Below are 57,671 nucleotides of genomic sequence, written 5' to 3'. Positions count from 1 at the left end.
GGGAGAACGCGCCCTCGAGCGCTTCGGGATGAACGCGCCCCTCGCGCGAGCCACGGCGTTCGCGCACCAGAACGCGCACCACTGGGAGTTCCCCCCTTACGGACCCGCCGGCAGCAGCGCGCGCCTCGAGCGCGCGAGCGAGCTCACCCTCGCCGCGTCGCGACTCGATCCGGGGCGCGTCGAGGACGACCTCTCGCTCCTGCGATTCGACATCCGCGCCGCGCACGCCATGCGCAACCACCAGGCAAACCCGGGCGGCTCGCTCGACCGGTTCCTCGAACTCTTCCCCCGTGTGCGCGAGATCCTCCCTCGCATCGATGACGCGAACGAACGCGTCGACCTGCTGATCCGCGCCGCGCTGCCGGCAGGGATCGTGTCGAGGGAGTCGGGGCGCCCGCTCGATGGGGTCACGCTCTTCGACGACGCCCTCTCACTCCTCGGCTCGCAGCCGACATCGACGCACGAAGGCCTGCGTCCGGTTCTGGAGATGCGGATTCTCAGCCTCCACGCCGACTACATCCTCACGCGCGCCGACGCCGGTCTCCAGATCAACGACCGTCTCGAGCCCATGCGTGAGATCGTGCGCCGCAGCCGCGAGATCGACCACATTCACTCCGAGGACGGGACCATCGGCAGGACCGCTATGGTCACCGGGATGTACCTCTCGAACGCCCTCGCGATCGCGTCCGAGTCTCCGCTCGCCTCGCCCGAGCTCCTCAGCGCCCTGCCAGAAGCCGTGGAGTGGGCCGAGTGGTCACTCGAACGACTCCGCCGGCGCATCGCCGAAGGCACGGCGACCGGCCCCGACCTCGTCACCTACGAACCCAGCATCCACGCGGTGATCACGCGTCTGCTCGCGGCGCAGCGTCGGGCCGAGTGACCACCGGCGCCGAACGGCGCCCCGGCTCGTGCGAGTCGATCCGCTCGGCGGCGCGAACCGCGCCGTCGGCGTAGGGGAACAGCGTCATCGTCACGCCCGCTCGCTCCAGCGCCGACGCCTCCTCGGCGCGGTGCGCCGTCGCCGCCACCATCCCCTTGTAGCCGTTCGCTCGCAGCGACTCGAGGATGCTCCGCTCCGTCGCGTGCAGCGGCGTCGTGCAGACGACCCACCGCGCCGACGCGATGGGAAGTTCGCCGAGCTCCTCCGGGTCTTCCGCGTCGGCGTAGTGCGCATTGATGCCCTGCGCCGTCGCGTTTCTGACCGCGTGCGGGTCGAAGTCGACGCCCAGCACCGACCACCCTCGCGACCTCAGCTCCTTCGCGATGTTCAGCCCGTAGCGCCCCATGCCGACCACGATCGCGTCGGCGCCCTCCGGCGCATCGCTCTCGTCGTTGGTCTCGCGATGAGGAGACCGGCGCTCGAACACGCGCAGCGCCGGCGCAAGGAACTCGTACAGCGGGTGCGAGTAAAGGATCATGTACGTCGACAGCCCGATCGTGATCAGACCCACGAGCGTGATCAGGCCCATGACGCCCGAGTCGATGTGCCCGAGCGTCTCGCAGACGAATCGATCTCGCGCTTGTCGCTCAGCAGCTTGACGATGATGATGGTGCTCGAGAAGGTCAGCGCGACCGCGACATAGATCGAGGCGACCACGCTCAGCCCCAGCGCCAGGCAGAGCCCGAACCCGATGATCGAGGTGAACGCGACCTGCCCCAGCCCCGTCGCGAGCGCGACCGGGCCCATCGTCCGGATCACCTGCAGGTCCAGACGCAAACCCACAAGGAACAGCAGCAACGCGATGCCCATCTCCGCGAGCGCCGGGAAGAAGTCTCCCTCGCGCACAGGCCGAGACCGACCGGGCCGGCGAGGATGCCCACCGCGATGAACGCGACGATCAGCGGCTGGCGCAGCAGCGTCACGATCGCGCCCGCCGCCGTCGCCAGGAGCAGCACGGCGGCGATCAGCTCGAAGTGATTCAGCGATTCGATGTGCATCGAGGGGCGCCTCCGTGCGCGGTCACGGGTGGTCGGTCAGCCCCTCACGATACCAGCGACAACCCCCTAGAGGCCGGGCTCCCAGAAGCGTTCGCCGTGGACCTTCAGCTGGGCCTGGAGTGAGTCACGCAGATCCCGAATCCTCGTGTGCTTCTGCTCGGCGAGCGAGAGGGTTGCCGGCCCCCCGGCCCTGACGACGGCCCCGTTCTCATCGAGGATCAGGTTGACGGACAGAAAGTCTCGATCGCGCCGGGTGCCGGGGAGTTGCCCCGTCTCGACGAAGCCCCTTCCGTCGGCGAAGTGCTGCGACGCGTAGAGGACCGACGAATCCGTGCCCGAGAGATACATCATCACGACATCGATGCTGGTGTGGACCGGATTCTGAGGCGCGGGACTCAGGACGCCTGTCGTGACCGCGACGACGATGATCGAGCCCTCCGCCCCGGCGCCTATCGATCGGATTGTCGTCAGGGGATAGGGACGCCGCAGGATCTGGGCAGCATCCGCCTGGACTCCCGCAGCGTGCGCGCCGGCCGACTCAACGCCCTCTGCATTGAAGACCGCGACGCCCCGATCGAGCACGAGGTGATTGTGCAGACCCCGAAGGGCGTCTTCGCTCCTGTACTCCGCCCTCGTGGCGCACTGATCATTGGTGTGCTTGGCCATCTGCGCAAAGACCGCGACATCGAACCGCTCCCCGCTCGCTCCGGGTTGTGTTCGCGCATCCCTGACGACGACGGAGCCGAGCGGTGTCGTGATGGGCTGCAGGATCGGACCAGGCAGCGGCGTCCGCCTGGTTTGCGAGATCTCCTCCATCACCGGGTTGCTCACCCCGGCGGTGGTCGTCAGGCCGATCGCGCAGAGGATGGTCGTTGCTTTGCTCAATCTGCTCGTGCCCATGGTCGGTTCCTGCATTCGTGTCGTTGTGGTCCGCGCACCGGAGGCCGGCGAGGCAGAACCTCGCGTGCACTCGGTTCTTTGCGTCAGAGCCCCGGCAGCCAGAAGTCGGCGCCGTTCGCGGTGCGGGTCTTGTTCAGCGAATCACGCAGCGCACCGATCCTGGCGTGGTCGGTGAAGAGCCGCTTCACGGGCGACGCCACCGTCACGACGCCGGCTGCGCTGGTCGTGATGCTGACGCTGATGAAATGCGTCGTGGTCTCGGAGCCGGAGAGCGTCATCGTCACCGTCGGGCCCGACCCGTCGATCTCCATCGCGTGAAGCTCGGAGGTCGCGACGTCATCGACGTCGAGGCACAGCATCACCACGTCGACGACGCTGGAAGTCGACGCGGGATCGACGGCGGTGATGATCCCGACCGTCGTCGCGAAGAGGATGATCGATCCCTCGGCGCCGGCGCCGATCGAGCGAATCGTCGTCACGGGGTACGGGCGCCGGAGCATCATGATGTTCGCGGGCTCGATGTCGCCCGCGTTTCCTGCCTGCTCGGGGATGTCGAGGGGCAGATACCCCAACTCGGCGACCACGATGCCCCGATCGAGCACGATGTGGTTCCCGAGACCTCCCGGGCCCGACACCTCGACGGACGCGTTCGACTGCACGTGGTCGCCCGTGACCAGGTAACGCTGCGGGAAGACCGCGGCCTTGAACTCCTGGGTCGAGCTCTGGTCGCTGGTCGTGCTCGCGTCGGTGATCACCACGGAGCCGTGATCTGCTGTCACGGGCTTGGAGTCGGCCACAACGACCTTGAGCGGCTTGAAGGGCTGGAGGACGACGGGATCGGCCCCGACCCCGGCGCAGATCCCGATCGCGAGAACGATGCCGGAAATTCGCTGAACGGGACTGTTCATGACACCACTCCTGAGCGGCCGTGCGGTTGCGAACGCGTGAACAAGCGGAAGGCGATCCACCAGAAGAGCCCGGTGAACGCGACGCCCAGACAGAGCGTCAGCGGATTCAGCAGAACAAGGCCCTGCTTGTAGAGCAGCGCCGCGAGCGCCGCCGGCGCCAGCAGCGTGAGCGCGACGAACACGCCCATCGCGGCGGCGCGGGCCGCACGCCCCGACCGGCGGCGCAGCATGAGAACCGGGACGCCGGCGCCCGTGATCGCGACCGGGAGCCCGAGCATCGCGTGGGCGGCCCAGTCTGCGACGCGCGGGCGGATGTCGCGCGCCAGGGATTCGAGCGTGATCGCGTGGAAATAGACGCCCGGCCAGTCCTCGCCGTTCACATCGTGGATATCGCCGGCGCGAGCCGTGAAGTTCCCGATGAACACGACCTTGTCGGCGAACCAGGCCCGCAGGTCCTGCTCGCTCGCGCGAATGACGTCGTCATACAGGCGGGTCGCGCTGCGCAGCTGCGCCATCTCGAGCATCGCCGGCTTGTACCACGCGATGAGGTCGCCCTCGAGCATGCCACGGTTCTCAATGCCCGACCACGATTCGAACGAGTCGATATCCGTTGCCGCGAGCCGGTCGGAGCGAGCCAGCAGGCGTCGGCCCCCCGGGCGATCGGACACGGGCTGCCAGTACACGATGTCGAGCGCCCGGCGGTCGCGATCGAGCCCGAAACTGAACCGGGCGCCCTCGGCCCGGGACGCCGCGTACGCGGCCAAGGCGAGCGATGGCATCGGTTCGTGCCCGGCGCGGGCCACCGCGAGCGGGATCCACAGACGCCCGTCCATCGTCAGCTGGACCTCGAAGCAGCCCCAGTCGGCGTGCTTCCAGATGCTCTCGCTGATCTGCGGCTTTCCCTTCGCTTCATCGATCGTCCACGAGGACGACGCGACGACCACGCCGATGCCGGCGTCACGGAGCGCCTGGATGCCCGACACGAGCGCGTCGTCGTACTCCGATTCCGCGCGGAAGACGATGTCGAACACCACGGCTCTGGCGCCGGATCTGGCGAGGGTGCGCGCGAGCTGGCCGTGGAGTGCGCGATGGGTGCGCACCTCGGCGGTGACCCCGGCGACCCCCGTCGCTTCGGCGAGCGCGACAGGATCGGTCGTCTCGGCGTACTCGATCACGGACGCGTAGAACGGCGCTCCGGCCGGGGTCGCCGGGCCGAGGTTGCTCGCGACGAAGGCCTCCCACCTCGCCACATACCCGGTGCGTTCGGTCGCCACCCAGCCGACCCCGAGCGCCGCGAAGGTCGCGAGGATGGCGAGCACGAGGAGCGCCGCGCCGCGCTGCACACGCCGCCGGCTCTCGGTGAACACGCGCGCGATGCGCCGACGCCGATTCTCCTCCAGGTAGTTCTCGAGCGCCTGGAGCATCTCGTCGACGCTCTGATACCGGTCCTGGGGGCGTTTCTGCAGCGCGCGCATCACGATCGCCGCCAACGCAGGATCGATGGCCCGCGCGCGCTGCGCGAGCGGCGTCGGGGGCTGCGTGCAGATCCGCTCGAACACGTCCTCGGTTTTCAGCGGCACGCCCTCTTCGGACCGGATGTCGATCGGCAGGCGCCCGCTGAGCAGTTCGTACAGGACCACGCCCAGCGAATAGATGTCGCTGCGCGCGTCGAGAGACTCTGGGTCGCCGCGGCACTGCTCGGGGCTCATGTGTGAGAGCGTGCCACCGGGCGACACGACGAGCCGCTCGGAGTACGACCGCGCGAGCCCGAGGTCCGACACGCGAACCAGCCCGTCGTCGTCGACGAGGATGTTCGCCGGCTTCAGATCGAAATGACGCACCCCGCGCTTGTGCAGGAACGCGACGGCGCGGCACGCGTCCTGGAACTTCGCGATCTTCTGCTCTTCGGTCCAGCCGAACGCCCGGGCCGCTTCGGTGATCGAACGGGCCGAAGCGACGTACCCCATCACGAGGTATGGGGCGCTGACACCGGGAGAGCACTCGTAGCTGCCCACGACATGGAGCGTGACGATGTTGGGGTGCGCGTTCTTCGAGAGCAGGTCGCACTCGGCGAGGAACCGCTCGACGCGACGCGGGTCGAGCCGGCTGGGGCGCAGCGTCTTGATCGCCACCGTCCGGTCGGGCTGGGCCTGGCGAGCGCGATAGACGACGCCCTGGCCACCCTCGGCGATCAGCGACTGGATCACGCACCCCCCGACCACGCTGCCGACGCGGAGCGTTTCGCCGTCACGCGCTGACTTGGCGTCTTGCTCGTGCGCGAACTCGCCGGGCAGGGACCTGGTCGGCCCCCACAACGGATCACGCCCTTCACGCCGCTCGTCGGGGCCAGCCATCCGCTCGACCGCCTTTCCGTGCTGCACACGCCGGGCGCGGCGCCTCCGGTGGCCCGCGCGCTCCACGCTCAGTATACAACGCGCAATCACTGTCGTGAAAGGGACACACGGATCTCGTCGACGAGCTGCGACGCGGTCTGCGCCCGGGAATGCTCTGGGCCGTAGAGCGCAAGAAAGTGCTCAAGCCCGCGCTCGGCGTGGACCATCGCTTCCCCGGCCCGACCCGAATCGAGCAGCACACGCGCCAGCGTCACACGGGTCTGGTTGGTCAGCCAGTGCGGATCGCCGAGCGCGCGGGTCATGTCTTCCAGCAGCGTCCCAAAGCCGGCGGCGGCCTCGGACGGGCGACCTGCGAGACGCATCGCGTTCCATCGCCCGTACCTCGCGGTCAGGGTGCTCAGCGCGTCGGCCCCGAACAGTGACGCCTGAACCTTCACGACCTCTTCGTACAGCTCCGCCGCCCGGAGCGGGTTGCCGATCTTGGCCTCCAGCCCGGCCAGGTTCCCCCGGATCGTGAGCGTCGCCGGGTGCTCCGCGCCGAGCGACTCGTACGCGAGATCCGCCGCCACGCGCAGATGCGGCGCCGCGTCGTGTTCTCGTCGCAGATCCTGCATCGTTGCGCCGATGTTGTTGTGGAGCCCGAGCAGCGTCATCCTCGGCGCGTCGGGCATCGACTCGGCGATCCGCAACGCGTCGAGCATGAGCGCCAGCGATCGCTCCGGGTCGCCCGCCCGGTCGTAGGCCTGCGCGAGATTGCTGGTCGTCACCAGCACGAGCGGGTCCTGCGCGCCCAGAAGGCGCGCCCGGCCCTCGAGCGCCTCGCGCAGCAGCCCCACCGCCGCGGACGCGCGATCGAGGGACTCGTACACGACGCCCAGATCGTTCAGCGCCGCGTAGAGGGCCGGGTCGCCGGCCCCGAGGATCAGTCGCGCCCGCTCGATCGCCGCCAGGAGCGCCGGCTCGGCCTCGGCGTACATCTGGCGCGCGCCGAGGAGCCCGGCGACCGCGACCTCTGAGCGAACGGTGTCCGGCGAGTCGGGGCCGGACGCGGCGCGACGGAGTTCGAGCGCACGCGCGAAATGCGCCTGCGCATCGTCGTACTCGCCGAGCTCCATGTAGGCGCCGCCCAGGGTGTGATGGATCGCGGCCGCGATCTCGGGTCGCTGCGACAACCGGGACTCCACCCTGCGGCTCGCGCTGCGCAGCAGGTCCAGAGCCGTCGCGTGCTGCCCCTCGCGGTCCGCGGACGCGGCGGCGAGAAGGTCCTCGGTCAGAAAGCGGTTGATCTCGCGCTGGGCGTCGCGCTGCAGGGTGGCCTCGCGCCGCTGCGCGTCCGCTTCGCGCAGGCCGATCGCCAGCCCGGCGACCCCCACCGACGCGGCCAGAGCGACGACAACGCCCGACGCGACCAGCGCACGGTTTCGCCCCACGAAGCGCGCCGCGCGGTACCCCGGCGTCGGCCTTCGCGCGACGATCGCCTCGCCGCGCAGCACGCGCCCCAGGTCCTCCGCCAGCGACGCCGCGGTCGGGTAGCGCCGATCGGGGTTCTTCTCGAGCGCTTTCGCGAGCACGCAGTCGAGGTCGGCGAGCAGCGCCCTCGGCGCGCCGTGACGCCGCTCGCTCGACGCCGGGGGCGGCGTGTCCTCGCGAACGCGACGCATCGCCTCCCACGGGTCGGCGCCCGTGTCGACAGGCGCTCGCCCTGCGACCAGTTCGTACAACACCGCGCCCAGCGCGTAGACATCGGCGCGGATGTCGACGGGGCGCCCGCCGGTCTGCTCGGGCGCCATGTAGGCCGGCGTCCCGATCGGGAGCCCCGACGTCGGCGCACCCTCGGACAACTCTGTGCTGGCGATCGCCTTCGCGATCCCGAAATCGAGCACGCGCACCGAGGGTTTCCCGCTCGCGCCGCTGACGAGGATGTTGCCGGGCTTGAGGTCGCGGTGGATCACGCCGCGCTGGTGCGCGTGCTGGGCCGCGCCGGCGACATCGAGCATCAGGCCGATCCGCTCGCGCACGCCGAGAGCCATGCGCTCGCAATAGGCGGTGATCGGCTCGCCCTCGACATACTCCATCACGATGAAGGGCAGCCCCTCCGGCGTGCGACCGGCGTCGAGGATCCTCGCGATGTTGGGGTGCTCGGTCTGCTCGAGCGCGCGGCGCTCGAACTCGAAACGAGCTGCCGCGTCCGGGTCGACCGCCGCGTAGGGCGCGACCTTGATCGCGACGCGCCGGCGCACCGGCTCGTCCTGCTCCGCGAGCAGCACATACCCGCCCCCGCCGCGACCCAGGCGCCCGATCACCCGGTACGGGCCGATCATCGAAGGCGTCCCGGTCTCGTCGGCGTCGTCTGCGCCTCCGACATCGTGCGCCAGCAGCGACGCCGCCTCGGCGCGCAGCGCGGCATCGCCGGATGTCAGCTCGTCGAGACGGCGCTCGCGCTCGGGCCCGTCGAGCCCGCGCAGCGCGAGAAAGACCTCCGAAGCGCGCTCGTGCAGGTCTCGCTCGCTCACTCCGAGGACTCCCCCAGCGAAGCGGACAGCTCACGCCGCAGCCACGCGCGGGCCACCGCCCAGTCAGACTCGACGGTTCGCTTCGAGACATCGAGCACCGACGCGATCTGCTCCATGGTCATCCCGGCGAAAAGCCGGAGCGTGACGACTTCCGCCTGGCGCTCGCTCAGCGCGCGGAGCCGGTCCATCGCCTCGGTGATCGCGCCGAACTCGATCTGCTCTGCGTCGTGCGCGAGGATGTCACGATCGAGATCGAGACGGATCGCGCCTGCGCCCCCGGCGCCCCCGGCGCCCCCCCCGCCGCGCTTATCCGCGTTGCGCGCTCGCGCGTGGTCGATGAGCACCTGCCTGAGAACCCTCGCGCCGATCGCGAGCTGCTGCGCGCGAGGCAGCTCCGGCAGGCCGCCCGACAGCAGGCGGATACAGGCCTCGTTCACGACCGCCGTGGGCTGAAGGGTGTGGTCTCTCCGCTCGGACGCGAAGACCCGGTGCGCGATCCGGCGCAGCTCGGAGTACATCGTGTCCGTGATCACCCCGGCGTCGTCGTTTGGGCTGCTCGAAGGTGATTTCATCGTGTGGGGGCGTACGGGCTGCGGACCGGCGCAGGGAATCCGCATAGGTCCGGACGGAATGTACCAGTTGACCGCCTTCCCGGCCAAGACGCCCCAAGGAAACCACCAGAATGCCCATTCCCAACCGCCGCCGCGCCGGGTGGGGCCTCCTCGCGACCGTGGCTTCGCTGCTCATCGCAGGGTGGACCTTCGCCGGTCGCGGCGGCGGCCTTTCGGGCGAGTACCGAGAGGTCAGCGGGCTGGGCGCCCTCGAGTTCAAGGGCCGGCGCGTCTACGTCACCACCGTCGTGGGCACCGTGTTCGCCGCCGAGTACGAAGTCGACGGCAAGCGGGTCATCCTGAAAGGCCCCGGAGGATCGCAGGTACTCACCAGGGAGGGCGACGCCATTCAGGGCGGGCTCAACATGAAGTATGTCCGCGTCGACCGGGACTGATCCGCCCGCGGTGTTTGTGATTGTTTGGCTTCAGAACTTGACTCTCCCGGTCCGATGAGAATCATCGTCAGCAGCCGGAAACGCTTTGCCATGACCACCCTTTCGCTCAGCACGACCCTCGCGAACGCCGCCAACGCGGCCGTGAACGCTGCGCAGAAACTCGGCAAAGGCAAAAAAGCCCCCTTGAAGGCACCCGGCGCCGATCGCGCGTAAGCAGCGATCAACCCCCCCAGACCAGCAACCGTCTGGCCCGCCGGAGTCCTTCCAGCGGGCCTTGTTGTTTTTCCGCACCCACACAAATCCCCACCGTTTCTGAAAGGATCCGACCCATGTCACAGACCACCACGATCGCCCTGACCTGCGCGTGCCCCGAGTGCGCCGCCGAGGTTCGCTTCCAGCGCGAGCCCCGGCGCCACGAGGTCGTCCGCTGCTCGTCCTGCTCCGCCGACCTCGAGGTCACGGGGCTCGACCCCATCACCGTCGAGCTGGCCCCCGAGGTCGAGGAAGACTGGGGCGAGTAAGCATCGCCGCGTCCAGCACTCCCTCACGCACTCCCACGGAACTCACCAGATGCGCGTCAGCGTCCTCCATTCCCGGATCCGAGTCGAAGAGCGCATGCTCCTCGACGAGCTCGAACGCCGCAGCGTCGCGGTCAACCTGATCCACGCCGACGAGGCGATCGTCGACCTCACCAACGGGCGCACGCTCGTCGAGCCGGGCGAGGTCGTCCTCGATCGCTGCCTCAGCCACACCAAGGCGCTCGCGATCCTCCACGCGCTCGAATCCCAGGGCGCGATCTGCGTGAACACGCCCCATGTCGTCGAGGTCTGCGGCGACAAGCTGCGCACCACCCTCGCGCTGCGCAGCGCCGGCGTGCCCCAGCCACGCGCCGTCGCAGCGTTCAGCCCCGAGGGCGCGATCGCCGCCGCCGAGGAACTGGGATACCCGGTCGTGCTCAAGCCGACCGTCGGCTCGTGGGGGCGCCTCATCGCGCGTCTGAACGATCGCGACGCCCTCGAGGCGGTCATCGAGCACAAGACCACCCTCGGGGGCGTGCAGCACGGCGTGCTCTACCTCCAGGAGTTCGTCGACAAGCCCGGGCGCGACATCCGCGCCTTCGTCGTGGGCGACGCGACCATCTGCGCGATCGTGCGCAACAGCCCGCACTGGATCACCAACACCGCGCGCGGCGCCACCACCGCGGCGTTCCAGGTAACACCGGAAATGAACGACCTGTGCGTGCGCGCCGCGCACGCCGTCAGCGACGGACGCCCTGCGCTCGTCGCGATCGATCTGCTCGAGCACCCCGAGCGCGGGCTGCTCGTGAATGAGGTGAACTCCACCATGGAGTTCCGCAACTCCGTCGCGCCCACCGGCGTCGACATCCCAGCCCGCGTCGTTGATTTCGCGATCGAGCGCGCCCAGGCCGCCCTTCCGTTCCGGGGCGCTGGCGCGACGATCCGCGAAACCACCACCACGGGAGCCCGCGCGTGAGCGTTCGAGTCGGAATCGTCGGCGCCACCGGCTACACCGGCGGAGAACTCCTCCGCCTGCTCACGCTCCACCCGGGCGCAGAGGTCGCCTGGGCCACCTCGCGCGGCAAGGCGGGGTGGCCCATCCACGGAGTTCACGCGAACCTGCGCGGGTTCACGGACCTGTCGTTCATCAGCCCGGACGACGCAACGCCGGTCGATGTGATCTTTCTCTGCCTGCCGCACAACGAGACCGCGGCCCAGATCGATCGCTACACGGCGCTGGCGCCGCGCATCGTCGACCTCTCCGCGGATTTCCGACTCCGCGACCCCGATCTGTACGAGCGCACCTACGGCGAGCCGCACCCCGCCGCCGGCTGGCTGGACCGCTTCGTGTACGGGCTGCCAGAAGCCCATCGCGACGCGATCCGTGCCGCGAGGTATGTCAGCGGCGTGGGGTGCAACGCGACCTCGGTGAACCTGGCGCTGCTGCCACTGGCGCGCGCCGGGTTCATCGAGCGTGTCGTCGCCGATGTCAAGGTCGGCTCGTCCGAAGCAGGCGCAGAGCCCAGCCAGTCGAGCCACCACCCCGAGCGCTCCCGCGCGATGCGCACCTTCGCGCCCACCAGCCACCGCCACGAGGCGGAGATCCAGCAACTCCTCGGCCCGCTCGACCTGTGCTTCACCGCCACCGCCGTCGAACTGGTGCGAGGCATACTCGCGACCTGTCATGTCTTCACGAATCGCCCCCTCACCGATCGCGACCTCTGGCCGATCTACCGCAACGCCTACGAGAACGAGCCCTTCGTGCGCATCGTGAAGGAGCGGCGCGGGCTCTACCGCTTCCCCGAGCCGCGCCTGGTCGCAGGCACCAACTTCGCCGATGTCTCCTTCGTCGCGCAGGAGGGCACGAACCGCGTCGTCGCGCTGTGCGCGATTGACAACCTGGGCAAGGGCGCCGCCGGCTCCGCGATCCAGTGCATGAACCTGATGTGCGGCCTCGACGAGACCGCCGGCCTCCGTTTCCCGGCGGTCCACCCGTGCTGAGAGAACAACCCATGATCGTGGTGAAGATCGGCGGCGCCGAGGGCGTCGGCTACGAGACCGTCTGCGACGACGCCGCCCGTCTCATCAAGAGCGGGCAGCGCGTCGTGCTCGTCCACGGCGGCTCCAACGAGACGAACATCCTCGCCGAGCAGCTCGGCCACCCGGCGCAGTTCGTCACCTCGCCCTCCGGGCACACGAGCCGGCGCACCGACAAGCGCACGCTCGAGATCTTCCAGATGGCCTGCATCGGGCGCATCAACAAGCAACTGGTCCTCGCGCTCCAGTCCCGGGAGGTCCGCGCACTCGGCCTCTCGGGGCTGGACGGGGGGCTGTGGGTCGGCAAGCGCAAGAGCGCGATCCGCGTCGTCGAAGACGGCGCCGTGCGAGTGCTGCGCGACGACTACACCGGAACCGTCGACCGCGTGAACGCCGAACTCCTCAACCAACTCCTCGACGCGGGCTACACCCCCGTCCTCTCGCCCCCCGGGCTGAGCGAGGAGCACGAGGCGATCAATGTCGACGCCGACCGCGCCGCGGCCCGCACCGCGTCGGCCCTCGGCGCCGACACGCTGGTCATCCTCTCGAATGTCCCCGGGCTTCTGCGGGAGTTCCCCGACGAATCGTCGCTCATCCCGAATATCCCGCGCGCCGAGATCGACGGCGCGATCGAACTCGCGGGCGGGCGCATGAAGAAGAAGGTGCTCGCGGCGCAGGAAGCGATCGACGGGGGCGTGTCACGTGTGATCCTGGCCGACGCGCGCGTCGAGTCACCGATCAGCCGCGCGCTGGAAGGCATGGGCACATGCGTCGCGTGATCGGCGATCAGGAAGCCATCGACCTGGTGCGCGACCTCGTCGCGACGCCCAGCGTCTCGGGCAGCGAGCGCCCCGCGGTCGCGCTGCTCGCGACGCGCATGGCGGCGATGGGCTTCCGCGCCTCGATCGACGAGGCCGGCAACGCGGTCGGCGAACTCGGATCGACAAGCCCCGACGCGCGCGAGATCGTCCTGCTCGGGCACATCGACACCGTGCCGGGGCATATCCCGGTGCGCATCGACGACGACAATGTTCTCTGGGGGCGGGGCAGCGTCGACGCGAAGGGGCCCCTCGCGGCGTTCGTGATCGGAGCCACGAACGCCGCGATCCCCGACGATGTGCGCGTGGTCGTCGTCGGCGCCGTCGGCGAAGAGACCCCCACTTCGCCCGGCGCAACCTACATCCGTGATCGACGACGCCCCCACGCCTGCATCATCGGCGAGCCGAGCCAGTGGGACCGTTTCACGCTGGGCTACAAGGGGCGCCTCCTCGTCGAGGCGGTGTTCGAGCAGTCCGGCGCGCACTCCGCCGGGCCCCAGGGCACAGCGGCCGAGCGCGCCGTCGACTGGTTCAACGATCTGCGCGCATGGACCAACGCGCAGAACGACGCGCAGGGCGCGCTCTTCGATCAACTCCAGATCGCCCTGCAGCGCTTCGTCACCGACTCCGACGGCCTCACCGACCGCGCCACGCTGACGGTCGGCTTCCGCTTGCCCACACGCCTCGCGCCACGCGAACTGGAGCGGATGATCGCGCAGCGCGCCGAGGGCGTCTCGTTGCGGTTCGACGGCCACACGCCCGCCGTGCGCGCCGAACGCTCCAACCCCGTCGCCAACGCCCTCGCTGGCGCGATCGCCGATCAGGGCGTGCGCGCCCGACCGGTCGTAAAGACCGGCACGAGCGACATGAACACGGTCGCCGGCGCGTGGGGCTGCCCCATCGTCGCTTACGGGCCCGGCGACAGCGCGCTCGACCATGCGCCCGACGAGCGCCTCCCGCTCGACGAGTATCTGCGCGCGACGCGGGTGCTTGCGGCAGCCCTCGGCACGCTCGCCAGCGAGCGTGAGGACGTCACGGGCCGGATCGCGCCCGAACAAAGCGCTCACAAAGCATCGCATTAAGGCTCCATTTTGTGCTCGTCGAGGGAGCAACCGGGCGTATTCTTCCTTCGTAAGAAGAATACATGACGCCCCCCGCATCATCCCTCGCCGACGCGCTCGCTGCCCTCGGGCTCACCCCTCTGGAGGCCGAGGTGTACGCGTTCCTGGCGCGCCACTCACCCGCCACCGGGTACCGCGTCGCGCAGGCGCTCGGGAAACCGGTGGGCAACATCTATAAAGCGATCGAGTCGCTCGAATCACGCGGCGCCGTCGTCACCAGCGAGGACGAGGGCAACCGGCTCGCGCGCGCCGTCCCCCCGGGCGACCTGCTCGACGCGGCGCGTCGCCGGCTCGACCAGATCGCGCCGGCGCTCGAAGCGCTCGCCGAGGACGACGAAGCCGAGCCCGACGACCTTCTCTACCGCGTTTCTGACCGTGAAGGCGCGATGCAGCGCGCGAGGTCGATGCTGCACGGCGCGGGTTCCTTCGCGATCGCGATCGTGACGCCGCGGCTCGTGGGCGAACTCGCCGGCGATTTCGTCCGCGCCGCGGAGCGGGTCCGCGTCGCCGTGAAAGTGTTCGCGCCGGTGGACCTTCCCGGGGTCGAGGTCGTCGTGGACCCCCGGGGCGAGGACGCCGTCGCGCACGCGCCCGGCGAGTATCTGGGCGTCGTCGCCGACGGTCGCTGCCTCCTCAACGCGCTCTTCGACGAGCGCGCCGACGGGCTGCGGACCGCGCACACCACCTCCAACCCGCTGCTGAACTGGGGCTACTACACGGGATTCGCGTCGGACATCGTGCTCGCGGCGGTGCGACAAGCCCTCGCGCGGGGCGCGACGTCGCAGGAACTCACCGAAACACTCCGCATGCTCTCGCGCTTCGAGAGCCCGACCTCTGCGGGCAAAGACCTCCTTATCCGTCGCTACCGATCGCCGAGTCAGTCATCGCGGGGCAGGCCACGAAGTTCGGGCGCCTGACGACCCGTTTCGCACGCGCCGCGCTGGCGGCGCACTCCTCAGGAAAGAGAGCAAGGACATGAAACATTGGTTCGGAAGGCCCGGCGCCGCGTGCGCCGCGGTCGTGGCTATCGGCTCGCTCACCGGCGACGCCCTCGCGCAGCGCTACGAGATGCTCGTCACCTCGTTCTTCAACAACTCGGTCATCCGCTACGATCTCGCGACGGGACAGCGCATCGGGAACCTGGGCGCGTCGCCCCCGATCGTGCGCCCGCTCGCCACGAGGGTCGGGCCCGACGGGCTGCTGTATGTCGTCTCCGAGGCCAACGACCGCGTGCTGCGCTACAGCGCGCAGACCGGTGAGTTCATCGACACCTTCATCACCGCGCCGGCGTCGATCCTCGACGCGCCCACCGGCATCGCCTGGGACGCCAACGGCGACGCCTACGTCTCGTCCTTCACACGCAACTCCGTCGTGAAGTTCAACGGCACAACCGGAGAGCTGATCGGCAACTTCGTCGCGCCCAACTCCGGCGGGCTCAGCGGCGCCGACAACGGCCTGATCTTCGGGCCCGACGGCAACCTGTACGTCCCCTCGTACAACAACGGGCGCATCAACCGCTACGACGGCGAAACCGGCGCCTTCATCGACACCTTCATCCCCAACGCGCTCATCACGCGCCCGCGCGTGCTCCACTTCGACGACGACAACAACCTCTTCGTCACCAGCGAGGGCAGCAACGCGGTGCGCCGTTACGACGCGACGACTGGCGAGTTCCTCGGGAACTTCACCACGCCGGGCGTCGCCGGCATGACCACCCCGGTCGGCATGGCCTTCGGCCCGGACGGCTTCCTGTACGTCACTTCGTTCAACGAACGCGTCTACCGCTTCGACGGGAAAACCGGCGAGTTCCTCGACATCTTCCTCTCCGGCCCCGAGGCCGGGCTCCGCGGGCCGGTCTTCATCACGATCATCCCGGCGATCCCCTCGCCCCCGGTCGTCGCAGCGGTGCTCCCCGCGGCGATGCTCGCGTCACGACGCCGACGCTGACGCCCCGGCGCTTCCATTGCCTCCGCTCGCTCCCTCGTCGCCCGCCGGGCGATGTGGGGGCATTCGATCATCCGGCCCCCGGGCCACGCCCCCTCGACGGCAACCCGGGGCGGGCGAACCGGTTGCGTTGCATCCGGGTTGAGGGGACAATCACGCCCCCTTTCCTCGCACGCTCCGCGGGGAGCGACCCTGTGCCGCCACTGCTCATCCCTTCCCGCCCATGATCGGATCCGTCATGCCAACGCTTCGTGCCCGTGTGTCCGTGTTCTCGCTGCTGGCCTGCCTAGGCGCCGCCGCGTCGGCCCAGCAGGTCTCGCCCAACTGGTTCCGCGCCCCGGCGCTCTCGCCCGATGGGAAGACGATCGTCTTCTCCCACGCCGGCGACCTCTACACCGTGCCGGCCAGCGGCGGGCGCGCCGTCCCGCTCACGGTGAGCCCGGCGCACGAGACGAGCCCCGTCTGGTCGCGCGACGGCAAGCACATCGCCTTCGCGTCGGATCGCGAGGGCAACTACGACGTCTTCGTCATGCCCTCGACCGGCGGGCCCGCGACGCGCCTGACCTTCCACTCGGCCGACGACATGCCGACCGACTTCACGCCCGACGGCTCGGCGGTGATCTTCACCAGCTCGCGCATGGACGATGTGAAGTCGTCGCTGTTCCCCACGCCCATCCTCAGCGAGCTCTACAGCGTCCCGGTCGCAGGGGGCACGCCGACGATGCTCCTGACCACCCCGGCCGTCAACGCCCGCTACGACGCCGCCGGCTCGCGCCTCATCTACGAAGACCGCAAGGGCTACGAGGACGACCTGCGCAAGCACCACCGCTCCTCGGTCACCCGCGACATCTGGCTGCACGACCTGCGCACCGGCGCCCACACGAAACTCACGGACTTCGAGGGCGAGGACCGCGTGCCCCACTTCGATCGCAACGATCAGGCGGTGATCTATCTCTCGGAGCGCGCCGGCGACATGAACGTGTTCCGCCAGCCCCTCACGCCGGGCGGGCGCGTCGAGCAGCTCACCCGGTTCCAGAAGCACCCGGTGCGCGACCTGACCGTCGCGCGCAACGGCGACGCGGCCTTCAGCTGGCACGGGGACATCTACTTCATGCAGCGCGGGCGCGAGCCACGCAAGGTCAACATCGAGGTCGCGCTCGATATCCCGGCCGACCGTCGCACGCAGACCCGGTCAACGGGCGCGAGCGAGTTCGCGGTCTCGCCCAGCGGCAAAGAGGTCGCGTTCGTCCTTCGCGGCGACGTGTTCGTCACCTCGACCGAGTTCGCCACCACCCGGCGCATCACGAACACGCCCGAGCAGGAGCGGTCGGTCGATTTCGCCCCGGACGGGCGCTCGCTGATCTACGCAGGCGAGCGCGACGGGTCGTGGAACATCTATCAGTCGAAACTGACCGACGACAACGAGCTGTACTTCTTCAGCGCCACGAGCATCGAAGAATCCGCGCTCATCGCGACCGACGCCGAGGAGTTCCAGCCGAGCTTCTCTCCGGATGGGAAGAAGGTCGCGTACCTGCACAACCGCACCGAGGTCCGCGTGTTCGACCTCGAGTCGAAGGAGAGCACGGTCGCGCTCCCTGGCGACCAGTACTACTCGTACAGCGACGGAGACCACTGGTTCGAATGGTCGCCCGACAACCACTGGCTGGCGGTGCAGTTCTACAGCCGCGGGCGCGTGTTCTTCGGCGATGTCGGCCTCGTCGCCGCCGACGGCTCGAAGGGGCCGATCGACGTGGCGAACTCCGGGTACGTCGACCAGATGCCCCATTTCGCGATGAAGGGCGAGGCGCTGGTGTGGGCGAGCGACCGCTACGGCACGCGCGCGCACGGCTCGTGGGGCTCGCAGTTCGATGTCATGGGCGCGTTCCTGACGCAGGACGCCTTCGACCGCTTCCGCCTCTCGAAGGAGGAGTACCAGCTCAAGAAGGAGCTCGAGGAGAAGATCAAGGAGCGCGAGAAGAAGAAGCCCAAGGACGACGAGAAGAAGGACGAGCCCAAGCCCGACGACGCCGCCGACGAGAAGAAGGACGACGAAGCCAAGGGCGACGACAAGAAGGACGCCGACGACAAGAAGGACGAGGCGAAGGCCAAGCCCGTCGAGATCGACTTCGACAACATCGAGTTCCGGACCGTCCGGCTCACGATCCACTCGTCGGATCTGGCCGACTTCCAGCTCGCGCCCGACGGCGACAAGCTCTTCTATCTCTCCCGCTTCGAGCGCGGCTACGACCTCTGGGTCCACGACTTCCGCGAGCAGTCCACCAAGATCCTCGCCAAGCTCGGCGCCAACTCCGCGTCGATGCAGATGTCCAAGGACGGCAAGACCATCTTCGTCCTCGCGAACGGCGCCCTCTCCCAGGTCAACGCGTCGTCGGGCGAGCGGAAGCCCATCGCGTTTTCCGCCAGCCAGGACATCAACGGCGACGCGGAGCGCGAGCACCTCTTCGACCACGTCTGGCGCCAGACGCTCCAGAAGTTCTACCGCCCCGATATGCACGGCGTGGACTGGGCCTTCTACCGCGACCAGTACCGCCCGAAGCTCGCCGGCATCACCAACAACCGCGACTTCGCGACGCTGCTCTCCGAGATCCTGGGCGAGCTGAACGCGTCGCACACCGGCGGGCGCTACCGCCCGGCCCCGGCCGACGGCGCCGCCAGCACCGCGTCGCTGGGCGTGTTCTTCGACAAGTCCTACACCGGCGAGGGCCAGCGCATCGCCGAGATCCTGACGCGAGGCCCGCTCGATCGCGCCGGCGTCGGCGCCAAGGTCGGCGACGTCATCACCCACATCGACGGGGTTGCGCTCGATCGCAACCGCAACATCTACGAGCAGCTCAACCGCAAAGCCGGCCAGCGCGTGCGCCTCACCCTTCGCACCGGCGACGAGGATCCGCGCGACGTCGTTGTCCGCCCGTTTTCGATCGGCGAGGAGAGCAACCTGCTCTATGAGCGATGGGTGCTCGCGAAGCGCGACCTGGTCGACAAGCTCTCGAACGGTCGCCTTGGCTACATGCACATCCGCGGCATGAACGACGGGAGCTTCCGCGACTTCTACTCCGAGGTCCTCGGACGCCACTTCCTGAAGGAGGCTCTCGTCGTCGACACCCGCTTCAACGGCGGCGGCTGGCTGCACGATGACCTCGCGACCTTCCTCACCGGCAAGGCGTACGTCGACCTCTACCCGCGCAACGACGCCGCCCCTGACAAGGGCTTCCCGGGCGATCCCCAGAAGCGCTGGACCAAGCCGTCCATCGTCGTCATGGGCGAGGGCAACTACTCCGACGCCCACTTCTTCCCCTGGGTCTACAAGGAGCTCAAGATCGGCGACACGGTCGGCATGCCCGTGCCTGGCACCGCGTCTGCGGTGTGGTGGGAGCGCCTCCACACCGGCGACCTGATCTTCGGCATCCCCCAGGTCGGCACGAAGGGCGCCGACGGCCAGTACCTCGAGAACAGCCAGCTGGAGCCCACCCACAAGATCGCGATTACCCCTGAGCAGGCCGCGGCGGGCGAAGACCCCCAGATCGCCAAGGCCGTCGAGGTCCTGCTGAAGCAGCTCGACGCGCCTGCCGGCCGCTGATCGCGAGACATCCCGAGTCGCACCCCAGGACCGGGCCCGAGCGGGCCCGGTCCTGTCGTTGGTCGCGCGGGGCGTCGCCCAAAAAAAGGGGTTGTGCCGCCCCCCCGATCTGGTACACTGGTCGGGTCGCGAGGTCCGTAGGAAGGCCGCGTGAGAAGGAACACGTCGCGCCGGCGTGAGCGCCGTCGCCATCAGAATGGAGGAGGGACGATGAACAAGATCGCAATGCTCGCTGTCGCCGCGCTGACCATCGGGAGCGCCGCGAGCGCTCAGGGTCGCCTGTTCGCGCTCGACAGCAACCGTTCGCTGTACGACATCAACATGATGACCGCGGAGCGCACGCTCATCGGTCAGGTCAGCGCCAACGCCGGCACGACGGGCGGGCTCGCCTACGACGGCGCGACCGGCACGATCTACCTGACCTCGACGAGCAACGACGCGGTCTACACGCTGGACATCGACACCGGCATCGCCACGCTCATCGGCGGCTACGGCGACCCCGGCATCGTCATGCACGGCATCGAGTGGGACTCCAGCACCGGCACGCTCTACGGCGCGTCCGGCGGCGGCACCACGGCCGGCAACTTCTACACCATCGACACGAGCACCGGCTTCGCCAACCTCGTCGGCAACAACGGGCTCACCTCGTTCACCAACCTCGGCTACAACTCGACCACCAACACGATGTACGCGACCAACAGCGGCACCGACAGCTTCTACTCGGTCGATCGCGCGACAGGCGCCGCTTCGCTCATCGGGCCCCTGCTCACCTCGACGAACCCCAACGGGCTCGCGTACAACGCCGCCAACGGGCTGATGTACATGGTCGACAACTCGACCGACAACCTCTACACCATCAACCTGCAGACCGGCGAAGCCACCATCATCGGCTTCATGGGCTCTGGCAACTACCTCGGCCTGGTCTGGATCCCCTCGCCGGGCGCCGCCGCCCTGCTCGGGCTCGGCGCGCTCGCCGGCGCTCGTCGCCGTCGCAACTGATCATCCCCGGTTCATTCAGCACGAGAACGCGCACGACGGGCTCCTCAGGGGCCCGTCGTTGTTTTTCTCGTGCGTGCTACCATGCGGCGGCATGAATGTCGTCCAGAAACTCCGCCAGATCGTGAACGAGGTCCGCGCCCCGGGATCTCCAGCCAAATCAAACGAAGCGTGGGCGCTCGCCGAGCGCCTGCTCGCGCGCCTGCCCGTCGATCAACGCGCCGCGGCGGACGCCTGCGCCGAGCGGAACGCCGAGTCGCTCGACGCCATCGTCGCGCGCCTCGAGAACCCCGAGAAACCCGCGAGCGCAGGCGCCTCCATCCCCGAAGGCGAACTCGAGCGCGCGATGCGCGCGTTCAAGAAACGCCTGAAGGTCATGCGCCTCGCCGACGAATCGAAGCTCGGGGGCAGACAGCTCACAGGCGGGCGCGAGTCCGAGATCGACGCGATCATGCCCCCCACCGACTTCCCCCCGGCGGTCTGGATCGCGCTTGCGGAACGCGGCGACCTGAAACATACGGGAGGCGGGTTCTACTCGCTGCCGTGATCGCGCCGTCAGCGACAGGCAGCGCCGAAGTTCGCCAGCACCTCGTTCAGATCGCTGAAGTTCACCACGCCGTCGGCGTTGAGATCGCCGGGAACCGTTCCGGGCTCGCCGCTCTGCCCGAAGGAGGCGAGCACCTCGTTGAGATCGGCGAAGTTCACGACTCCGTCGCCGGTCGCGTCGCCCGGGCACGGCGCGTCGGAGGACACGGTCGCGCCGATCCGCGCCCACGCCCTCGTGGCGCCGTCGTCCTCGCGACGGGCGCTGATGATCCACGCGCCCGCCTGCCCGTCCGACGCGGACTGGGGCGCGCCGATGGTCGCGTGAAACTCCACGGCCTGGCCGGCGCCGACGGAGACATTGCTCGAGAAAGTGGCGGTGTCCCATCCCGTGTTCTCGAACCCCGGGGCGTTCTCCAGCAGCAGGGTGTAGGCGCCTGCGCCGCCTACGGACGCGCCCATCGCGAACGCGACGGTCGCGACCCCGCCCGGGCCGACCTCGATCATCTGCTCACAAGGCGAGATCGACGCGCGCGGGTCGAGCGTCATCGAGATGTCGGATTGCTCGCCCGAGCCGGGTCCCCAGACCGATGCCCACCTCGACTGGTCTCCCTTCAAATGCAGATCGAAGAACTCGGTGAGCAGTCGGCGCGTGACCGCGAGCTGCTGCGCGCGGCTGATCGTCCCGGAATCACAGAACAGGAACGAGGCGTCGGTGAAGCCGCAGTGAAACCCGCCCAGGATCAGCGGGAGCTGCTTCGGCGCGGTCGCGTTGTTGTACATCAACTGCCCGTGCTGCTTGACCGGGGTGATGGTGTCGCGGTCTCCCGCGATGAGTCGCGACGGGACCGTGACGGACGCCATGGCGTTCACCGCCGAGGGGTTGGTGTTCGCCGCCGCGAGGTTCGCGAGCGCTCGAACGCGCGCGTCCTGCGCGGTCGCGAGGATGCTCGCGCCGCCGCCCATCGAGTGGCCGGACATGCCGAACGCGCCGGTGTTCACGGCGCCGAAGAGGAATGACTCCGGGTCGGCGTGCTGCTGCTCGAGCCAGGTCAGGCAGCGGCTGAGGTCGAGGGCGAAGTTCGCGTGGTTCGGGGAGAGCCCCGACTCCGACTCGCTGGCGATGACCAGATAGCCGTGCGTCGCGAGGTGCTCCAGCGTTGACTGGTACTGCCCCACCCCCTGAAGGAACCCGTGGCCGAAGGAGATCGCCGGGTAGGGCGCGCCCGCGGGATCGAACGATGCGCCCTGGCCCTGCGCGGTCGCCGGGTAGAACAGCACCGCGCTGAAAGTGGAGCCGTTGGCGCGTGTCACCGTCACGGTGGATCGCCCGGCGAAGAACGCGCCGGGATCTGACAGGTCCGCCGCGCACGCCGACGCGAGGAGGAACGCGAGGATCACGGGCTGAGGCAGGAAGCGCATGTTGGGTCTCTCCCGCCCGGGGGCGTGGGTGTCAGCGGGGCCAGGTTGTCCAGCAGCCCGCGCGGGCGCTGGACAGCATGCATTCGACGAATTCGACGCCCCGGAGTCCGTCTCTGACGAGCGGAATGAGCGGCGGCGCCGGCTCGCTGGCCCCCTCGCGACGGGAGAGGATCGCCTCCCCGACATCCTTATAGATGTTCGCAAGCGCCTCGATGAACCCCTCCGGGTGCCCGGTGGGCAGGCGCGTCGCGCGGGTCGCGGCGGGGCTGAGCGAAGCCATGCCTCGCGTGAGGGTGCGCCGGTCGCCGTCCAGCGTGCGCACCTCGAGCAGGTCGGGCGCCTCCTGGCGCCACGCGAGCGAGCCAGTCTCGCCATAGACGCGGATGGACAGGTTGTTCTCTTCGCCCACGCAGATCTGCGACGCGCTCAGCGTGGCGCGGGCGCCCCCCGACAGCTTGAGGATCGCCGCGGCGTCGTCGTCGACGCGCCGCCCGGGCACGAACGCCGAGAGATCGGCGCAGACCGCCTCGATGCGCAGCCCGGTGACGAACTCGAGCAGGTGGGCCGCGTGGGTGCCGATGTCGCCGATCGCGCCGCCGGCCCCGGCGAGCGCGGGGTCGGTGCGCCACGACGCCTGCTTCTGCCCCGTCGATTCGAGGTCGGTCGAGAGCCAGCCCTGGTGGTACTCGACGCAGACCCGGCGCACGACGCCGATCGCGTGCGAGCGCACCAGCTCCCTCGCGTGACGCACCATCGGGTATCCCGAATAGGTGTAGGTCACGGCGCCGACCACGCCCGCGCGCTCGACCGCCTCGACCAGGTCGCGCGCCTGATCGACCGTCGTCGTCATCGGCTTATCGATGATGACATGGAACCCGGCGTCGATGAACGCGCGGGCGATCTCGTGGTGCGTGAAGTTGGGCGTCACGACGGAGACGACCTCGACCCGTTCGTGCGCCGGGCGGCGCGTCTCGGCGTCGAGCATCTCGCGCCAACTCCCGTAACTCCGCTGCGCCGAGAGGCCGAGCGCGAGGCCTGAGGCGCGCGATCGCTCCGGCTCTCCCGACAGCGCGCCGGCGCAGAAGTCGTACACCCCGTCGAGAGTGGCGGCGGCGCGGTGCACCGCGCCGATGAAGGCGCCCTGACCACCCCCCACCATCCCGAGCCGAACACGGTCGCGCACGCGAGACTCCTTTCTCCGGCTCATTCGGCGAAGGCGCTGTCGAACGCCGACGACGCCGAGGGGAACTGCAGGTCGCGCACGAACCCGACCGCCTCGGCGGCGCCGTGCTCGCGCGACATGTCCGGGTCTTCCCACTCCACCGAGAGCGGTCCGGCGTAGCTCGCGCGGTTGAGCGCGCGGATCACGCGCTCGAAATCGACCTGTCCCCGCCCGGGCGAGCGGAAGTCCCACGCGCGCGCCGGGTGTCCGAACTGGAGGTGCCCCCCGAGGATCGACGAGCGCCCGTCCTGATGCACGCTCGCGTCCTTCATGTGGCAGTGGTAGATGCGATCGGGGAAGGCGTCGACGAACGCCGCCGGGTCCATGCCCTGCCAGTGGAAGTGCGAGGGGTCGAAGTTGAAGCCGAATTCCGGGCGGTTGTCGACGGCGTCGAGCGTGCGCCGGGCGGTGACGAAGTCGTACGCGATCTCGGACGGGTGGACCTCGAGCGCGAACCGGACGCCTTCCGTCTTATACACATCGAGGATGGGCCCCCACCGGTCGGCGAAGTCCTGGTAGCCCCGGTCGATCATCGAGGCCGGCGTGGGCGGGAAGAAGTAGAGCATGGGCCAGATCGATGAGCCGGTGAACCCGTTGACGACGCTCACGCCCAGCCGGGCCGCGGCCCGGGCGGTGTTCATCATCTCCTCGGCGGCGCGCCGTTTGACGCCCTCGGGCTGGCCGTCGCCCCAGACATGGTCGGGGACGATGGAGCGGTGTCGCTCGTCGATCGCGTCGCAGACGCACTGGCCCACGAGGTGGTTGCTGATCGCCCAGACCTTCTGGCCGTGCCTCGCGAGGAGCTGTTTGCGCTCGTCGCAGTAGGACTTCTCGGCGAGGGCGCGACGGACATCGAAGTGGTCACCCCAGCACGCGAGCTCGAGCCCGTCGTACCCCCACCCGCCGGTCAGTCGGGCGATCTGTTCGAGGGGGAGGTCGGCCCACTGGCCGGTGAACAGGGTCACAGGTCGCTGCATATTCGCGGGGCTCCTCGGTTCTGGCCGAGCGACGGGAAAGGGGGCTGCAATCCTCGGAAGGTACTGTACACTGGCCCGCTCACCACGCCTTCGAGCAGGAGCGGTATGTCCCAGCCCCAACCCTCGCCCGGCCCCACGGTTGCGCCGCCCTTCGTGCGCACGCGCCTCAGCGTGATGATGCTGCTGCAGTACGCGATCTGGGGCGCGTGGCTGCCGCTGCTGTGGCCCTTCCTCAGCACGCACCGAGGGTTCACGCCGGGGCAGATCGGGGACATGTTCGCCGTCGGCGCGCTGGGCGCGATCTTCGCGCCCTTCATCGCCGGGCAGATCGCCGACCGCTGGTTCTCGACCGAGAAGCTCCTGGGGATCAGCCACATCCTCGGGGGCGTGCTCGTCTGGCAACTCGCCCGGCTCGAGACCTATTACGCTTTCCTCGCCTTCTCGCTCGCCTACTCGCTCATCTATTCCCCGACCCTCTCCCTCGCCAACTCGCTGTCGTTCCACAACCTGGCCAACCGCGATCGCGACTTCGGCAAGGTGCGTCTGTGGGGCACGGTGGGCTGGGTGCTCGTGGGCATCGGCATCGGGCAGTGGCTGCTGCGCAGGCACACGCCGGTGGATGTCGACGCCGCGACGGTGCTCGCGACGCAGGCCGCCGGCATGGCCGACGCGTTCCGTCTCAGCGCGATCCTCGGGATCGCGATGGGCGTGTACTGCTTCACGCTGCCGAAGACCCCGCCCGTGCGCGCCGAGAAGAAGAACGCCACGGTGAAGGCCCTCTCGCAGATCCGTTTCAACCCCCTGCTGATGCTGTTCCTGCTCGCGATCCCGATCTCGTGCATCCATCAGTTCTACTTCGTGCACACCGCGAGCTTCCTCGGACAGTTCCAGGTCCGCGCCGCCTCGACCATCAACAGCGTCTTCGGCGTCGGGGGCGGCGGGCTGATGACCATCGGCCAGATCGCCGAGATCATGGTTCTCGCCGCGATGCCCGTCGTCGCCCTGAAACTCTCGCGCAAGTCGCTCCTCGGGATCGGCATCCTCGCCTACGCGGCGCGCATGGCGCTCTTCGCGTACGTCGACCCCATCGCCGCCTCGACCGGGATCGCGCCCGTCGCGATCCTCGTGCTGGGCATCGCGATGCACGGGTTGTGCTTCGGCTGCTTCGTGTTCATCGCCTTCATGGTGGTCGACGAGGAAACCACGCCCGATGTGCGCGCCAGCGCGCAGTCGCTGTTCAGTCTCATCCTCTTCGGGATCGGGATCATCGTGGGGAGCAAGGTCGCAGGGTATGTCGCGGACCTCGCGACAACCGAGAGCGGCGCCCTCGACTACACGAGACTGTTCTCGTATCCCATGTGGGGCGCACTCGCGTGCTTCGCGGTCTTGGTCGCGTTCTATCCGCGGCGCAGCCCTCGTCGCGGCATGCCCACGCCGATCCCGGAAACGCCAGTCCCTTCCCCCACCCACGCCGCAGCGTCCTGACCATTCCACGCCCGTCCCTTCGGAGGAGCGACCATGCCCGACCGTCACGACCACCAGAACTCACCGATCGATCCTTCCCGTCGCGGCTTCGTGCTGGCCGCCGCCGCCGGGCTCGCGAGCACCGGGGCGCTGCTCTCGGCGTGCGCGTCGTCGGACTCTGCGGGCGCGTCCCTCTCCGGCCCGGCGCCGCGCGCGAAGGCGCGGACGCCCCTGAAGGACAGCGAGCCGGTGCGCATGGTCGTCATCGGGACCGGCGGCATGGGCACGGGCCACTGCGACGCGTTCATCTCACTGACGAAGCAGAACAAGATGAATGTGCGCATCGTGGGCGTCGCGGATGTGTGCCAGTCGCACCTCGACCGCGCCGCGAAGCGCTGCCGCGATGGGCAGCCGGGCGTCGAGGTGCAGGCGACGCGCGACTACCGCGAGCTGCTGACTCGACCCGATGTCCACGCCGTCCTCATCGCGTCGCCCGAGCACTGGCACGAGAAGCACGCCACCGACGCGCTGCTCGCCGGCAAGGATGTCTACCTCGAAAAGCCCATGACCCTGCACCTGAACGAGGCGCTGCGCCTCCGGCGCGTCGTGCAGGCCAACCCCGACCTGCGCCTGCAGGTCGGCACCCAGATGACCAACCTGCCCAAGTACCACGCGGCGAGGAAGATGATCGAGGACGGCACGATCGGGACCGTCGTCTCGAGCCAGACCTCGTACTGTCGCAACTCGAAGGACGGGGAGTGGAACTACTACGGGCTCGACCCGAACTGGCAGCCCGGCGTGAACCTGGACTGGGACGAGTGGTGCGGCCCGCTGGGCCCGGCGAAATGGGACCCGCTCGTGTTCGCGCGCTGGCGCCGCTACAAGAAGTATTCCACCGGCATCCTGGGAGACCTGCTCGTGCACGTGATGACGCCGATGCTCGTCGCGATCGAGCCGGGCTGGCCCACGCGCGTCGTCGCGACCGGGGGCCACCTCGTCGACAAGGCGATGGAGAACCACGACCAGGTCAACATCACCATCGAGTTCGAGGACGGCCAGACCATGGTGCTCGCCGGCTCGACCTGCAACGAGGTCGGCCTCGAGACGATGATCCGGGGCCACAAGGGCAACATCTATCTGGGCGGGCGAAACTGCGTGATGCGCCCCGAGCGCATCTACGCCGACGACCTCGACGAGGAGACCGTGATCTGCCCCGACATCGGCAACGACCAGGACCTGCACCGCATGAAGTTCATCGAGTGCGTGCGAACCCGTGCCCAGCCCGACAGCGACATCGAGCAGGGAACCAAGGTCATGGTCATGGTCGACCTCGCGACGCGTTCTATGTGGGAGGGCGGCGCGTTCGCGTTCGACCCGCGCACCATGACGGCTCGGCGGCTGTGAACGACGAATGACGCTGCTGCTCGCCACCAACGCGCTCGGGACACGGGTCGAGCTGGCCCTCGACGGGCCGGAAACGCCCGCGCTGCGCGCCGTGGGCGAAGAGGCCATCGACGAGATCCTGCACTGGCACGAGCGGCTCTCGCTGTATCAGGCCCACTCGTTCCTCTCGCACCTCAACCGCGAGGCGTCGTCGCGCGCCGTCGCGCTCGACGACGACCTGTTCTCGCTGCTCGCCCTGTGCGACCGCGTCCACCGTGAGTCGGCCGGCGCGTTCGACCCGACGGTCGAGACCAACGGGGAGGCGGCCGGCTGGGCCTCGCTGGTCGCGCTGGACGACGCCTCACGCTCGGTCCGGTTCGCGCGCACGGGCGTCCGGCTCGACCTGGGGGGCGTGGCCAAGGGGTTCGCGCTCGACCGCGCGGCGGGCCGGCTGCGCGACCACGGCGTCGGCTCTGCGTTGCTGCACGCCGGGACGAGCGGCGTGATCGTGATCGGCGATTCGCCGCGCACGATCGGGGTGCGCAGCGCGCGCGGCGTCGAGGCGGTGAGTCTCGCGAACGAGTCGCTGTGCGTGTCCGCCCCGCGCGGGCGGGCCGAGGGCGAGTGGTCGCACATCCTCGATCCCACGGACTCGACATCCTCGCGTGGCGCGGACACCGCGCTGGCGATCGGCCCGGAGTGCGCCGAGGCAGACGCCTGGGCGACGGCGCTCGTCGTGCTCGGGGGCAGGCCCGAGACCGCGCCGGCGCGTGTGCGCACCGGCGTGCACGACGGGCAGGGCTGGACAACCCACGGCATCCACTTCTCACCCGCTTCGGAGGCGGCATGACCGAGCAGAGCAGACGCGAATTCCTCATCCAGAGCGCCGGCGCCCTCGCGGCGTTCGCGATCGTTCCGAACCTCGACGCCCTCGCGGCGCAGCAGGCCGCGGCCGGGGGCGGGGGCGGGGGCGGCGCCCCGCTCGGCGTCGCGCTCGTGGGCGCCGGGCGACAGGGCAGGGCCATCCTCGGCGAACTCGCGAAGATCGAGGGCGTGCGCGTCGTCGCGGTCTGCGACGACGACGAGTCGCGCATGAACGCCGGCGTGCGGCGGGTGCAGGGCGCGAAGGGCTACACCGATCACCGCGCGATGCTCGACGGCTCGCCCGACGCGAAGGCGGTCATCGTCGCGACGCCCACGCACCTGCACCGCCAGATCGCGACCGACGCGCTCAGCGCCGGCAGGCATGTCTACTGCGAGGCGCCCCTGGCGCACACGCTCGAGGACGCCCGCGCGATCGCGCTGGCGTCAAAGAACGCGCCGGCGCTCGTCTTCGCGTCGGGGCTCGAGGCGCGCTCGAACCCGATCTACCAGCTCGCGAGGTCGTTCTATCGCTCGGACTCGGTGCGCGACGCGGTCGCGATCGAGGCGCAGCACTTCCAGAAGACCTCGTGGCGGTTCCCCTCTCCCAACCCGGCGCGCGAGCGCGCCGTGAACTGGCGGCTCGACCCCGAGGTCTCGCTCGGCCTGCCCGGCGAGTTCGGCGTGCACCAGTTCGATGTGGCGCTGTGGTACACGGACCGCTTCCCGACCTCGGTGGTCGGCGGCGGCGGGGTGATGCTCCACGACGACGGGCGCAGCGTGCTCGACACCACCTTCAACACGCTTCGATTCGACCGCGGGCTGTACATGCACCACCAGGCGTCGCTCGCGAACTCCTTCGAGGGGCGGCATGAGATCCTGCGAGGCAGCAACGCGGCGATCAAGCTCGCGTGGACCGCCGCGTGGATGTTCAAGGAGGCCGACGCGCCCACGCAGGGCTGGGAGGTCTACGCGAACCGCCAGCAGTTCCACAACGAGGAGGGCATCACGCTGATCGCCGACGCGACGAAACTCGCCTCCCAGGGCAAACTCAAGGAGGGCGTCGGCCTCCCGAACCCGCCCCTGTACTACTCGCTGTCGGACTTCGTCGCGAGCGTGCGCGAGGGCAAGCCCGCGGTCTGCAACGCCGCCGACGGGCTGCGCGCGACGGTCGTGGCTATCCACGCTGCAAGGGCCGCCGCGAACGGCGTCGAGCAGACCATTGACCCGGCCCACTACCAGATCTGAACGGAGACGACTCGCGTGCGATTCCGCCTGCGACAGCTTCATTTCCTCGCGCGTGTTGGCCTGACCGGGCTCGTGCTCGCGCTCGGACTCGGGCTGATCTCGTCGGCGCTGCACCTCGTGAATCACTACGAGAAACGCGACGGCGTGCCGGGGCTGACGCTCGACGACATCCGGGCGGCGTACCACGGCATCGACTCGCCGTCGGCGCTCGTGCTCTCGCTCGAGCGGGGGCACCCCGAAGAGCTGACCCAGGAGGACCGGGCGGCGCTGCTCGCGTGGCTGGGCTCGGACCGTGTGTCGGAGGACTTCGACTCCCTCGATCTTGGCGACGACGCGCCGGCGGAGATCATCGCGAACTCGTGCTTGTCGTGCCACGCACGCAACGCGTCGCCCGCGTCGTCACAGCTCGCGGCGAGGGATCTCCCGCTGGAGTACTGGGACGATGTGCGCAAGCACGCGTTCGCGAGGAGCGTCCCGGCGACGCCGCGCGAGATCGTGCTGATGTCGATGCACGCCCACGCGCCGGCGATGGCGACGATGAGCATCGCGGTCGCGCTGCTGGGCGTCGCGTCGGTCTTCCCCCGGTGGATGACGGGCGGGCTGGTCGGGCTGATGGGGCTGTCGCTCATCGCGGACCTGGCGTCGTGGCTGCTGGCGCGCGAGATGGTGGAGTTCGTGTACGTCATTGTCGGCGCCGGCGCGCTCTACAACCTCGCGACGGGTCTGCTGCTCGTGGTAGTCGTTCTCGAGCTCTGGAGGCCACGAACCCGCGCCGAGCGCGAAGGGGCTGCGGCGTGACGGAGCGATCGCTGACACGACGCGAGGCGATCGGGGCGTGCCTGAGCGCGGGCGCGGCGATCGCGCTGGGCGCGTGCGCGTCGCGCGCGGCTCGCACCGGTTCGCGCGAGCCGCTGTACACGATCTCGCTGGCGCAGTGGTCGTATCATCGCGCCGTGCATTCGGGCACGATGACCACGATGGACTTTCCAGGAATCGCGCTCCGCGAGCACGGCATCGACGCGGTCGAGTATGTCAGCACGCTCTTCCCTCGGAAGGATCTCGCGGCGGAGGCGAAAGAACTCCGCGCACGCTGCGACGATCTTCGCGTGCGCTCGCTGCTGATCATGGTCGACGCCGAGGGCGCGCTGGGTGATCCGGACCGCGACGCGAGAGCCCGCGCCGTGGAGAACCACCGGAAGTGGCTCGAGGCCGCGTCGGCCCTGGGTTGTCACTCGATCCGCGTGAACGCCGAGAGCCGGGGGACGCCCGACGAGCAGGAGCGCCTCGCCGCCGACGGGCTGCGCGCGCTGTGCGAGCGCGCCGAGCCGTTCGGTCTGGATGTCGTCGTCGAGAACCACTGGGGGCTGTCGTCGACGGCGCCGTGGCTCATGGCCGTGATGCGCCGGGTCGATCACCCGCGCGTCGGCACGCTGCCCGACTTCGGCAACTTCGACCCGAAGGTGCAGGACCGCTACGACGCGGTCCGCGCGATGATGCCCCTCGCCCGCGCGGTGAGCGCGAAATCCAACGACTTCGACCCGCAGGGAAACGAGTCGACCACCGACTATCTGCACATGCTTCGGATCGTCGCCGACTCCGGGTATCGCGGTCGCGTCGGGATCGAGTACGAAGGGTCGCGCCTCGCCGAGCGAGACGGGATCGACGCCACGAAACGCCTGCTCGAGCGGGTCCGAGACACACTCCAGCGAGAGAACACCTACGCATGACACGCTTCGCCCTTGCCGTCGCCGGGATCGTCGCCTCCGCCTCGCTCGCCGCGTGCGCGAGACAGCCGAACTCACTGACGCGAGCCGAGGAGTCGGCTGGCTGGGTGCTCCTGTTCGACGGCGAGTCGACGGAGCATTTCCGCGGCTATCGCAGGCCGGAGTTCCCCACGCAGGGCTGGGCGGTCGTGGACGGCACGCTCCGGCGCGTCGCCGGGCCTTCTGGGGGCGACATCGCGACGCGCGGGCAGTACGGGGACTTCGAGTTCGTCTGCGAATGGCTCGTCACGCCCGGCGCCAACAGCGGGATCATCTACCGCTCGACCGAGGACAAGGGCAGCTCGTGGGAGACGGGCTTCGAGTTCCAGATCCTCGACGACGGGGCCCATCGCGACGGGTCAACGCCGAAGACTCGCGCGGGGTCGCTCTACGACCTCGTCGCGCCCTCGCGGGATGTCGTCCGCCCGGCGGGCGAGTGGAACGAGGCGAGGATCGTGGCGCGGGGCGACCACCTTCGCCACTATCTCAACGGCGTGCTGATCGTCGACATCCGCCTCGACAGCGACGAGTACCGCGCCGCGCACGCGACGAGCAAGTGGCCGGGCATGGCGGACTTCGGCAAGCGTCCGAAGGGCCACATCGTGCTCCAGGACCACGGCGACGAGGTGTGGTTCCGCAACATCCGCGTGCGCGAGCTGCGCTGATCGTCAGAGCGACACCCAGCGACCGGAGTCGCGGCTTTCCCGCTCGGCGTCGAGGAGCTCCGCGGTCGCCAGCGCGTCGTCCATGGTGACGCGCAGGTCGCGCCGGCCCTGGGCGATCGCGCCGACGATGTGGCGGATCTCGTGGTCGTAGCCGGTCCCGTCCGGGATCTCGATCTCTCGGGCGCCATGCTCGTCGGAGAGGGTGAGCACGGGCTCGCGCCCCATCTCGAACTCGGCGGTGGCGCGCTCGAAATCAACGGTGTATCGCATTCGGAAGCCCGCGCCGTGCGCCCGGGTCCAGCCGGCTTCGGCGCTGACATGCGCCGGGCCGCCGCTGCCGAACCGGTAGAGCGTGGTGACATGCCGGTCGTCGCCCGCGCAGCAGACTTCGTCGGGCTTGCCCAGAGCCCAGCGGATGAAGTCCGCGTCGTGGATGTGAAAGTCACCGAGCGCGCCGCCGCTGCGGGTCGTGTCGCTGTAGAAGTGGCTCGCCCAGCCGGGCGCCGCGCCCTCTCGCAGGAACGTCGCCGACAGGACGCGCCCGTGCTCGCCCGACGCGATCGCGTCGCGCAGCCAGTCCCACCCGGGCCAGAACCGCATGCAGTGCGCCGGCATGCAGAGGGTCTTTGCGCCGCGGGCGGCGTCGGCGAGTGGCCGAACCGCCTCGGCGCGGAGCGCGACGGGCTTCTCGACAAGAACGTGCTTGCCGGCGCGCAGGGCCTGCAGCGCGATATCGACGTGGCTCTCGGTGTGGGTGCAGACGCTCACGAGGTCGACGCGTTCATCGGCGAGCATGTCGTCGAGGCACGCGTGGCCCGCGAAATCGCGCGTCGGCGGCGCGGCGGCTATCGTCGACGAGATGTTGCCGCCGGTCGACGGAGCGCGGCGTTTCTCTTCGGATGGATCGCACACCGCGACGACGGCGCAGGCGAATCCGTGTCGCGCCGCCGCGTCGTAGGCCTCGACGTGGCGCCAGCCCATAAAGCCCATGCCGACGACGCCCACGCCGATCGTGCGATGCTCGCTCACGGCGCGACCTCCAGCATGCGGCGGGCGAGCTCCGCGCCGGCGCGGACATCGTCGACGCGCTGCTCCCCCGCTTCTCGCTCGATCACGACGGGGACGCCGGGCAGTCGCTCGCGCACGAACGCGAAGAAGTTCTCCCAGGGGACCTCGCCGCTGCCGGCGCGGACCTCGGTCCCCCACTCGCCCGGGGTTGGCGACGCGATGGCGTCCTTGAGATGGATCTGGCGCACGAACGGCGCGAGATCGCGGATCGCGCTGATGGGCTCGGCGCTCGCGTACAGGATTCCGTTCGCCGGGTCGAAGTTGACGCCCGCGCCGAAGTCCTCGAGCGCCTCAACGATCCCGAGCATCGTGCGGGGAGAATCCTGCCCTGTCTCGAAGGCGACACGGACGCCTTCTCGCGCGAAGGCCTCGCAGACCGCTCGCAGACGTGAGAGCATCGTCGCTCGCTGCGGGTCGCTCGCGTCCTCCGGGACGCAGCCGGCGTGCAGGGTGACGAGTGAGAGGCCGAGGCGCTTCGCGATCGCGGCGTTCTCGCGCGCCGCGTCGAGGTTCTCGGCCCACGTGTGGTCGGGTCGCAGCCCGCCGGTTGCGCGGATTGTCTCGAGGGTTGAGTAGTCCTCGCGCGCCGGGGCCATCATGCCCGAAACCACGGCGATTCCTTCGCCCTCAAGGGCCGATCGCGTCTCGCGCTCGGACCAGCCGTCGAGGCCGAGACGGATCGGGTCCAGCGCGAGCTGCACGCGCAAGAGGCCGCACGCTCGCACGAGCGACGCGAGGTCGCGGGCGGACCGCGGGCGCAACGACCAGCTGCAGACGCCGAGTGAGTGTGAATCGTTCACGCCACCACCTTACCCGGGCGTCGACGCCCCGTCACAACAGTGCGCAGCCGGGTCAGGGGCGCTCGGGGAGGGCGAAGCGCATGATCGTCGTCGAGTTCATGGGCGGGTAGGCGATGGAAAGGCGGACCGCGCGGAAATCGCTCTGGCGCCAACCGGCGCGCTCGAAGACCGTCGTGATGAGGCGGTCGTATTGCTCCACGAGCGGGGTCGCGACCAGCGGCGGGCGACCGGAGAGCTCGCGCGCCGATTCAGCGATCGGCGCGAGCATCGTCTCGTCGCGAGGCGGCGCGCCGTCGAAGTGGCCGACGGTGCGCACATCGATGGTGTCGGCGAAGGGGAGATCGCGGTGGACGAACAGGTCGAACAGCAGGTGCTCGAAGGGCAGCATCGCGTGCGTGCCGAACTCGCCGGTCTTGTCGTCGTCGGTCGCGTATCGCGGCGCGTGGGCGCGGTAGACGGAGCCGAAGAAGCAGGTGAACGCGCCGGTGTTGCCGACGCGGCCTTCCATGAGCTCGTACATCAAGCCGCGCGAGTCGCGCACGGCTCTGATGGGCAGGTCCGTGGTGGAGCAGAACTCGCCGATGAGGCGCGGCACATCGGGCGAATCGAACCGCGGGTCGATCGCTTCGCCCTCGGGCTGATTCGCTTCGGGCGATCCGTCGGCGCGATAGCGGTGCGAACGGAAGAGAGGCCAGCGCACGACGGGGCGCAGCCGGCGCAGGCCCACGATGCCCCCCACGATCGCCGTGTCGAGCAGGTCGGCGCTCGAGCCAGACGGCGCGACGAAGGCGGCGGTGATCCGCGCCCTCGCCTGCAGCCCCCAGACGCCCGAGTTGCCGCGGAACGCGAGTTTGCGCGACTGCTCCAGGCGCTCGCTCGCGCCGCCCGCCATCCCGTCGAGATAGAGGTCCAGCGTGGCGCGGTCGCCCACGTGCACCTTGACGACGCGCTCGAGTTCGCGGCAGGACTCGCGCACCGATCGGATGGTGCGATCCGGCGCGCCCCGCTGCGCCGCCGCGGTGAGGAGCAGGTCGATGGCCGCGTCCCCCGGGAGGTGCTGGAGGCCCTCGTGCAGGTCCTGGCTGGCGAGGACCTTCGAGACCTTCCATGTGAGATTGCGGCTGAGATTCAGGCGCCGGGCGACCTCGGGCGAACTCGCTTTATCGACATCGAGGGTCGAGAGGAGCGATTGGAGCGAGTCCCTGAGCGACGCGAAGGCGCTCGTGAGGTGCTCTTCAAAGGGAACGGGGCGCACCGAGGGCGAATGCGGCTCGCTTGGGTCCGAATTGGTCAGGTGGAGAGATCCGTCCATCGTACGAACGGAATGTACCACGGCGACGCGAGGGAGTCCACAAGTACTTGTAGAAATGTTTGCACAAACACTTGCGGAGACTTTCCACTTCCTCTATGCTGCTCTCGACCGACCACCTCTCGACCCGGACCGATGCGTATCGGCCGGGCCCACCAGCGGTCGGCGGAGATGACAGAGATGAAACTGACCGCATTGATCGCGCTGGCCGCCGGCCTCACGGCTTCTGCCGCGAACGCACAGCAGTTCTGGAATCTGGGCGAGAGCCGCCTGTCGACGAGCATCAGCAACAACGGGGTCGTCGTGGGCGACAACCTCGTCCGGGGCGAGTACTTCCTCTGGACCGCCGGGGCGGGATTCGCGAACATCGGCGGCCAGATCGCGGGCGACGGCGTGGGCGGTCAGTCGACGATCTCGCACGACGGCAGCGTCGTGGCCGGCACGGTCTTCAACAGCGTCAGCGGCACCCAGGAGATGGGCCGGTACAACGTCGGCGCCGGAACGTGGACGCCGCTGGGCGGCATCGGCGCAGTGTCCGACGCCGAGACCAGCTCCGGCTGGGGGATTTCGGGCGACGGCTCGACGATCGTGGGTCTGGGGTGGGTGACGCCCGGTTCGGCACACGCCGTCCGGTGGCGCGCCGGCACGGGCATGGTGGACCTCGGCACGACCACTTCGGACCGCAGCACCCGCGCCAACAACACCAATTTCGATGGCTCGGTCGTCGTCGGCTGGCAGGACAACGACAACGGGCGCCAGGGCGCGGTCTGGGTCAACGGCACGCAGTCGCTGATCTTCGACAACGACGGTTTCGCATCGAGCGAGGCCGTGACCGTCAGCGCCAGCGGCGAGTGGGCGTCCGGCTTCCAGTTCGGCGGCTTCTTCGAGCCCTCCGAGCTATGGCGGTACAACACCAGCACCAACACCTACGAAGGGCTCGGCAACCTGACCGACGGCGGGGCGGCCGGCACCACCGCCGGCAGCGCGATGAACGCCGACGGCTCCCTCATCGCCGGCGGGACCTGGGGCTTCGGCCCGGCGTTCTTCGGCACCGCCATCATCTGGGAAGATGGCGTCGGTGTGCAGCGGTTCTCCGACTACATCAGCAGCCGCGGCGTCTCGTACGAAGACGGGTACAGCTTCTCGTTCGTGACCGACATGTCCTCCGACGGCCTGTGGTTCACCGGCTGGGGCCTGACCGCGAACTTCGAGCTGACGAGCTTCGTGGTCTATGTTCCCACGCCCGCGTCGGGGAGCGTCCTTGCGCTCGGCATGATCGCGATGCGCCGCCGGCGTCGCTAATACGCGACGAACTCTCTCTCTCGCTTTCTCCAATGATCGGGCGTTCGCGTCGCTTCCCGCGCGCGAACGCCCGATCGCGTTCCCGCGTGCGGTGCAAACGCGGGCGGCGACGGGCGCATGTCGGTAGTGTGTCCCCGATGCACTCCCCCGCCACGACGCCAGAACCCCTCGTCCGACGCCTGGGCCTCTGGGCGCTGTGGCTGCTCGTCATCAACGGGATGATCGGCGCGGGCATCTTCGGGATCCCGGCGGAGGCGGAGCGCCTCGCGGGCGCGTTCAGCCCGTGGATCTTCGCGCTGTGCGCGCTGCTCATCGCGCCGATCATGCTGTGCTTCGCGCAGCTCTCGAGCCGTTTCAGCGGGACGGGCGGGCCGGTGCTGTATGTGTCGACGGCCTTCGGGCCCTTCGCAGGGTTCCAGATCGGGTGGGCCTTCTACATCGCGCGCCTCACGGCGTTCGCGGCGAACCTGAACCTGCTCGTCGTCACGATCGGCCATTTCTGGCCCGACGGGCTCGGCCCGGCGACGCGACTCGGCATGCTCTTCGCCATCTGCGCGTCGATGACCTGGGTGAACATCGTCGGCGCGAAGGCGGCGATGCGCTCCCTCGGCGCGCTGACGGTGCTGAAGCTCTTCCCGCTCATCGCGCTGGCGGGCGTCGGGCTTTTCTCGCTCGACCGCGAAGTCTTTGCATCGGTCGCCTCTCCCCCGAGCACCTCGGACCTTGGCGCCGCGGCGCTGCTGGCGATCTACGCGTTCGTGGGGTTCGAGTCGGGCGTGGTTCCGGGCGGCGAAGCGAAGAACCCCCGGCGCGACATGCCGCGCGCGCTGCTGCTTGCCCTCGCGGTCGCGACCGGGGTGTATGTGCTCGTGCAGGTCGCGACGCAGCGCCTGCTGCCCGACCTCGCGTCGTCGGAGCGTCCGATCGTCGACGCCGGCGGCGCGCTGCTGGGCCCGACCGGCGCGCTGCTGGTGGTGCTCGCGGTCATCGCGTCGGTGGGCGGGAACCTGATGGGCTCGATGTTCTCGACGCCGCGTGTGACCTACCGGCTCGCGCTCGACGGGCAGCTCCCCCGCGCGTTCGGCGCTGTGCACGCGACGCACAACACGCCCTGGGTGTCCGTTCTTGTCTACGGCGGTGCGTCGTTCGCCCTCGCCGCGACGGGCAGCTTCGCCTGGCTCGCGGTGATGAGCGTGTTCACGCGTCTGCTGATCTACATCGCCTGCATCGCCGCCATGCCGCGGGTCGCTCGCCTGACGCCCGACACGCCCGACCGTATCAGAATCCCGGGCGGTCCGGCGGTCCCGCTGCTGGCGATGCTGGTGTGCGTCGCGCTGCTGACGCGCGTGAGCGCGGCGTCGGTGGCGGCAACGGCGTGGCTGATCGCGGCGGGCACGCTGCTTTTCGCTGTGGCGGGATGGAGAGCCCGCCGCGACGGCGTGTGACAATGGTTCACCGGGTACCATCGCCCGATGGACACAGCGCCCCTGTATGTGATCCGTGGTGCGAGAACGGACGACGACCTGCGCCAGATCCTCGACCTGCAGGGCGCGAACATCCGCGAGACGCTCGACGAAAATGAGCGCGCGTCGCAGGGCTTCGTGTCGTTGCGGCACGACCTGGGGTTGTTGCGCGAGATGAACGAACCGTGGCCGCACGTCATCGCAACGACGACCGGCGATCGCGGCGAGGAGGTCGTCGCCTACGCGCTCGTCATGCTCGAGCGGTTCCGGGGGAGACTGCCGCTGCTTGACCCGATGTTCGAACGCTTCGACACGATCGCGTTCCGGGGGCGCCCGCTGCACGACTGGCGCTGGTACATGATGGGCCAGATCTGCGTCGCCAAGGCCCATCGCGGACGCGGCCTCGTCGAGCGCCTCTACGAGGGCCACCGCGCGCAGATGGCGTCGTCGTTCGACCTCACGGTGACCGAGATCGACATCGCCAACACTCGCTCGATGCGCGCGCACGCCCGCGCGGGCTTCGAGGTCCTGGACGAGTACCGCTCCGACGACGGGCGCGAGTGGGCGGTGATCGGGATGGGGATGCGCGGGTGACTGGGATCGTAGCGTTCGTCAGCGTTTTCCCTGCGTCCGCATCCGGTCCGTCGCCTCGGGTGGGCGAGATGCGTGCAGTCCGGCTCGAATGACAACAGCGCCCTGACCGCGTGTGGCCAAGGCGCTGAGTGTGGTGCGGCTCGATCAGCGGTCTGATCGCCTCAGTCGCACTGCCCACCGAAGTTCGACAGCACTTCGTTGAGGTCGGCGAAGTTCACCGCCCCGTCGTGGTTGACATCGCCGGGGATCGCGTCGCCGCTGAGGCCGAACGAACCGAGCAAGGTGTTGAGATCTGTGAAGTTGACCACGCCGTCGCCGTTGGTGTCGCCGGGGCAGGGCGCAGGGGCGCCGAGGTAGATGACGAACGATGTCAGTTGGCCGGTGACGGTGTTCGTCGCGATGCCGGTGACGGCGGTCCCGTCGGGCGAGACGGAAACCACGTTTCCTACTTCCGTGTCGGCCGGGAACGCGGAGGACAGCCCGAGCGAGGCGATGTAGGCGGCGGCGGTCACGAGCCCGGTGTCGGGAGTCCAGACGAGCCCGTCGCGCGGGGAGCCGGGCCCCTGGAGGTAGCGGTTGAAGCCCACAGCGATCGACCCGTCGTCGCTCACGCTCGAGAGAAACGCCTCGCCGAAAATCGGTGAAGTGTCCGGGAGTGAGCCGAGGATCGTCGTGTCGTACGACGAACCGTTCCAGTCCCATCGTGCGGCGACACGACCCAGCGCAGGATCGTACGCGCTGCCGACGATGACCGAGCCGTCGTGGTTGACGCCGCCAGCCTCGCAGAACGCGAGCGAGTCCTGCAGCGTGATCTTCGCGCCGTTGCGCCACGCGGTCGGCCTCCAGACGCCGTCCGGTCGCTCCTCCCAGCCGACAGCGACCGACGCGTCATAACTGAGCATGTTGACGCGTGCGCTGCGGTTGTCGTCCTGCGGCAGATCGGCGACGCCGTTCGCCACCGTCCAGGTGCTGGCGCGGGCGCGGATTGCCGTACCAACGATTCCCCAGTGGAAGCCGCCGACGGTCTGCCCGTCGCCCGAGAGCGTCCACGCGGAGCCGTACGAGTTGTCGAGCGGCTGCACGGTCCCGGTCGCTGGGGGCCACGCCTGCGTCCAGCCGGCGCTGCTGTCCCACAGTCCCCATGTCATGAGATCATCGGTGCTGAGGATGCTCGCCGAGATGCGCGAGCCGTCGTAGGAGATGTCGGGTGTCCCGCCCCCGGTGCCGATCACCGGAGCCGTGGCAAGACCAAGCCGGACAGGCGCGCCGCCCCGCTCCCACCGGAAGGTCTCGAACGAGAAGTCGCCCTGAACATTGCCGCAGGCGATCGATCCGTCTTCGGAGAGGTCTGTGATGAGGAAGCCGGCTGGCAGGAACTCGATGGTCGGCTGCGCCAGCGCGGACGCGGCGGTCGTGAGGACGGCCGACGCGAGGATGAGCGATGCTTTCACGGGTTAGCTCCGGGTTAGCGGCAGACAGCGCCGAAGTTGGCGAGGACGATGTTGAGGTCGCTGAAGTTCACCACGCCGTCGTCGTTGACATCGCCGGGGATGGCGTCGCCGGCGAGGCCGAACGAGCCGAGCACGGTGTTGAGGTCTGCGAAGTTGACGACGCCGTCGCCGTTCGTATCGCCCGGACACGGTGTCGTGGCGTTGAGCGAGATCACGAACGATTGGAACTCGAATGTGTCGTTGAGGAGGGCGATGCCCGAGATCGTGCCGCCGTCGGGAGAGATGGTCGTGATCTCTCGGATCTCGACGTTCGCGGGGATCTGATCGGCGACGCCGATCATCGCGAAGTAGTCCATGGCGTCGATGACGCCGGTGGATGGGGTCCAGATGATCCCGACTCGCGCCCCACCGGGGCTCTGGGTGAAGATGTTGGATCCTCCCGCGAGTTGTCCGTCGTCGGAGACCGTTGCGAGGTAGGACTGCCCGAAACTCGGCGCGGTGCCCGGGAGGTAGGCGAGGTTCTGCATGTCGTAGGACGCGCCGTTCCAGGTCCAGATGGTCGGCACGCGCGTGATGACCGAGTCATCGAACTCGAACCCGACGAGGACGGAGCCGTCGTGGTTGATGCCCCAGACGCCCCCGCCGCCGCCGCCGTTGCCGTCCGAGAGGATGATCTTGACGCCGTTGCGCCAGACCGTGGGCAGGCGCGGGCCGCCCGCGTCTTCCCAGCCGCCGACGACGGAGCCGTCGAACGAAGCCGCGTCCACGCGGGCGCTGCGCCCGAGCGTTTGCGGCAGGTGCACCATGCCCGTCGTCGACGACCACGCGCTCGCCCACGACCGCCCGTTTGTGCCCCAGAAGAACCCGACAACGGTCTCGCCGTCGCCCGAAAGCCCCCACGCGCTGCCGTAGGAGTTGTCGCGGATCACGCCGTTCGGTGGCAGAGGCGGCATGGTCTCGGTCCAGCCGGCGAGGTGATCCCAGACCCCCTGCGTCTGCAGGTTGTTGGACGAGAGGATCGTCGCGGAGATGCGCGTCCCGTCGTACGAGATGTCTGGGGAGCCCGCCCCGATGCCGAGGACCGGCACGGTCGCAAATCCGAGGCGTGTGATCCCGACGCCCCGCTGCCAGCGGAAGGTCTCGAAACTTCCGTCGCCCTGGACATTGCCGCAGCCGATCGTGCCGTCGAGCGACAGGTCGGTGACCAGGAACCCGGGGGGGAGGAACTCGATCGTCGGGGCGGCGTGCGCTGCTCCGACAAGCGTGAGAAGAGAGGCGATCGCAACCGTGGTGTGCTTGCTCATGGTGATTTCTCTGCTGTCGGAGTGCGTGAAGCGCGGTCGCGCCGCGAGTGCGGCGGGGCAATGCACGGCGCGACCGCCAGGGGAATGGAGAGAGAGAGTGAGTTCAGGCGCGGCGACGACGGAGCGTGGCCACACCGGCGAAAGCGAGGACAGCGCAGGCGCCGGGGGTCGGGATCACGCGCCACGAGAGGTTGTCGACCAGCGACTCTGGGAAGAACCCGAAGCCGAGTGCGCGGACCTCGTCAAAGACCATCCCGTCGGTCGCCTCGATGTTGAACCAGGAGTCGCCCGTGCCGCCGAAGGCGGGGCGGAACGCGATGGTCGAGGCAACTTCGACACCGTCGTTGAGGACGATGACGCGCGCGCCGCCGCCCATGAAGGTCGGGTTGCCGGAGGAATCCCAGAACTGGAAGGAGAACGCGTCGACGTCCTGACCGATCTCGATGAACACGCCGAAGGGGCCGTAGAAGACGTTGGACGACCCGAGCCAGCCGAAGCCGGGGTTGTTGCCGAGGGGTCCCACGAAGTTCGACCCCGAGCCCGAGTACAGCGAGGCGATGCCCGAAGACTGGAAGGAGCTCGACGGGAGATCGGTCCCCGTGGCGCCGCCCGGCTCGTCGAAGGTCAGCGTGCTGGCATAGGTGGGCGCGCTTGTGCCGCGGGTGATCGTGATTGCGGCGCCAGCCGAGGCGCCCAGAGCGAGGGCAAGCCCCGCCGCGACGATCGTGTTCTGCGTGTTCATGTGGACCTCTCTTCCGTTTCGTGACCGAGACGCGAGCCGAGACACTCTCAACTCCGCCCGAGAAGATACAACTTTGTGACGTCCTGTCAAGTGTCTCATGTGACATTTTTCGTGATGACACTTGGCGCCGGGCCGAACCGCGTGATATCCTCTTTGCAATGGCTACCTTGCCCACAGACACCGAACACCTCGCGACCGATGATCGGGTGGCGGTTCAAATTCCCCAGATCGAGGTATTGATGGACTCGTTCTACCGGGTCCGGGCCGCGGTCCACGATCTGCTCTCCTCGGTCGGCGCCGACCCGAGCCGCACCCGCGAGTCCGCGCGCCTGCTCGGCCTCAGCCGCCAACTCACCTGGCGGCTGTCCCGCGTGGTCTGCGCCACCGAGCCCGAGACGATCCTCAGCGATATCCCGGGCCCCCAGGGCATGTCGAAGTTCGTCGTCGCGTGCCGCGATCTCGGCGCGCCCGAAGAGAACGTTTCGGCCCTGCTGAAGGCGGCCGAGTCCTTCGAGCACGCGATCGAAGCGATCTCGGGAAATCGCAAGACGCTCGCGGCGCTCATGGCGAACCAGAGCGGGCGTCCCGACGCCGCCGCGCACGAGCGCGAGCGCCGCAAACTTTTCGAGGGCGGCGCCGCCGTCTGGGGAGTGCACGCCTCGGTGCGCTTCGTGTCCGTGTTCCTCTTCCCCGCGTCGGACGAACCGGCGATGCTCGATGTCGCGCATGTGACTGGGTATCTGGGCTTCAAACGCCTCCGCGCCATCCCCTGGCCGATGTCGTATGAAGCGGTGCGTTCGCGCGGCGGGGCTCCGGTGCGATTCACCAAAGAGCCGCTCGACCCGATGGGCGCCTCCGAAGGCCAACTCCAACTCATCAAGCGCTTCTGCGATCCCACCAATCCGGACATCCGCGTGTCAACGCTCGGCGACCTCAAGCGCTTCGAACTCGCGCCGGGCCCTGTGGGCAACGCCGGCGCCGCCAACGTGGTCTTCGGAACGTACCTCCGCCACCTCTACCCTCGGGCGGCCAGCGAGGAACACGCAAACGCGAACTTCACCGTGCTCCTCGAGACGCCGGTCGAGCGCGTCATCTTCGATATGTTCGTGCACCGCGACATCGCGCTGGACGAAGAGCCCGCGGCCCACCTCTGCGAGAAACTGACGCATCCACACGCGCCCAACGACGACGAGATCGTGCGGCTCGCGCTGCCGATCGCGGAAGGCGTCCAGACACTCGGACGCGGCGCGAGCGGCGCCATCACGCCGCACATCCCGTGGTACTCGCGACTCGTGACCTTCGTCACCGAGCGCACCGGACACACGCCGGAAGAGTTCACCGGGACGCGCTTCGAGATGGCGTACCCCCCCATCCCGACGTCGCTCGTCCGCGGCTTCCCGCTCGATGCCCGCGCGCGGTGAGCGCCCGCACACTGCGTCCCTATTCGGTCAGCGCTTCGAGCCACGCGATCAGTTCGGCGGCCGAGCGCTGGCCTCGCAGTTCCGCGACGACCTTGCCGCCTCGCAGCGCGTAGGTCATGGGGATCGCCCTCGTCCCGAGGATGGCCTCCGCGAGCTCGGGCGCGCGGTCGACCTCGAGGTGCGTGGGCAGGAAACGGGACTCGGAGAGTTTCGCGATCACCGCGGCGTCGTTGAGCGCGTCGCGCTTGTACTGCTGGCACGGCGCGCAACGATCCGCCGTGACGAACGCGATCACCGTGCGGGCGTTCCCCAGGTCAGCCCCCGCCTGCGCGATCGCGGCGTCCAGCGCCGGCGCCTCGGCGAGGAGCGGCGGGAGCGAGACCGTCTCGCGCGCGACGATGAACCCCGTCGCCGGGTCGTATTCGTGCGCCACCGTGAGGCGGTCCATCCACGCCCGCATCTCCGGCGGCGGAGCGGCCGCCGCGCTCGGACCGTCAGAGTCCGACGACCCCGGGACGCGCGAGCAGCCGGCGAGGAGGAGGGTTCCAAACAACGAGACGGCGAGGAGGGCGTGGCGTGTCATGATGGTGGTGCTTCGTCCGCGGTTCGGACCCGGGCGCACCAGGCGGGCCCCGCGCGTGAAAAGAAGTACTCACCGGGCGCGGCCTTAGGCATCTCGGTCTCGATGGGGTCGAGCAGGCCGGGCAGGTCGAGGCCCTCGGCGCCTTTGCCCACGCGGCTCGCGGTGAGCGCCCAGCCGGCGCGCGCCGTCCAGCGCTCCTTCGAGGTCATCCACTTCTCGCGCAGCGCGTCCTTCTCGGGGTGCTTGGCGACGACATACGAGTTCAGCCAGTCGGCGACCTGGGCGCAGGTGGTGGAGCGCGTCAGCCGGTCGACCTCGGCGGCGGAGAGCGACGCCGGCTTCATGAGGAGCGCGGCGAGCAGCTGGGCCTCGACATTGCCCGTGTCCCAGAGTTCGAGCGCGAGGGCGTGGTCGGTCTTGAGCCGCTTCGCGACGGCGCGGAGGTCGCCGAGTTTCACGCCGAACTGGTTGTCGGGGGCCCCGGCCCTGGCGTTGTGCTTCCGCCGCGCGGGGTCGCCGAGGGATTCGAGTTCGGAGAGGATTTGGGGGAGGGACATGGGGGATCGTACCGACCGGTTTTGTCCTGCGAGCCCTTCGGGCTCATGGGTGATTGTGGTAGACTGGTCGCCCCGAGCGGTGCCCGATCTGGGCTTCCCAGCCGAGACCAACCCCAGAGCAGCCCCCATGTTCGAGCAGATCTTCAGGAACATCGACGACATCCTGTATAAGGATGCCGGCTGCAACTCCGAACTGGACTACGCCGAGCAGACCTCGTGGCTGCTCTTCCTCAAGTACCTCGACGACCTGGAGCGCGATCGCGCCACCCGGGCCGAACTCTCGGGCAAGCGGTACACCTACCTCCTCGATCCCCCCCATCGCTGGTCCGCCTGGGCGGCGCCCAGGAACGCTTCCGGCGCCTTCGACCACGACAACGCCCTCACCGGCGACGACCTCGTCCGCTTCGTCAACCAGGACCTGTTTCCCTACCTCCGGGGCTTCAAGCAGCGCGCCTCGGGTCCGGGCACCATCGAGTACAAGATCGGCGAGATCTTCGGCGAGACCGACAACAAGATCAAAAGCGGCTACGGCCTGCGCGACATCCTCGAAGCCATGGACGCCCTCCAGTTCCGCTCGCAGGACCAAAAGCACGAACTCTCCGACCTCTACGAGTCACGCATCCGCAACATGGGCAACGCGGGGCGCAACGGCGGGCAGTACTACACCCCCCGCCCGCTCATCCGCGCCATCGTCCGCGTTGTCGATCCGAAGATCGGCGAGACCATCTACGACCCGGCCTGCGGCTCGTGCGGCTTCTTGTGCGAGGCCCACGACTACCTGCGCGCCGGCGGCAAACTCACGACCAGACAACTCGAGACCCTTCAGACCCGCACCTTCTACGGCAAGGAGAAAAAGTCCCTCGCGTATGTCATCGGGATCATGAACATGATCCTGCACGGGGTCGAGGCGCCCAACATCGTCCACACCAACACCCTCGCCGAGAACCTCGCCGACATCCAGAACAAGGACCGGCACGACATCGTGCTCGCCAACCCGCCCTTCGGCGGGAAGGAGCGCAGCGAGGTCCAGCAGAACTTCGCGATCAAGACCGGCGAGACGGCGTTCCTCTTCCTGCAGCACTTCATCAAGATGCTCAAGCCGGGCGGGCGCGCGGGCGTGGTGATCAAGAACACCTTCCTCAGCAACTCCGACAACGCCAGCCGCGCGCTGCGCAAGGAACTGCTGGAGTCCTGCAACCTGCACACGGTGCTCGACTGCCCCCAGGGCACCTTTCTCGGGGCGGGGGTGAAGACGGTGGTGCTGTTCTTCGAGAAGGGCGCGCCCACGCGCGACATCTGGTTCTATCAACTCGACCCGGGGCGGAGCATGGGCAAGACCGACCCGCTCAACGACAGGGACATGGAGGAGTTCGTCGCGCTGCAGAAGACGCGGGCCGATTCGCCCCGGTCGTGGACGGTGCCGGTGAAGGGCCTCGACCCGAAGACCTGCGACCTGTCGGTGAAGAACCCCCACGCGCCGGAAGCGGACGCGGTGCGCTCGCCGCGCGAGATCCTCGACGAGATCGAGGCGCTGGACGCGGAGTCGGCGGAGTTACTGGCGACGATCAGGGGGATGCTGTGATACAGGGGTGGCGGATTGTCAGGCTCGGCGATGTGTGCACGCAGGACCGAACGCGACACTCTGGCAGTGTCGCGATGTATGTGGGCATGGAAAACATCGAGAGTGCGACCGGGCGACTCGTGGGCGAAGTGCGACGACAAGCGGTCCAGAGCAGCACTTTTTCATTCGACAACAGGCATGTCTTATACGGACGACTTCGCCCATATCTCAACAAGGTCTACCTTCCAGATTTCAGCGGCCACTGCTCCACCGAGATCTTTCCGCTGCGCCCTGGCGAGCAACTCGACCGACGCTTTCTGTTCTACTGGCTGATCCAGTCTTCCACGGTTGATGCCATCGATCGAACATGCACGGGCGCGAGAATGCCACGCGCCAATGTTGATGCCCTCATGCGATTTGATTTTCCCCTCCCCTCTCTCCCCGAGCAGAGGCGGATCGTCGCGATCCTCGACGAAGCGTTCGCGGCAATCGGAAAGGCGATGGAGAACGCGGAGCGGAATCGGGAGAATGCGAAGACACTTGCCGAAAGCATGATCGGCGACAGCTTTCGAAACATCGCCGCACGACATCCCCTGCGAGACCTTGCATCGCTCACCAGCAAGATCGGCAGCGGCGCCACCCCGCTCGGTGGATCGAAGACCTACAAGAAATCGGGCACGTCGCTTATACGGAGCATGAATGTCTACGACCGAGAGTTTCGGCTCGAAGGACTGGCTTATCTTGACGACACCCAGGCCCAGCGACTAGCGATCGTCACTGTTGAAGCTGATGATGTACTCTTCAACATCACGGGCGCGTCCATTGCACGATGCTGTACGGCCAAGCATGTGCCACTCCCGGCACGAGTCAATCAGCATGTACTTATCTTGAGGCCGCGGCGGGATGCGATTCTGAGCGATTACCTTTGCAACGCCCTGACAACCTCACTCGCAAAGCGAGCACTTCTAGGCATCGGCGATGACGGTGGTAGCACCCGGCAGGCAATTACCAAATCTCAGATGCAGCAATTCCGCATTCCATTGCCTTCCTTGGATCAGCAACGCGTGATCTGCCGAGAGATTGACCAGATCGATCAGGCCTCACAGCGTCTATCAGGCTCCTTTCGACAAAAGATCACACTTCTCCACGGCCTTAAGCAGTCCCTCCTCCACCACGCCTTCACCGGCCAACTGACTTCCAAGGGCGCCGACCGCCTGCTGGCGGAGGCGGTGTGACCCGGCCATGAACGAGACCCAGACCAGAGCGGAACTGATCGATCCCGCGCTTCGCGCCGCTGGGTGGGGCGTGGTCGAGGGCAGTCGCGTGGCGCGCGAGGAGGGCATCACGCTCGGGCGTCTGCAGGGCGCGGGGACGCGTGCGACGCGCGAGGTCGCGGACTTTCTGCTGGTCTATCGGGGGCACACGCTGGGGGTGATCGAGGCGAAGAAGCGCGCCGCCGCGGTCACCGAGGGGCTGTCGCAGGCGAAGCGGTACGCGGCGAAGATCCGCGCCAGGTTCGCGTTCTCAACGAATGGCGACGGCGTGTATCGCGCCGACATGGAGACGGGCGTCGAGGGCGCGCTGCCCGGGTGGCCCACGCCGGCTGACTTGTGGGGCGAGGCGTTCGCGGAGGCGAACGCGTGGCGCGATCGCTTCGCGGCGGTGGGATTGAAGGATAAGGGCGGGCTGTGGACGCCGCGGTACTACCAGCGCAACGCGATCAACGCGGTGCTGGAGGCGATCGCGAGCGGGGAGCGGCGGGTGCTGCTTACCCTGGCAACGGGGACGGGCAAGACCTCGATCGCGGCGCAGATCGCGTGGAAGTTGTACGAGAGCCGCTGGTCGCTGCGTTCGTGGCCCACGCCCGGGGACGCCGACGCGTCGCGCCGCCCCCGGGTGCTGTTCCTGGCGGACAGGAACATCCTGGCGAATCAGGCCTTCAACGAGTTTGACTCGTTCGGCGCGTTCCCGGACGGCGGGCTGGTACGGATCAACCCCAGGGAGATCAGCAAGAAGGGCGGCGCGCCGAAGAACGGGAGCGTGTTCTTCACCATCTTTCAGACCTTCATGACGGGCGAGGACGGCGAGGGCAACGCGTCGCCCGTGTTCGGGGATTACCCGCCGGACTTCTTCGACTTCATCGTCGTGGACGAGTGCCACCGGGGCGGGGCGAAGGACGAGAGCACCTGGCGCGCGATCCTCGAGTATTTCAGCCCCGCGGTGCAGTTGGGGCTGACGGCGACGCCCAAGCGCGAGATCAACGCCGACACCTACGCGTATTTCGGCGAGCCGGTGTATGTGTACTCGCTGAAGGAAGGGATCAACGACGGCTTCCTGACGCCCTTCAAGGTGGTGCAGGTCCAGACGACGCTGGACGAGTACATCTGGACGCCCGACGACGATGTGGTGGAGGGGGAGATCGAGCAGGGGCGGCGGTACACGGAGTCGGACTTCAACCGGGTGATCGAGATCGCGGCGCGCGAGCGGAAGCGCGTCGAGATCTTCATGGGGATGATCGACCAGCGCGAGAAGACGCTGGTGTTCTGCGCGACGCAGGACCACACGCTGGCGGTGCGGGACCTGATCAACCAGATGGCGACGCAGAAGCACCCGGACTATTGCGTGCGCGTCACGGCGCAAGACGGCGACGAGGGCGAGCGGTTCCTTCGCGTGTTCCAGGACAACGAGAAGACGCTGCCGACGGTCCTGACGACCTCGCAGAAACTCTCGACGGGCGTGGACGCGAGGAACATCCGCAACATCGTGCTGATGCGCCCGATCAACTCGATGATCGAGTTCAAGCAGATCATCGGTCGCGGCACGCGCCTGTACGACGGGAAGGATTACTTCACGATCTATGACTTCGTGAAGGCGTACGAACACTTCAGCGACCCGGAGTGGGACGGCGAGCCGGTGGAGCCGGAGCCCGTTGTTCCGGCACCGCCCCGGCCGGAGCCGGAGCCGAAGGAGCCGACCCCTCGCGAGCCCCCGGGACGGCGTGAGCGTGTGCGCGTGAAACTGGCGGACGGGAAGGAGCGGACGATCCAGCACATGGCGTCGACGAGTTTCTGGAGCCCGGACGGGACGCCCATGTCGGCTACCCAGTTCATCGAGCGGCTGTTCGGTGATCTGCCCGCGCTATTCACGAGCGAGGCGCAGTTGCGCGAGATCTGGAGCAAGCCCGACACGCGTCGCGCGCTCCTGGCGGGTCTGGAGGAGAAGGGGTACTCGCGCGAGCAGTTGGCGGATGTGGCGCGGGTGATCGACGCGGAGCGGAGCGATCTGTTCGATGTGCTGGCGTACATCGCGTTCGCGCTGCCGACGATGAGTCGGGAGGAGCGGGTGCGTGGGCGTCGGGGGATGATCTTCGCGAGGTACGCGGGGAAGCAGAGCGAGTTTCTGGACTTCGTGCTGGGCCACTACATCGAGCAGGGCGTGACCGAACTGGACGACGAGAAACTGCCGGTGCTGCTGGTGCTGAAATACCACGCGGTCGAGGACGCGGTGCGAGAACTGGGCGGCGTCCCGACGATCCGGGATGCGTTCGTGGGTTTCCAGCGGTACCTGTACCAACCGGACGGGGCGGCGTGAGGGACATCGCGCAGGAATGAAAAAACCCGCTCAACGCGGGTCCTTTCAGCATGCAAAATAGCGGGGGTAGGATTCGAACCTACGACCTCCGGGTTATGAGCCCGACGAGCTACCAGACTGCTCTACCCCGCAAACTGTGAGCCAATGGTTAGGACTTGGGGGGGCCCGGGTCAAGGTCGGGGGGTGGGAATGGGGGCTCCGGGGCTGAAATACAGCCCGCCCGGTGTCCCGGGCGGGCCGTCTCTCCCATCCATTCCCCTTTGACCCGCCGCGACCCGTGTCGCGGGCGGTCGGTGGTGACGGCGCGGCAGCGGCGCGTATCCCTGCGCGCCGGCGTGCGTCGACCCGTCGGTCGTGCGGCCGTCACTGGGGGTTGTCGCGTCCGGGGCGGATCTTTCAGGGTGTCGCGGATTTTTCTGGCGGCGCGACCGGCGCGTCAGGGGGCGTCGCCCTCTGTGGTTTCGGCGGCGGCTTTCCGGGCGGCGGCGAGCTGGTCGAGCCGGCTTCGCGCCATGGCGGTCTCTCGGTGGTCCTCTCCGAGGACCCGGACGCGCGCGTCGAGGCAGGCGGTGAGGATGGTCTCGGCCTCGTCGAGCCGGCCCAGGCGCATCTTGAGCACGCCCAGGTTGCCCATGCTGGTGAGGGTCAGGGGGTGCTCGTCGCCCAGGGTGCGGCGCTGCGAGGCGTAGGTGCGTTCGAGCACCTGCGCCACCTCGTCGTAGCGCTGGAGGTTCCAGAGCGCGCCGGCGTGGTTGTTCATGATGGTGAGGGTGCGCGAGTGGTCCTCTCCGAAGACCCGGACGGAGCGTTCGACGAGGTCGCGATAGAGCGTCTCGGCTTCCTCGAAGTTCCTGCGCGCGATGAGGACGTGGCCCAGGTTCGATCCGGCCGCGAGGGTGCGCGCGTGGTCGGGGCCGAGGACCTCGAGGAGTCCGGCGCGCGCGACGGTGAGTTCGGCCTCGGCTTCGTCGAGTCGTCCGAGCGTGATCAGGAGCATGCCGAGCGAGACGCGCGGGCCGAGGGTTTCTGGCGCGTTGGGCCCGTCGAGTCGGGTGCGCCCGTCGATGACGGCGCGGTAGTGGGTCTCGGATTCTTCGAGGCCCACGCCCTGCGCGAGCGCGACGGCGAGACTGAGCTGGATGCTGAGCGTGTCGGCGGAATCGGGGCCCATGACGCGCATGGCGCGCTCGAGCGAGTCGCGGAGCGTCTGGGCGGCGGCGTCGTATTGGCCGCGCTCGGACTGCATGCGCCCGTAGACGGCCCGATTCAGGATGGTTTCGCGATGTTCTTCGCCCAGCAGCTGGCGGGAGAGGGCGATGGCTTCCTCGAGGTGGGGCTCGGCTTCGTCGACGAGCCCGAGGGAGAGGAACGCGTCGCTGAGAACGGAGCGGAGCTGGCGCCGGACCTCGGGCTGGTCGGCGAAGTCGGTGGCGATGGACGAGGCGGCGTCGTCGAGGAGGTCGGCGACGCGGACCTCTCGCCCGGACTCGTAGGGCGACGCGGCGGCGAGCATCTTCGAGAGAAACTCGACGACGGTCTCGCGCGACTGCGCGGCGCGGATCGCCTCGTCCCGATCGCGAAGCGACTGCCTCCAGAACGCGAACGAGACGCCGGCTGTCGCGACGAGCGCGGCGGCGACGACCGCGCCTGCGCCGACCCAGACGCGATGACGCCGGACGGCGCGACGGAGCAGGTACCACCCGCTGTCGGAGCGGGCCATGATCGGCTCGTCCTTCAGCCAGCGATCGAGATCGGCGCTCATGTCGGCGGCGGACTGGTATCGCCGATGCGCCTCTTTGGCGAGCGCGCAGGACACGATGGCGCTCAGGTCGTCGGCGCGTCGGACCGAAGCGAGCGACAGCGGCGCAGGGGGCGCGGCGCGGATGTTGTTGCAGACCTGGGCGATGGGCCCGTCGATCGTGTACGGGAATCGCCCGGCGAGCAGGATGTAGAGCAGCACGCCAAGGGAGTAGACATCGCTGCGTGTGTCGATGGAGGTCGGGTCGCCCGAGACCTGCTCGGGGGACGCGAAGGCGAGTGTGCCCAGGAACTCGCCGGTGCGGGTCGCGCCGGTGTCGGTCGCGATGCCGCGCGCCAGCCCGAAGTCGACGACCTTGGGCTCGGCGTTCGCGTCGACGAGGATGTTGCTGGGTTTGAGGTCGCGATGGATGAGCCCTCGCCGGTGGGCGGCGGCGACGGCGTCGGCGACCTTCGCGACGAGGGTGACGATCTGGTGCGCATCGCAGCGGTTGGTGCGCACGAAGGCGTCGATGGGGAGGCCCTCGATCCACTCCATGACGAGGTAGACGCGCCCGTCCTGGGCGCGTCCGGTGTCGAACACGGTGACGATGCCCGGGTGACGCAGGGAGGAGACGAGCTCGATCTCTCGCTCGAATCGCGCGCGCCGGCGCGCGTTGTCCTCAGCGGAGGGGAGGAGGACCTTGATCGCGACTTCTCGCCCGGTGCTGCGCTGGTGGGCCTTGTAGACGACGCCCTGCCCGCCGCTGTGCATGACGCGGACATCGGTGAAGCCGGGAATGCTCGGCGCGTCCGATGCTTTCCCGAGGACGAGCTCCCCGGTGGGCGAGTGAAAGACCGAGGCGATCTCGCCCAGGAGCGAATCGTTGGTCGCGAGGTCGTCGAGGCGCGCGCGGCACTTGGCGCAGGCGGCGAGGTGCGCGTCGACGCCGGCGCGCGACTCGTCGTCGATCGCGTCGGAGCGAAAGAGCTCGAGGTCTTCGAGGGGCGGGCAGGCGGACAGACGCGTCACAGCTCGACCCGCTCGTAATCCCGGCGCAGCTCGCGGATGCGCGTCAGCACGCGATGCTTGGCGACGAAGACGGTGCTGCGCGCGATGCCCAGGTCCTGCGCGACGGCGTCGGCCGGCTGGTTGCGCAGCGCGTGGGCCTCGAACGCGAGGTAGGTGTTCTCCCCCACTTCCTCGCGGACCCGCTCCAGGCAGATCGCGAGGACCTCGCGCCGCCAGGCGTCCTCCCAGCGCGACGCCGCGTGGGCGTCGTCCCAGGGGATCGACGCGATCCGGTCGGAGCCGCCCGGCTCGCCGGGGGCGCGGTCGGGGCGGGCTGCCCTGCGTCGCTCCTCGCGGACCTTGTTGTTGGCGATGCCGAAGAGCCACGAGGACAGGCGCCCCTCGGCGCGGACATACTTGCCGGCGCGAAAGGCCTCCGTAAAGGTCAGGAGGGTTTCCTGGGCGATGTCCTCGGCGGCTTCCCCGGGCAGGCCCGCTTCTCGCGCGAACGCGAGGATCGGGCGACGGAAACGGTCAACAAACATCGACCAGACGGGGTCGTCGTGGCGTTCCAGTCGCGTCAGGATGGTCGAAGTCGTCACCCACTCCCCGAGCACACGCCGCTCCTGTCTCCACCCGGACCCTTCCAATCTACCCCCAACCGGCGGAGCGGGAAACACTTCGGGAAGAAAACCCTGATCTCGGAGGTCCGGGGTCCGGGGTCCGGGGCTCAAGAGGCCGGGATACCGGGGGCCGGGGGGCCGGGGGAGGGCTCCGGACCCGGTGATCTCCCAGCCGGCGGTGCGATTCCGATCGAGGCCTCCTTGCCTTTCTTGGAATGATTCTAAGAATCATCCACAATGGGTCAGGAGCGAAGACACCCTCCACTCCCTGCCCCTGTGGCGCCCTCCCTTGAGACCCCGGGTCGCCACGCGGCGACGCCGCCGCTCCGAACTTCCGAGCCCTTCCCGAGAGGCCCGACCCACCATGACGACGACGATGCCCGAACTCGAACACTGGGAGCAGCAGCGCTACCGCTACGGCTTCGTGACGGAGCTGGACGCCGACACGTTCCCGCCCGGGCTCAACGAGGACGTCATCCGGGCGATCTCCGCCAAGAAGGAGGAGCCCGAGTGGCTCACCGAGTGGCGCCTGAAGGCGTTTCGCGCGTGGCTGACGATGGAGGAGCCGACCTGGCCCAAGGTCGAGTACCCCCCCATCGATTACCAGGCGATCTCGTACTACTCGGCGCCGAAGAACGCCCCCAAGTACGAGTCGATCGACCAGGTCGATCCGAAACTGCTCGAGACCTATGACCGGCTGGGCATCCCGCTCGAGGAGCAGAAGCGCCTCGCGGGCGTGGCCGTCGACGCGGTGTTCGACAGCGTGTCCGTCGCGACGACCTTCAAAGAGGAGCTGGCGAAGGCCGGCGTGATCTTCTGCTCGATCTCGGAGGCGGCCCGCGAGCACCCCGAGCTGCTGCGCAAGTATCTCGGTTCGGTGGTGCCGGCGGGCGACAACTACTTCGCCGCGCTGAACTCCGCGGTGTTCACGGACGGTTCGTTCGTGTACATCCCCAAGGGCGTGCGCTGCCCGATGGAGCTGTCCACCTATTTCCGCATCAACGCGTCGAACACCGGTCAGTTCGAGCGCACGCTGATCATCGCGGAGGACGACTCGTACGTGTCGTACCTCGAGGGGTGCACGGCGCCGATGCGCGACGAGAACCAATTGCACGCCGCGGTGGTGGAACTCGTCGCGCTCGAGAACGCGCGGATCAAGTACTCCACGATCCAGAACTGGTACCCCGGCGACGAGAAGGGCAAGGGCGGGATCTACAACTTCGTGACGAAGCGCGGGCTGTGCAAGGGCAAGCGCTCGCACATCTCGTGGACGCAGGTCGAGACCGGCTCGTCGATCACCTGGAAGTACCCCTCGTGCATCCTGCAGGGCGACGAGAGCATCGGGGAGTTCTACTCGGTCGCGCTCACCAAACTCCGCCAGCAGGCCGACACGGGCACGAAGATGGTGCACATCGGCAAGAACACCCGGTCGAACATCGTCTCCAAGGGCATCAGCGCGCAGGAGGGGCAGAACACCTACCGCGGGCTGGTGAAGATCATGAAGGGCGCGACGAACGCGCGCAACTACACGCAGTGCGACTCGCTGCTCATCGGCGACCGCTGCGGCGCCCACACCTTCCCCTACATCGAGACCGCCAACCCCAGCGCCAAACTCGAGCACGAGGCCACCACCAGCAAGGTGGGCGAGGACCAGATGTTCTATCTGCAGCAGCGCGGGCTGAACCCCGAGCAGGCGGTGTCGATGATCGTGAACGGCTTCTGCCGCGAGGTCTTCCGTGAATTGCCCATGGAGTTCGCGGTCGAGGCGACGAAACTTCTCGAGATCTCGCTGGAAGGGAGCGTGGGCTGAGCCCATGACCGACATGACCGACGGCTTCGAGCCGATTTTGCGGGTGAGCGAGGCGCCTCGGGGCGAGGGGCGCCTCGTGGTGCTGGGCGAGAAGCGCCTGGCGGTGTTCCACACCGACGAGGGCTTCTTCGTGTGCGACGACGAGTGCCCCCACGCCGGGGGATCGCTCTCGGACGGGCCGGTCTCGGGCTGCTCGGTGACCTGCCCGTTGCACTTCTGGGAGTTTGATCTGAAATCCGGCGAGTACGCCGACAACCCCGAGACCTGCCTGCGCACCTACGAGACGAAGATCGTCGACGGGCGCGTCTGCGTGAAACTCTGACACGAACCATTCCTGCGCCGCGAGCGCATTCTGACCCGAGAGAGACACACCACATGGCTTCCACCCCCCTTCTTGAGATCCGCAACCTGCACGCGAGCGTCGAGGGCGTCGAGATCCTGCGCGGCATCGACCTGACGGTGAACGCCGGCGAGGTGCACTCGATCATGGGCCCCAACGGCTCGGGCAAGAGCACGCTGGCGGCGGTTCTGGCCGGAAACGAGGCGTACGAGGTCACCGAGGGCGAGGTCCTCTTCAAGGGCCAGGACCTGCTGGAGATGGAGGCCGACGAGCGCGCCCGCGCCGGCGTGTTCCTGGCGTTCCAGTACCCGGTCGAGATCCCGGGCGTGAGCAACACGCAGTTCCTCAAGGAGTCGATCAACGCGGTCCGCAAGGAGCGCGGGCAGAGCGAGCTGGACACGAGCGAGTTCCTGGCGCTGCTGCGCGAGAAGCTGTCTCTGGTGCAGATGAACCAGGACCTGCTGCGCCGCTCGGTGAACGAGGGCTTCTCGGGCGGCGAGAAGAAGCGCTACGAGATCCTGCAGATGGCGCTGCTCGACCCCACGCTGTGCGTGCTGGACGAGACGGACTCGGGCCTGGACATCGACGCCCTGCGCATCGTCGCCGACGGCGTGAACTCGCTGCGCAACTCGGAGCGCGCGATGATCGTGGTGACGCACTACCAGCGCCTGCTGGACTACATCGTGCCCGACTTCGTGCATGTCCTCGCGAAGGGGCGCGTGGTGAAGTCCGGGGGCAAGGAACTCGCGCTCGAACTCGAGGCCAACGGGTACGCCGACATCCTTTCTTCGCTGGGCGAGCCCGCGAACGCCTGATCCTTTCTGGAGGCAGACCCCCTATGAGCACCATCGCCATGCGACACGACACGACAGGGAGCGCGGATCTGGGCGCCCTCACGATGGACAACATCGCCGACGCGCTGCAGCGCTCCCACGACGCGAGCGACCCGGCGTGGCTCGTGACGCTGCGCACCGAGGCCCTCGAACGCTTCCGCGAGCACGGGCTGCCCACCACGAAGCACGAGGAGTGGCGCTACACCAACCTCAAGCCCCTGCTCGGGATGACCTTCGCGCTCGAGGCGGACGACCCACAGGACATGATGGCGCTGCGCGATCTGGCGGCGCCAGTCGACGACGCGCTGCGCGTGTTCGTGCTCAACGGGCGCATCGTGCCCGAGCTGTCGGACCTCGACTCGCTGCCCGAGGGGCTGACGGTCACGGCGCTGCGCGAGGCGCTCGCCGACGCCGACGAGGGTCTGCGTCACGCGCTGACCGACTCGATCCGCAGCGCGCGAGACGGCTTCGAGGCCCTCGCCGGCGCGCTGCTGCGCGACGGGGTGGTCGTGCGCGTCGCGGAGGGCGCGTCGATCGAGCGCCCGGTCGCGATCACCTACGCCACGGGCGTCGCCGAGAAGCCCCTGCTCAACGCGCCGCGCACGGCGATCCTTGCGCAGGCGTCGTCGTCGGTGACGGTCGTCGAGGAGCACCTCGGGGCGCAGGGCGCCGTGTACCTGACCGCCGGCGTGACGGACGTGCGCGTCGCAAAGGACGCTCGCGTCGATCACTGCCTGCTCGGGCGTGACAGCGAGGAGGCGTACCACATCGCCACGCTGCGTGCGCACCAGGAGGCGGACTCGCACTTTGCCAGCCATCGCGTGCTCACCGGGGGGCGCGTGACGCGGAACAATGTCTGGTCGATCCTCGACGGCGAGCGCGCCGAGTCGTCGCTCGACGGGCTCTACATCGGGATCGGCTCGCAGCACATGGACAACCACATGCGCGTCAGCCACATGGCGCCGAACTGTCCCAGCCGCCAGTACTACCGCGGCATCCTTGGCGACAAGGCGCGCGGCGTGTTCACCGGGCGCATCTTCGTCGCCAGGCCGGCGCAGAAGACCGACGCCTACCAGAACAACGCCAACCTGCTGCTGTCGCACGACGCGCAGGCGACCTCTCGGCCCCAGCTCGAGATCTACGCCGACGATGTCAAGTGCTCGCACGGCGCCACCACGGGCGAGATGAACGACGACGCGTTGTTCTACCTGCGCGCCCGCGGCATCGCCGAGGCCGACGCGCGCCTGATGCTGCTGTTCGCCTTCGCGGAGGAGAACCTCGACCGCCTGCCCGTCGAGTCGCTCCGCACCTTCGTGCAGGAACTGATCGAGACGCGCCTGCGCGGCGCCGTCGCCCGCGGCCTGCTGCCCG

At 68.7% G+C, this 57,671-nt stretch carries 51 protein-coding genes and 1 tRNA gene (2 of these 52 running past the window's edge); 31 read left to right on the top strand and 21 right to left on the bottom strand.

Annotation, left to right across the window (positions count from 1 at the left end):
- Positions 1–880, top strand: the final stretch of a protein-coding gene (locus KF684_07660; protein MBX3352796.1) for a serine/threonine protein kinase. The gene continues 1,442 nt to the left of window position 1, outside the view; the window shows 880 of its 2,322 coding nt (coding positions 1,443–2,322); its start codon lies beyond the left edge, outside the window; it ends in the stop codon at positions 878–880.
- Here KF684_07660 and KF684_07655 read toward each other — a convergent pair.
- The 7 genes from KF684_07655 to KF684_07625 all read right to left on the bottom strand — a co-directional run bounded on the left by KF684_07655 (position 843) and on the right by KF684_07625 (position 9,185).
- The gene (locus tag KF684_07655; GenBank protein MBX3352795.1) at positions 843–1,469 is read right to left on the bottom strand and encodes an NAD-binding protein; all 627 of its coding nucleotides are present in this window, start codon (positions 1,467–1,469) and stop codon (positions 843–845) included. The two genes, KF684_07660 and KF684_07655, sit on opposite strands and share 38 nt — an antisense overlap.
- A complete protein-coding gene (locus KF684_07650; GenBank protein ID MBX3352794.1) occupies positions 1,460–1,786 on the bottom strand; it encodes a cation:proton antiporter in 327 nt (108 codons plus the stop codon). The genes KF684_07655 and KF684_07650 overlap by 10 nt, the downstream gene beginning before the upstream one ends.
- Before the next feature lie 218 nt (positions 1,787–2,004).
- Positions 2,005–2,838, bottom strand: a complete 834-nt coding sequence (locus tag KF684_07645) for a hypothetical protein (protein MBX3352793.1) — start codon at positions 2,836–2,838, stop codon at positions 2,005–2,007.
- A gap of 83 nt (positions 2,839–2,921) precedes the next feature.
- On the bottom strand, positions 2,922–3,746 hold the full coding sequence (locus tag KF684_07640; protein ID MBX3352792.1) for a hypothetical protein: 825 nt from the start codon (positions 3,744–3,746) through the stop codon (positions 2,922–2,924).
- On the bottom strand, positions 3,743–6,100 hold the full coding sequence (locus KF684_07635) for a protein kinase (protein MBX3352791.1): 2,358 nt from the start codon (positions 6,098–6,100) through the stop codon (positions 3,743–3,745). Before KF684_07635 ends, KF684_07640 begins: the two co-directional genes overlap by 4 nt.
- Before the next feature lie 86 nt (positions 6,101–6,186).
- Positions 6,187–8,613, bottom strand: coding sequence for a serine/threonine protein kinase (locus tag KF684_07630; GenBank protein ID MBX3352790.1), 2,427 nt, complete (start codon positions 8,611–8,613; stop codon positions 6,187–6,189).
- On the bottom strand, positions 8,610–9,185 hold the full coding sequence (locus tag KF684_07625; GenBank protein ID MBX3352789.1) for a sigma-70 family RNA polymerase sigma factor: 576 nt from the start codon (positions 9,183–9,185) through the stop codon (positions 8,610–8,612). Before KF684_07625 ends, KF684_07630 begins: the two co-directional genes overlap by 4 nt.
- Before the next feature lie 110 nt (positions 9,186–9,295).
- On the opposite strand from KF684_07625, the gene KF684_07620 reads away from it, so the two are divergent.
- The 12 genes from KF684_07620 (at position 9,296) to KF684_07565 (ending at position 21,198) form a co-directional block, all read left to right on the top strand.
- Positions 9,296–9,619, top strand: coding sequence for a hypothetical protein (locus tag KF684_07620; GenBank protein MBX3352788.1), 324 nt, complete (start codon positions 9,296–9,298; stop codon positions 9,617–9,619).
- A 54-nt stretch (positions 9,620–9,673) separates the two neighbouring features.
- A complete protein-coding gene (locus tag KF684_07615; GenBank protein MBX3352787.1) occupies positions 9,674–9,832 on the top strand; it encodes a hypothetical protein in 159 nt (52 codons plus the stop codon).
- A 116-nt stretch (positions 9,833–9,948) separates the two neighbouring features.
- The gene (gene lysW, locus KF684_07610; protein ID MBX3352786.1) at positions 9,949–10,140 is read left to right on the top strand and encodes a lysine biosynthesis protein LysW; all 192 of its coding nucleotides are present in this window, start codon (positions 9,949–9,951) and stop codon (positions 10,138–10,140) included.
- 49 nt (positions 10,141–10,189) lie between these two features.
- Positions 10,190–11,113, top strand: coding sequence for a lysine biosynthesis protein LysX (gene lysX / locus KF684_07605; GenBank protein ID MBX3352785.1), 924 nt, complete (start codon positions 10,190–10,192; stop codon positions 11,111–11,113).
- Positions 11,110–12,138, top strand: a complete 1,029-nt coding sequence (gene argC, locus KF684_07600) for an N-acetyl-gamma-glutamyl-phosphate reductase (GenBank protein ID MBX3352784.1) — start codon at positions 11,110–11,112, stop codon at positions 12,136–12,138. The genes lysX and argC overlap by 4 nt, the downstream gene beginning before the upstream one ends.
- An 11-nt stretch (positions 12,139–12,149) precedes the next feature.
- Positions 12,150–12,953 carry a [LysW]-aminoadipate kinase gene (locus KF684_07595; protein ID MBX3352783.1) on the top strand — a complete coding sequence of 268 codons (804 nt, stop codon included), beginning with the start codon at positions 12,150–12,152 and terminating at the stop codon, positions 12,951–12,953.
- Positions 12,941–14,074 carry a [LysW]-lysine hydrolase gene (locus tag KF684_07590; protein ID MBX3352782.1) on the top strand — a complete coding sequence of 378 codons (1,134 nt, stop codon included), beginning with the start codon at positions 12,941–12,943 and terminating at the stop codon, positions 14,072–14,074. Before KF684_07595 ends, KF684_07590 begins: the two co-directional genes overlap by 13 nt.
- Before the next feature lie 62 nt (positions 14,075–14,136).
- The gene (locus tag KF684_07585) at positions 14,137–15,030 is read left to right on the top strand and encodes a hypothetical protein (GenBank protein ID MBX3352781.1); all 894 of its coding nucleotides are present in this window, start codon (positions 14,137–14,139) and stop codon (positions 15,028–15,030) included.
- Positions 15,031–15,088: 58 nt separating this feature from the next.
- Positions 15,089–16,060, top strand: a complete 972-nt coding sequence (locus tag KF684_07580; protein MBX3352780.1) for an NHL repeat-containing protein — start codon at positions 15,089–15,091, stop codon at positions 16,058–16,060.
- A 235-nt stretch (positions 16,061–16,295) separates the two neighbouring features.
- Positions 16,296–19,655 carry a PD40 domain-containing protein gene (locus KF684_07575; GenBank protein MBX3352779.1) on the top strand — a complete coding sequence of 1,120 codons (3,360 nt, stop codon included), beginning with the start codon at positions 16,296–16,298 and terminating at the stop codon, positions 19,653–19,655.
- A gap of 210 nt (positions 19,656–19,865) precedes the next feature.
- A complete protein-coding gene (locus KF684_07570) occupies positions 19,866–20,654 on the top strand; it encodes a hypothetical protein (GenBank protein MBX3352778.1) in 789 nt (262 codons plus the stop codon).
- Positions 20,655–20,745: 91 nt separating this feature from the next.
- Entirely contained in the window at positions 20,746–21,198 is a 453-nt protein-coding gene (locus KF684_07565; protein ID MBX3352777.1) for a hypothetical protein, read from the top strand.
- Positions 21,199–21,206: 8 nt separating this feature from the next.
- Here the strand turns inward: KF684_07565 and KF684_07560 are convergent, their stop codons facing one another.
- From KF684_07560 to KF684_07550, 3 genes are read right to left on the bottom strand one after another with little or no spacing between them, the layout of a single operon-like run.
- Positions 21,207–22,616, bottom strand: a complete 1,410-nt coding sequence (locus KF684_07560) for a hypothetical protein (GenBank protein ID MBX3352776.1) — start codon at positions 22,614–22,616, stop codon at positions 21,207–21,209.
- A 31-nt stretch (positions 22,617–22,647) separates the two neighbouring features.
- Positions 22,648–23,799 carry a Gfo/Idh/MocA family oxidoreductase gene (locus KF684_07555; GenBank protein ID MBX3352775.1) on the bottom strand — a complete coding sequence of 384 codons (1,152 nt, stop codon included), beginning with the start codon at positions 23,797–23,799 and terminating at the stop codon, positions 22,648–22,650.
- 20 nt (positions 23,800–23,819) lie between these two features.
- Positions 23,820–24,815, bottom strand: coding sequence for a sugar phosphate isomerase/epimerase (locus KF684_07550; protein MBX3352774.1), 996 nt, complete (start codon positions 24,813–24,815; stop codon positions 23,820–23,822).
- Positions 24,816–24,920: 105 nt separating this feature from the next.
- Between KF684_07550 and KF684_07545 the strand changes: the two genes are divergently transcribed.
- From KF684_07545 to KF684_07515, 7 genes are read left to right on the top strand one after another with little or no spacing between them, the layout of a single operon-like run.
- A complete protein-coding gene (locus tag KF684_07545) occupies positions 24,921–26,300 on the top strand; it encodes an MFS transporter (protein ID MBX3352773.1) in 1,380 nt (459 codons plus the stop codon).
- Positions 26,301–26,333: 33 nt separating this feature from the next.
- Positions 26,334–27,683 carry a Gfo/Idh/MocA family oxidoreductase gene (locus KF684_07540; protein ID MBX3352772.1) on the top strand — a complete coding sequence of 450 codons (1,350 nt, stop codon included), beginning with the start codon at positions 26,334–26,336 and terminating at the stop codon, positions 27,681–27,683.
- A 7-nt stretch (positions 27,684–27,690) separates the two neighbouring features.
- Positions 27,691–28,512 carry an FAD:protein FMN transferase gene (locus KF684_07535; protein ID MBX3352771.1) on the top strand — a complete coding sequence of 274 codons (822 nt, stop codon included), beginning with the start codon at positions 27,691–27,693 and terminating at the stop codon, positions 28,510–28,512.
- Positions 28,509–29,771 carry a Gfo/Idh/MocA family oxidoreductase gene (locus KF684_07530; protein ID MBX3352770.1) on the top strand — a complete coding sequence of 421 codons (1,263 nt, stop codon included), beginning with the start codon at positions 28,509–28,511 and terminating at the stop codon, positions 29,769–29,771. The genes KF684_07535 and KF684_07530 overlap by 4 nt, the downstream gene beginning before the upstream one ends.
- Positions 29,772–29,786: 15 nt before the next feature.
- A complete protein-coding gene (locus KF684_07525; GenBank protein MBX3352769.1) occupies positions 29,787–30,569 on the top strand; it encodes a hypothetical protein in 783 nt (260 codons plus the stop codon).
- Positions 30,566–31,498 carry a sugar phosphate isomerase/epimerase gene (locus KF684_07520; protein MBX3352768.1) on the top strand — a complete coding sequence of 311 codons (933 nt, stop codon included), beginning with the start codon at positions 30,566–30,568 and terminating at the stop codon, positions 31,496–31,498. Before KF684_07525 ends, KF684_07520 begins: the two co-directional genes overlap by 4 nt.
- Positions 31,495–32,199 carry a DUF1080 domain-containing protein gene (locus KF684_07515; GenBank protein ID MBX3352767.1) on the top strand — a complete coding sequence of 235 codons (705 nt, stop codon included), beginning with the start codon at positions 31,495–31,497 and terminating at the stop codon, positions 32,197–32,199. Before KF684_07520 ends, KF684_07515 begins: the two co-directional genes overlap by 4 nt.
- Before the next feature lie 3 nt (positions 32,200–32,202).
- Here KF684_07515 and KF684_07510 read toward each other — a convergent pair whose 3' ends face one another.
- From KF684_07510 to KF684_07500, 3 genes are read right to left on the bottom strand one after another with little or no spacing between them, the layout of a single operon-like run.
- On the bottom strand, positions 32,203–33,228 hold the full coding sequence (locus KF684_07510) for a Gfo/Idh/MocA family oxidoreductase (GenBank protein MBX3352766.1): 1,026 nt from the start codon (positions 33,226–33,228) through the stop codon (positions 32,203–32,205).
- The gene (locus KF684_07505; GenBank protein ID MBX3352765.1) at positions 33,225–34,067 is read right to left on the bottom strand and encodes a sugar phosphate isomerase/epimerase; all 843 of its coding nucleotides are present in this window, start codon (positions 34,065–34,067) and stop codon (positions 33,225–33,227) included. Before KF684_07505 ends, KF684_07510 begins: the two co-directional genes overlap by 4 nt.
- Before the next feature lie 52 nt (positions 34,068–34,119).
- Positions 34,120–35,379: a hypothetical protein gene (locus tag KF684_07500; protein ID MBX3352764.1), complete on the bottom strand. Its 1,260-nt coding sequence runs from the start codon at positions 35,377–35,379 to the stop codon at positions 34,120–34,122.
- A gap of 177 nt (positions 35,380–35,556) precedes the next feature.
- On the opposite strand from KF684_07500, the gene KF684_07495 reads away from it, so the two are divergent.
- From KF684_07495 to KF684_07485, 3 genes are all read left to right on the top strand, one after another.
- Positions 35,557–36,678, top strand: a complete 1,122-nt coding sequence (locus KF684_07495) for a hypothetical protein (GenBank protein MBX3352763.1) — start codon at positions 35,557–35,559, stop codon at positions 36,676–36,678.
- Positions 36,679–36,815: 137 nt separating this feature from the next.
- Positions 36,816–38,123 (top strand): APC family permease, encoded by a 1,308-nt coding sequence (locus KF684_07490; protein ID MBX3352762.1) that lies wholly within the window; start codon positions 36,816–36,818, stop codon positions 38,121–38,123.
- Positions 38,124–38,150: 27 nt separating this feature from the next.
- Positions 38,151–38,735, top strand: coding sequence for a GNAT family N-acetyltransferase (locus KF684_07485; GenBank protein ID MBX3352761.1), 585 nt, complete (start codon positions 38,151–38,153; stop codon positions 38,733–38,735).
- A gap of 161 nt (positions 38,736–38,896) precedes the next feature.
- On the opposite strand, the gene KF684_07480 is transcribed toward KF684_07485, so the two are convergent.
- The 3 genes from KF684_07480 to KF684_07470 form a co-directional block, all read right to left on the bottom strand.
- Positions 38,897–40,186, bottom strand: coding sequence for a hypothetical protein (locus KF684_07480; protein MBX3352760.1), 1,290 nt, complete (start codon positions 40,184–40,186; stop codon positions 38,897–38,899).
- Positions 40,187–40,200: 14 nt separating this feature from the next.
- The gene (locus KF684_07475) at positions 40,201–41,490 is read right to left on the bottom strand and encodes a hypothetical protein (protein MBX3352759.1); all 1,290 of its coding nucleotides are present in this window, start codon (positions 41,488–41,490) and stop codon (positions 40,201–40,203) included.
- A gap of 103 nt (positions 41,491–41,593) precedes the next feature.
- Entirely contained in the window at positions 41,594–42,232 is a 639-nt protein-coding gene (locus KF684_07470; protein MBX3352758.1) for a hypothetical protein, read from the bottom strand.
- 158 nt (positions 42,233–42,390) lie between these two features.
- Here KF684_07470 and KF684_07465 point away from each other — a divergent pair, with 158 nt between their 5' ends.
- Positions 42,391–43,653, top strand: coding sequence for a hypothetical protein (locus tag KF684_07465; GenBank protein MBX3352757.1), 1,263 nt, complete (start codon positions 42,391–42,393; stop codon positions 43,651–43,653).
- Between the two features lie 19 nt (positions 43,654–43,672).
- Here KF684_07465 and KF684_07460 read toward each other — a convergent pair whose 3' ends face one another.
- Positions 43,673–44,236 (bottom strand): thioredoxin family protein, encoded by a 564-nt coding sequence (locus KF684_07460; GenBank protein MBX3352756.1) that lies wholly within the window; start codon positions 44,234–44,236, stop codon positions 43,673–43,675.
- On the bottom strand, positions 44,233–44,793 hold the full coding sequence (locus KF684_07455) for a DNA alkylation repair protein (protein MBX3352755.1): 561 nt from the start codon (positions 44,791–44,793) through the stop codon (positions 44,233–44,235). The genes KF684_07460 and KF684_07455 overlap by 4 nt, the downstream gene beginning before the upstream one ends.
- 127 nt (positions 44,794–44,920) lie before the next feature.
- Between KF684_07455 and KF684_07450 the strand changes: the two genes are divergently transcribed.
- The 3 genes from KF684_07450 to KF684_07440 are packed head-to-tail and all read left to right on the top strand — an operon-like array spanning position 44,921 to position 49,945.
- Positions 44,921–46,375 (top strand): N-6 DNA methylase, encoded by a 1,455-nt coding sequence (locus KF684_07450; GenBank protein MBX3352754.1) that lies wholly within the window; start codon positions 44,921–44,923, stop codon positions 46,373–46,375.
- A 32-nt stretch (positions 46,376–46,407) separates the two neighbouring features.
- A complete protein-coding gene (locus KF684_07445) occupies positions 46,408–47,589 on the top strand; it encodes a restriction endonuclease subunit S (protein MBX3352753.1) in 1,182 nt (393 codons plus the stop codon).
- Between the two features lie 7 nt (positions 47,590–47,596).
- Positions 47,597–49,945: a DEAD/DEAH box helicase family protein gene (locus KF684_07440; GenBank protein ID MBX3352752.1), complete on the top strand. Its 2,349-nt coding sequence runs from the start codon at positions 47,597–47,599 to the stop codon at positions 49,943–49,945.
- 58 nt (positions 49,946–50,003) lie between these two features.
- On the opposite strand, the gene KF684_07435 is transcribed toward KF684_07440, so the two are convergent.
- The 3 genes from KF684_07435 to KF684_07425 form a co-directional block, all read right to left on the bottom strand.
- Positions 50,004–50,077, bottom strand: a tRNA-Met gene (locus KF684_07435).
- A 304-nt stretch (positions 50,078–50,381) separates the two neighbouring features.
- Positions 50,382–52,715 carry a serine/threonine protein kinase gene (locus KF684_07430; GenBank protein MBX3352751.1) on the bottom strand — a complete coding sequence of 778 codons (2,334 nt, stop codon included), beginning with the start codon at positions 52,713–52,715 and terminating at the stop codon, positions 50,382–50,384.
- Positions 52,712–53,296, bottom strand: a complete 585-nt coding sequence (locus KF684_07425) for a sigma-70 family RNA polymerase sigma factor (protein MBX3352750.1) — start codon at positions 53,294–53,296, stop codon at positions 52,712–52,714. Before KF684_07425 ends, KF684_07430 begins: the two co-directional genes overlap by 4 nt.
- Positions 53,297–53,681: 385 nt before the next feature.
- On the opposite strand from KF684_07425, the gene sufB reads away from it, so the two are divergent.
- The 4 genes in view from sufB to sufD are tightly spaced (at most 53 nt apart) and all read left to right on the top strand, a layout consistent with a single transcriptional unit that may run on beyond the window.
- A complete protein-coding gene (gene sufB, locus KF684_07420) occupies positions 53,682–55,127 on the top strand; it encodes a Fe-S cluster assembly protein SufB (GenBank protein ID MBX3352749.1) in 1,446 nt (481 codons plus the stop codon).
- Positions 55,128–55,131: 4 nt separating this feature from the next.
- Complete coding sequence (locus KF684_07415) at positions 55,132–55,449, top strand: Rieske 2Fe-2S domain-containing protein (protein ID MBX3352748.1); 318 nt, start codon at positions 55,132–55,134, stop codon at positions 55,447–55,449.
- Between the two features lie 53 nt (positions 55,450–55,502).
- The gene (gene sufC / locus KF684_07410) at positions 55,503–56,282 is read left to right on the top strand and encodes a Fe-S cluster assembly ATPase SufC (protein MBX3352747.1); all 780 of its coding nucleotides are present in this window, start codon (positions 55,503–55,505) and stop codon (positions 56,280–56,282) included.
- 23 nt (positions 56,283–56,305) lie between these two features.
- On the top strand, positions 56,306–57,671 hold the 5' portion of the coding sequence (gene sufD, locus KF684_07405) for a Fe-S cluster assembly protein SufD (GenBank protein ID MBX3352746.1). The gene runs 5 nt beyond the window's last position; the window shows 1,366 of its 1,371 coding nt (coding positions 1–1,366); the start codon lies at positions 56,306–56,308; the stop codon falls past the right edge of the window.

The sequence above is a fragment of the Phycisphaeraceae bacterium genome (assembly GCA_019636675.1).
Classification (GTDB): domain Bacteria; phylum Planctomycetota; class Phycisphaerae; order Phycisphaerales; family UBA1924; genus JAHBXC01.
The sequence above is the reverse complement of the archived record's forward strand: the minus strand, read 5'-3'. Positions and strand labels throughout refer to the sequence as shown.

Bases quoted from the DNA above. Each gene is read 5' to 3' on its own strand.
- KF684_07655 (MBX3352795.1), bottom strand. From the start codon at position 1,469: ATGGGCCTGATCACGCTCGTGGGTCTGATCACGATCGGGCTGTCGACG.
- KF684_07645 (MBX3352793.1), bottom strand. From the start codon at position 2,838: ATGGGCACGAGCAGATTGAGCAAAGCAACGACCATCCTCTGCGCGATC.
- KF684_07640 (MBX3352792.1), bottom strand. From the start codon at position 3,746: ATGAACAGTCCCGTTCAGCGAATTTCCGGCATCGTTCTCGCGATCGGG.
- KF684_07635 (MBX3352791.1), bottom strand. From the start codon at position 6,100: ATGGCTGGCCCCGACGAGCGGCGTGAAGGGCGTGATCCGTTGTGGGGG.
- KF684_07625 (MBX3352789.1), bottom strand. From the start codon at position 9,185: ATGAAATCACCTTCGAGCAGCCCAAACGACGACGCCGGGGTGATCACG.
- KF684_07620 (MBX3352788.1), top strand. From the start codon at position 9,296: ATGCCCATTCCCAACCGCCGCCGCGCCGGGTGGGGCCTCCTCGCGACC.
- KF684_07615 (MBX3352787.1), top strand. From the start codon at position 9,674: ATGAGAATCATCGTCAGCAGCCGGAAACGCTTTGCCATGACCACCCTT.
- lysW (MBX3352786.1), top strand. From the start codon at position 9,949: ATGTCACAGACCACCACGATCGCCCTGACCTGCGCGTGCCCCGAGTGC.
- lysX (MBX3352785.1), top strand. From the start codon at position 10,190: ATGCGCGTCAGCGTCCTCCATTCCCGGATCCGAGTCGAAGAGCGCATG.
- KF684_07595 (MBX3352783.1), top strand. From the start codon at position 12,150: ATGATCGTGGTGAAGATCGGCGGCGCCGAGGGCGTCGGCTACGAGACC.
- KF684_07590 (MBX3352782.1), top strand. From the start codon at position 12,941: ATGCGTCGCGTGATCGGCGATCAGGAAGCCATCGACCTGGTGCGCGAC.
- KF684_07585 (MBX3352781.1), top strand. From the start codon at position 14,137: ATGACGCCCCCCGCATCATCCCTCGCCGACGCGCTCGCTGCCCTCGGG.
- KF684_07580 (MBX3352780.1), top strand. From the start codon at position 15,089: ATGAAACATTGGTTCGGAAGGCCCGGCGCCGCGTGCGCCGCGGTCGTG.
- KF684_07575 (MBX3352779.1), top strand. From the start codon at position 16,296: ATGCCAACGCTTCGTGCCCGTGTGTCCGTGTTCTCGCTGCTGGCCTGC.
- KF684_07570 (MBX3352778.1), top strand. From the start codon at position 19,866: ATGAACAAGATCGCAATGCTCGCTGTCGCCGCGCTGACCATCGGGAGC.
- KF684_07565 (MBX3352777.1), top strand. From the start codon at position 20,746: ATGAATGTCGTCCAGAAACTCCGCCAGATCGTGAACGAGGTCCGCGCC.
- KF684_07560 (MBX3352776.1), bottom strand. From the start codon at position 22,616: ATGCGCTTCCTGCCTCAGCCCGTGATCCTCGCGTTCCTCCTCGCGTCG.
- KF684_07550 (MBX3352774.1), bottom strand. From the start codon at position 24,815: ATGCAGCGACCTGTGACCCTGTTCACCGGCCAGTGGGCCGACCTCCCC.
- KF684_07545 (MBX3352773.1), top strand. From the start codon at position 24,921: ATGTCCCAGCCCCAACCCTCGCCCGGCCCCACGGTTGCGCCGCCCTTC.
- KF684_07540 (MBX3352772.1), top strand. From the start codon at position 26,334: ATGCCCGACCGTCACGACCACCAGAACTCACCGATCGATCCTTCCCGT.
- KF684_07535 (MBX3352771.1), top strand. From the start codon at position 27,691: ATGACGCTGCTGCTCGCCACCAACGCGCTCGGGACACGGGTCGAGCTG.
- KF684_07530 (MBX3352770.1), top strand. From the start codon at position 28,509: ATGACCGAGCAGAGCAGACGCGAATTCCTCATCCAGAGCGCCGGCGCC.
- KF684_07515 (MBX3352767.1), top strand. From the start codon at position 31,495: ATGACACGCTTCGCCCTTGCCGTCGCCGGGATCGTCGCCTCCGCCTCG.
- KF684_07500 (MBX3352764.1), bottom strand. From the start codon at position 35,379: ATGGACGGATCTCTCCACCTGACCAATTCGGACCCAAGCGAGCCGCAT.
- KF684_07495 (MBX3352763.1), top strand. From the start codon at position 35,557: ATGAAACTGACCGCATTGATCGCGCTGGCCGCCGGCCTCACGGCTTCT.
- KF684_07490 (MBX3352762.1), top strand. From the start codon at position 36,816: ATGCACTCCCCCGCCACGACGCCAGAACCCCTCGTCCGACGCCTGGGC.
- KF684_07485 (MBX3352761.1), top strand. From the start codon at position 38,151: ATGGACACAGCGCCCCTGTATGTGATCCGTGGTGCGAGAACGGACGAC.
- KF684_07475 (MBX3352759.1), bottom strand. From the start codon at position 41,490: ATGAGCAAGCACACCACGGTTGCGATCGCCTCTCTTCTCACGCTTGTC.
- KF684_07470 (MBX3352758.1), bottom strand. From the start codon at position 42,232: ATGAACACGCAGAACACGATCGTCGCGGCGGGGCTTGCCCTCGCTCTG.
- KF684_07465 (MBX3352757.1), top strand. From the start codon at position 42,391: ATGGCTACCTTGCCCACAGACACCGAACACCTCGCGACCGATGATCGG.
- KF684_07460 (MBX3352756.1), bottom strand. From the start codon at position 44,236: ATGACACGCCACGCCCTCCTCGCCGTCTCGTTGTTTGGAACCCTCCTC.
- KF684_07455 (MBX3352755.1), bottom strand. From the start codon at position 44,793: ATGTCCCTCCCCCAAATCCTCTCCGAACTCGAATCCCTCGGCGACCCC.
- KF684_07450 (MBX3352754.1), top strand. From the start codon at position 44,921: ATGTTCGAGCAGATCTTCAGGAACATCGACGACATCCTGTATAAGGAT.
- KF684_07440 (MBX3352752.1), top strand. From the start codon at position 47,597: ATGAACGAGACCCAGACCAGAGCGGAACTGATCGATCCCGCGCTTCGC.
- sufB (MBX3352749.1), top strand. From the start codon at position 53,682: ATGACGACGACGATGCCCGAACTCGAACACTGGGAGCAGCAGCGCTAC.
- KF684_07415 (MBX3352748.1), top strand. From the start codon at position 55,132: ATGACCGACATGACCGACGGCTTCGAGCCGATTTTGCGGGTGAGCGAG.
- sufC (MBX3352747.1), top strand. From the start codon at position 55,503: ATGGCTTCCACCCCCCTTCTTGAGATCCGCAACCTGCACGCGAGCGTC.